Below are 55,618 nucleotides of genomic sequence, written 5' to 3' on the forward strand. Positions count from 1 at the left end.
CGAGACCCGCGACATCGACGACTTCGAGAGCATCACCGGCAAGGGCGTCCGCGCGGACCTCGACGGGACGACCCACTACGCCGGCAAGCCGGGGCTGTTCGAGGAACTCGGCTTCGACCTCTCGCACGTCCACGCGACGACCGACGGCGGCGTCGTCACCCGGACCGCGCGGGCGATGTGCGAGCGCAACGGCTGCCTCGACCTGCTCGAGGAGACGGTCCCGGAACTCCAGTCGCAGGGCAAGACGGTCGTCCTCGTCGGCACCGAGGACGAACTGGAGGGAGTCGTCGCCGTCGCCGACGAGGTCCGGCCCGAGGCCGCCGAAACGGTGCGCCGGCTGAAGGACCTCGGAGTCGAGCGGACGGTGATGCTCACCGGCGACAACGAGCGGACCGCCCGCGCCATCGCCGAGCAGGTCGGCGTCGACGACTTCCGCGCGGAGCTCCTCCCCGACGAGAAGGTCGCCGCGGTCGACGACCTCATTGACGAGCACGACGGCGGCGTGGCGATGGTCGGTGACGGCATCAACGACGCGCCGGCGCTCGCGACCGCCACGGTCGGTGTGGCGATGGGCGCGGCCGGGACCGACACCGCCCTCGAAACGGCGGACGTCGCGCTGATGGGCGACGACCTCTCGAAGCTCCCGTACCTCTACGAACTCGCGGGGGACGCAAACGGCGTGATCCGGCAGAACATCTGGGCGAGCCTCGGCGTGAAGGCCGGACTCGCCATCGCCGTGCCGTTCGGTTACGTCCCCATCTGGCTGGCCGTCCTCGCCGGCGACGCGGGGATGACCGTCGGCGTGACCGCGAACGCGATGCGGCTCTCGCGGGTAGCGCCCGCGGCTCTCGGCTCCGGTTCCGACGCCCCGCCGGCGTCGGAAACAGGGCGCTAATTCCCGCGGTGGAAACGCTTATGCGACGCCCCGCGCAACGTCGCTACGCACACGATGACCGTCCGAGTACTCGATTTCTACGCCGATTGGTGCGGCCCCTGCAAGAAGCAAGATCCGATCTTAGAGGAGCTCGAAGCCGAATACGGCGACGTCGAGTTCGCGAAGATCGACGTCGACGAGGAACAGGACGTCGCGAATCAGTATCAGGTCCGCTCGCTCCCGACGATCGTGATCGAGCGCGACGGCGAGATCGTCGACCGCTTCGTCGGCTTCACCCAGCGCGAAGACATCGAGTCGGCGCTGGAAGGCGCAGCACAGCCGGCGGGCGCGTAATCGGGCCCGGCTTCGGGGACCGCCCGTCCCGCTGTCGGGCCGTCTCGCCCCCGGTGCGTCTCTCTCCGGCGACGGCCTCACCGGGTATCGCTCGTCTCGCAAGCGTTATACTCCCGCGTCCGGAAGCCACCCGTATGGCTAAGAACGAAGCTGCGGTCGACCGGATTCTGGACAAGCAGATCTGTATGCGCTGTAACGCCCGCAACCCGAAGCGCGCCGAGGCCTGCCGCAAGTGCGGCTACAAGAAGCTTCGACCCAAGTCGAAGGAACGACGCGCAGCGTAAGCCGCGAAACGCGCTACTCCTCGGGGTATTTCGGCTCGCGACGCTCGGCCCGTTCGAGCGCCCGCTCGATCACGTCGCGGACCGAATCGTTTCCGCCGTCCGGATCGGCGCGATAGACGTCACCGTGGCCGGCGTACAGCGCTTCTACCGTGTCGGGGAGCCGATCGAGTAGCGTCTCCAGGCTCTCGATGAGTCGCTCGCGGGACTGTCCGGGCAGGTCGGTCCGACCGAAGCTCCCGTCGTCGAACGCGCCGTCGTTGTAGACGACGACGTCGCCGCTGAACACTCGGGTATCGCCGACGAGCGCGACGTGGTCGTCGGCGTGGCCGGGCGTGTACACCACCTCGTAGGACTCGCCGCAGAGGTCGACTACCTGCCCGTCTTCGAGCCCCGCGGTCCGTCGCGGATGATCGCCGTAGGCGTAGAGGTCGGCTTCGAACCGGTCCAAGACGGCGTCGAGTTCGCCGACGTGGTCGCGGTGCTGGTGGGTGAGATAGACCGCCGAGAGGTCGTCGACGTGCTCGCCGATCACGTCCTCGACGCCCGGCATCGTCCCCGCGTCGACGAGGACCGGATCGGGTCCGTCGAGCAGGTACGCGTTGCAGGTGAACTCCGTCGCGTCCTCGGTGACCGTGTGGACTTCCATACCTCGGCGTTCGCCGGCCGGCGACGAAAAAGCCTCGGCCGGGGGCGAGACCCGTACCGCTTTCGATGGGTGCTCTTCCCCGGCCACCGCGAGCGTTTATATACGAGCGAGCGGCCACGCGGCGTATGCGTCGAACCGTACCCCGCGTCGGGTCGCGATAACTCGGCACGTCGACGCGGGAGCGACTGCGACGGCGGAGGCACGGGCGTCGTCGCGAGCGGGTGCCGATTGCTCGCCCTACTCACCGCGTCGATGGAGCGCTGTGCTATAGTCGCGTTTGCACGTCTTCGTTCACTCGATGGCACGACAGCGTGCGATCGGATGAGCACTCTTGCAGACGCTACCGTGCCGGTTTCGGCCACGTGCAGGGTATCCACCCCTGCTGCGTCCGATATACCCGGTGAATCCTGCGTGTGTTTTTTGTCGGTCGATTCCCTATCACACACTGTATGGGATTTGGGAGCTACGACGAGTCCGAACAGGAGAACCAGGACTACGACACCGATCTCGACGACGGCGACGGGGTCGCGACCTCCCAAGCGGAGCACCGCGGCGACGTCGAGTTCGAGATCGGTGCCTCGAACGACGAACTCCTCGATCGGCTCAAAGACATCAAAGACGAGGAGGAGTGACGGCGACCGCCCGGCGCCGTCAGGAGGGGTGACTCGCCGGTGAAACCCGGCACGCGGGCGCTCGGTATCGCGGAATCGACCGACGAGTCGAGCGGTCGCTGCGTTCTCTGCGGAGCTGTCGTCCGTGCGGACCGCGTCGTCGACGGCGTCGCCTTCGCGACGGCCACCGTCGGCGGCCTCGACGCCACGGACGCGGTCCGTCGGCTGTTCCACCGCTTGGACCGCGAGGACGTCCAGTACCTGCTGGTCTCCGGCGTCGCGCCCGCGTGGTTCAACCTCCTCGATCTCGATCGGATCGCCGACGCGACGGAGCGGCCGGTCCTCTCGGTCTCGTTCGAGGAGAGCCCGGGGCTCGGTCCCGCGCTCGCCGAGCACTTCGAGGGCGACGCGCTCGACGCCCGGCTCTCGCTCTACGAGCGACTGCCGCCGCGCCGCCCCCTCCGCGTGAACGATGAGACGGTGTTCGTCAGGAGTGCCAACAGCGGCGACGACGTCGCGAGCGTCGTCCGCGCGTACACGCCCGCCGGCGGCCGTCCGGAACCGATCCGCGTCGCGCGTCTCGCGGCGCGGGCCGCCCGGCAGTGGCGTGCGGAGGGGACGCAGTAGCCACTCCGCCTCGAACGCCTCGGACCGTCACGGGTAAGTCACCGCCGTGCACCCATCCGGTATGACTGACGCGGAGACTGACACGCTCGCCGACGGCGGCACCGACGGGACGATGGAGGGACTCGAAGTCGACGCGTGCGAACGCTGCCCCGAACTCGTCGAGTCGCGCTCGCAGATCGTCAACGGCGTCGGCCCCGGCGAGGCCGACCTCCTCTTCCTCGGGGAAGCGCCCGGGGCGAACGAGGACGAGCAGGGTGAGCCCTTCGTCGGTCGCTCCGGGAGCATCCTCGACGACGCGCTCCGCGACGCCGGACTCGCTCGCGCCGACGTTCGGATCACGAACTGCGTCCGCTGTCGGCCCCCGGACAACCGCGACCCCACGAGCGAGGAGCTCGCGAACTGCAAGGGCTACCTCGAACGCGAACTCGCGCTGGTCGATCCGGAACTCGTCGTGACGCTGGGGAAGGTCCCCTCCGAGCACCTGCTGGAGCGCTCGGTCGCCGTCACGAAGGAAGCCGGCGACGTCGTCGACGTCCGTCTCGGCGAGCGGAGCTACCGCGCGGTCGTCTCCGTGCACCCGGCTGCGACGCTCTACGACGGCAGCCAGCGGGAGACGTTCTTCGAGACCATCGCGCACGCGGTCGACCTCGCGGGCGTGGGCGAGAGCGACGGCGGTCAGGCGAACCTCGGGGACTTCTGAACGCGATTGGCGCGCGGTTGAGCGACGCGGGACCGCTCGACGCCGGGGCGGTTCGCCCGCCGAGAGTGTCGGAAACGATTTCACCCGCCGCCGCGAAGCGGCACGTATGAGCGTTCAGACGCTGGCAGATGTCGTCCTCGTGGATTACGGCCTCGGAAACCTCCGAAGCGCCCAGCGGGGGCTCGAACGCGCCGGCGCGTCGGTCTCGGTGACCGACGATCCGGCCGACTTCGAGGCGGCCGACGGGATCGTCCTCCCGGGCGTGGGCGCGTTCAGCGAGGGAATGGAGAACGCCGGGCCGTTCCGCGAGCCGCTGGCGGCCGCCGCGGAGCGAGGTCAGCCCATCTTCGGCATCTGCCTCGGGATGCAGATGCTGCTGACGACGAGCGAGGAGGCCGACCACGCCGGTCAGGGACAGGTCGAGGGGCTCGATTTCGTCCCCGGAACCAACGTCCGGTTCTCGCAGGGTCAGAAGGTCCCGCACATGGGTTGGAACGAACTGAACGTCGAGCGCGAGCACCCGCTCGTCGACGGGGTCGACGGGGAGTACGCCTACTTCGTCCACTCCTACTACGCCGAACCCGACGACCCCGACGCCGTGGTCGCGACGACCGACTACGGGGTGTCGTTCCCGGCGGTGATCGCCAACGAGGCGGGCAACGTCTTCGGGACCCAGTTCCACCCGGAGAAGTCCGGCGAGACCGGGCTTCGCATCCTGCGGAACTTCGTCGAGTACTGCGCCGAGCAGTGACCTCGCGCTGACCGCCCGGGCTTCCCACAGCGGTTTTTCGCCGACGGCTCCGAGGCGGGCGTCCCCGACGGGCTTTTAGGATCCCGTGGAGTAGACCGGCCTATGCAGGTAGTCACGTTGGGGCCCGAAGGAACGTACTCCCACCGCGCCGCCCGCGCCGTCGACGAGGACGTCGTGTTCCGCGAGTCGGTCTCGGGGATCGTCGAGGCCGTCGACAGCGGCGCCTACGAGCGCGGCGTCGTCCCGATCGAAAACAGCATCGAGGGGAGCGTCACGGAGACGCTCGACGCCATCGCGAACGCCGACATCGCGGTCGTCCAGGAGATCGTCACGCCCATCCGACACGCCCTCCTCGCGCAGTCGGCGAACTTCGACACGGTCGCCTCCCACTCGCAGGCGCTCGCGCAGTGTCGTTCCTACCTCGAACGGGAGTACCCCGACGCCGAGTTGGAACCGGTCACGAGCACCGCCCGCGGCGTCGAGTACGCCCGCGAAGACCCGACGGTCGCCGGTATCGGCCACCCCGACAACGCCGGCGACGACCTGACCGTCATCGCCGAAGACATCCAGGACCGCTCCTCGAACGCGACGCGATTCCTGGTCATCGCGCCCGCCGAAGAGCGCGCCGACGGCGGCGGCAAGTCGACGATCGTCGTCTACCCGAACGCGAACTACCCCGGGCTCCTGCTCGAACTGCTCGAAGCGTTCGCCGAGCGCGACATCAACCTCTCGCGGATCGAGTCGCGACCGAGCGGCAACCGCCTCGGCGACTACCTCTTCCACATCGACTTCGACGCCGGCTTCTACGAGGACCGCGCCCAGGAGGCGCTCGAAGACATCGAGGAGATCGCCGAGAACGGCTGGGTGAAGCGTCTCGGGTCCTACGATAAGCGGCACGTGCTCTACTGACCTCTACGCGCTTGCTAACCCACGTGCCGTCTGAACTGCCGATAGTCCGAATCTGAGCGACGGAACCGTGCGATCTGCAATCACAGCTCCTGTCTGCTTTATTATCTCACAGGGTGTATCTCTACCTCGGTGAAATTCAATGATGAGACGTTCCCCCAGTTTCGACGACTTCGAGTTTGACGACCTCTTCGGCCGGATGTCCCGGCAGTTCGAGGAGATGAGCCGCCAGTTCGACGGCGGCCGAGCGTTCGGCCGCGAGATGGCGATCGACCTCCGCGAGGACGACGACGAGTTCGTCGCGCTCGTCGATCTCCCGGGATTCGAGAAGAGCGACATCGACCTCTCGGTGACCGACGACGTGCTGACGATCGAGGCGTCCCGTTCGGAATCGGCCGAGGAGGAGGACGAACACTACGTCCACCGCGAACGCCGCTCCGACACGATCCGACGCTCGATCCGCCTTCCCGCGGCAGTCCGTCCCGACGACGCGTCGGCGACGTACAACAACGGCGTCCTCTCCGTGACGCTGCCGAAGTTGCACGTCGAGGACGAGGGCTCTCACCACATCGACGTCGAGTGAGAGAGGCCGCTCGTTGTGCCCGCTCTCCGTCTCTCCGCTGATTCTTTTCTGCTCTGCTGATTCCGCTCTGCTGATTCCGCTCCGAAATCAACTCTGTTCGCGAGCGACGTAGAGCGTCTCGCCCTCCGCGAGCGACTCCGTCGAACACGACACCGACGGCGAGTCGTACCCGAGCGTGGTAAACAGGAAATCGGCGTCGACGGCGGTCGCGACGGCCAGCGTCGGGCGGTGGAGTTCCGGCGGGAGGTTCAGTCCGTAGAGCAGATCCGCGCGGTAGTGGTCGCCGGGATCGTCGCGCGCCGCGGCGTCGACGACGTCGTCACGGACGAACGCGACCGAGGGCGGCACGTCGAACTCGGCGACGTCGACGGCGGTGACCGAGAGCCCCCGATCGGCGAGGCCGACCGCCACCTCCGGACGTCGGCCGACGCCGATTTCGACCGCCGAGCCGTACGCCGAAAATCGGGAGACGAGGGCGGTATCACGGGGCGTAACCACGGCGGGGTATTTATTAATCCGCCCCGCTTAAGCCCTTCTATGCTCGTCGACATCGTGCCGATCGGGGACCTCTCCGCGCAAGTAAAGCGCGAGGCGTCGGCCGCGCTGAGAGGGGTCTACGACTGCGAGGTCGCGGTCCAGGAGGAACAGTCGATCCCCGACGGCGCGTTCGACCGCAGCCGGAATCAGTACCGAGCCGAGCAGTTCATCGAACTGGCGAGCCGGGTCGGAAACGGCGAGAAGAACATCGGCATCACCTCTCAGGACCTCTACTACCGGCGGCGAAACTACGTCTTCGGCCTCGCGTATCTGAACGGCAACGGCTCTGTGATCTCGACGCATCGGCTTCAGACCTCCTCCGACGGCGGCATCACCACGAAGCCCCAATCGGAAGTGTTCGCCGACCGCGTCCGCAAGGAGGTCGTCCACGAGATCGGTCACACGCTCGGCCTCGAACACTGCGACAACAGCAAGTGCGTGATGTCTTTCTCCCCGACGGTCCGCGAAGTCGACGTCAAAGAGGAGAACCTCTGCGGGACCTGCAGTCAGTTGTTGTACTGAGTCATCGTCGACCCGTATTCTACGCTGTGCCCGTTGCCGCCAGTTGTGACACCATCTTAATATAATTCACAAAATGACGAAAAAATAAATTCCCATTTAATACGGAAATGTAAAATATCGCGACTTCAGATCCTCATAGCTAGTAATCAGAAGCAAAAAGATAAAAATAGTATTTTTATTTATATTTAGTTCAAAATAATATTTCTGCCTCGAACAGTCGTCTCCCGCGCCGCTCGGTCCGTTCTCGATCCGGCGTGTGGTTCGCGGAGTGTGGCACGTTTATTATCGGACGAGGACAGAGAACCGTATGGAACAAAACGACGTCGTCAGTGCGCTTTCCGTGTCGGAGACAACGATCCTCGAGGCGTGCGGCGACCCGCCGCTGCCGGAGACGGGCGTGATCGAACAGGTCTGGGAGACGGACGCGATTCCCGTAGACGACGTCCGCGACCGCGCGGCCGAGGCCGCCGCGGCGCTCCCGCTCGAGTCGGTCCCGGCGGGCGGGGAGGTCGCCCTCGGCGTCGGCAGTCGGGGCATCGCGAACCTGCCGGCGATCGTCGCCGGCGTCGTCGACGCAGTCGTCGAGGCGGGCTACGAGCCGTTCGTCTTCCCGGCGATGGGGAGCCACGGCGGCGCGACCGGCGAGGGTCAGCGCGAGATGCTCAACGAACTCGGCGTCACCGAGGAGGCGATCGGCTGCGAGATCCGCTCCAGTATGGACGTCGTCGAGGTCGGTCGCACGCCCGACCGCGACGTCCCAGTCGTCGCCGACGCCAACGCGGCCGCCGCCGACGGCATCATTCCGATCAACCGCGTCAAGCCCCACACCGACTTCGACGGCGTCGTCGAGAGCGGCCTCTCGAAGATGCTCGTCATCGGGATGGGAAAGCAGCGCGGCGCGAAGATCGCCCACGACTGGGCCGTCGACTGGTCGCTGCGGGAGATGATCCCCGAGATCACCGAGCGGCTGCTGGCGGAGCTCCCGGTCGTCGGCGGCGTCGCGATCGTCGAGGACCAACACGACGACACGGCGATCCTCGAGGGCGTCCCGCCGGGCGGCTTCCTCGATCGGGAGACCGAACTGCTCGAGACGGCCTACGAGATTATGCCGAAGATCCCCTTCGAGGCGGTCGACGTCGTCGTCTTCGACCGGCAGGGCAAGGACGTCAGCGGGCAGGGGATGGACACGAACGTGATCGGACGGCGGCCGTTCGCGATCAACGAGCCCGAGCCAGAGAGCCCCCGGATCAAGCGGATCTACGTGCGCGGGCTCACGGAGACGACCCACGGCAACGCGATGGGCGTCGGCTCCGCGGACGTGATCCACGAGGACATCGTCGCAGAACTCGACGCGCCGACGACGCTGATCAACGCGCTCACCGCGAGCACCATCCGCGGCGTCCGCCTCCCGCCGGTCGTCGAGACCGACCGGGCGGGGCTGGTCGCCGCGCTCTCGACGATCGGGGTCGTCGATCCCGAGACGGTCCGCGTCCTCCGCGCGCCGGACACGATGCGGCTCCACCGGCTCGTCGCGTCGAAGGCGCTCGTCGAGGAGGCCCGCACCCGGGACGACCTCCGCGTGGTCGAAGAGCCAGCGCCGATCGAGTTCGACGACGGCGCGTTCGTCGATCCGCCCGGGTACGCGGGCGCGTCGGAGTGACTCGCTTCCGAGACGCCGATCACTCCGGGATCACGCCCGGAGACGCCGATCACTCTCGGGACGCCTGTTCGACGACGGAGTTCCGCAGGGTGCCGACGCCCTCGTAGGTGATCTCGATCTCGTCGCCGGGGTCGACCGTCCCGGGGTTCGCGGGGCTGCCGAAGGCGATCACGTCGCCCGGGCGGAACGTGAACCGCCGCGAGAGGTAGGAGACGACCTCGTAGGGATCGAACAGCATCAGTTCGGTGTTGGCGTCTTGGCGCACCTCGCCGTTGATCTCGGTTCGGATGTCGAGGTCGTACGGCGTGACGTCGGTCTCGATCCACGGGCCGAGCGGACCGGAGGTGTCGAACGCCTTCCGCGCGGTTCGGCCCTGCTGATCGAGGGCGTCGACGTCGTTGAGAACCGTGTACCCGCGAATCACGTCCGGGACGTCCTCGGGAGCGACGTCGTGACAGCGCTCGTCGACGACCGCCGCGAGCTCTCCGGCGTACGTCAGTTCCTCGGTCCACGCCGGGTAGCGAATCGGTTGCTCCGGTCCGACGAGCGACGTCGGCGGCTTGATGAAGAAGTCCGGCTCCTCCGGCCGGTCGTAGTCCATCTGATCGAGCGTCTCCGCGTAGTTCCGACCGACGCAGTACAGCGCCGACGGTGTGCAGGGGTACGTGAGCGCACCGTCGCGCCCGACGGTGTACCGCCCGTCGTCGGCGACGACGACGCCGTTCTCGTAGCGGCCGGTGACGGGGCCGTCCGGGGTCTGGATCCGTGCGAGTCGCATACGCCGAGTGCGCGACCCGGTCGTAAAACGACAGCGAAACCGCGTTCGAGCGAGTTCGACGGCTGGTCACGACGAGTGGCCCCGTATCCGTCCTCGTCGGGCCGCTCTTTATATTTCAGATCTTACTATTCGTACTCTACTGTAATTTATTTTATATTCGTGAACGATACGAGATTTAATGCAGTCTGTGTCTCGTTTTGTTACTTTCAGTAATATGTAATTTACCAGTCTCAGAGTAACATCTACGAGAACTATCAGAAGCTCTGACGCCGTGGACTCGCCTCAGAGGTCGACGTAGTTTCTGAACATCCGGTCGTCCTCGACGTCGATGTCGAACAGCCGCACGGCGTTGCCGCCGAGAATCAGGTTCAGTTCCTCCTGGGGGAGGTCCTGCTCCATCGCGTACTTCCGGAGTTGCCGCAGCCCGGCCCCCCAGTAATCGGGCTGGTGGGCGGGCAGCCCGCGGTTCTCGATCTGCTCCCAGAACGTCGGCGGATCCTCGTTCGGCTGGCTGTGCTGCACCATCGAGGCCCCCCAGTCGTTGCCCCAGAGGATCTGATCGATCGCGATGTTGGGATCGTTCAACGGCTTCTTCATCAGGTCCGCCCAGTAGAGACCGATCTCGAGGTAGACGTCGTCGAAGGAGGCGGCCACCTGACAGCACTTCTCGACGTAGTCCTCGCGCCACCCCGCCTGCATCCCGCCGTGATCGAAGATGATCGGCACGTCGGGGTACTCGGCTTTCAGTTGGCTCGCCAGCGTCGGATCGCTCCAGTCGGGGTAGAGGTTGAACAGGTGGTTCCCGCCGTAGCCCGAGGCGTAGCCGGTGTGCCAGCGGACGGGGACGCCGTGGTCGGCGGCGACGTCGAAGACGTGTCGCATGTCCTTCTTGCGCTGCTTCCACTCGATCGGCTCCGTTCGGGTCGGGTCGCCGCGGATCCCTTCGCCGGTCATCCGGAAGCCGTCTTGGGAGAGCCAGTAATCCAATTCCTCGGCGGCCGCCTCCCAGGACCACTCCTCCTCGCCGCGCAGCGCCTTCTTTTTCGTCTGTGCGGGGGCGGCGGCGGCGATGAACTTCTCGGGGTTCGCGTCGATGATCTGCTTGTTGATCTCGTTCGTCATCCCGAACCCCGAGAGCAGAACGCACATATCGACGCCGTAGGTGTCCATATCCCGCAGGACCCGATCGGAGTTGTCGTAGATGACGACGTCCTCGTCGCCGTCGGCCTCCTCCGCCGGCGTCGCGAGCTTCATCGCCTTCGCCAGGTTCCCGTAACTCGAGTCACCCTGCGCTTCGACGTTCACCGCGTGCCGCTGTGCGTGACAGTGCGTCTCGACGATAAATCGACCTAACTTCATCGTCTCACACTGCGCAGCCACCCTATTTAATAATTTAATTAACTTCTGTGATGTTTGGAGCGAACCCGCCGCCTCGATCCGAAAACGAAACGCGGCGCGTCCGCGAGGAACGCGTCAGTTACCGCCGTCGGCCGCGGGGGACGGCTTCGTGAGGTACTGCGCGTACATCCGCGAGACGCCGGGGACCTGCACGACGGACGTGGCGAGGACGAGCACGACGATCGCGACGCCGATCGCCACCTGCGTGGTGAGACCGAAGAGCCCCAGGTAGGTCCCGAAGAACCCCAGCACGGCCAGCACCGCGTAGATCGACCGGCCGACGAGCGAGAGACGGCTGCTGCCGTCGTACGCGAAGATGGTCATCGAGAGCGCGACGATACCCGCCAGCACGCTGAACGTCACGAGGGGCGTCGAGGGGAGCTCCCAGTAGATCAGCACGTCGTTGGCGACGAAGATGAACGGGATGACGAACCCCGAGAGCGCGAGCTTCGACGACTTGATCGCCGTGTCGATGTACTCCGCGTCCGCGATCTTCGCGGCGACGATCGTCGACGGGCCGACCGGCGGCGTGAGCGAGGAGTACATCGCGAAGTAGAAGACGAACATGTGCGCGACCAGTTCCTGCACGCCGAACCGGACCATCGCCGCGCCCGCCAGCGACGCCACGAGGACGTACGCGGCCGGTGCCGGCATCCCGAGCCCGAAGATGAGGCTGACGCCCATCGCCAGGAGCAGCAGGAGCAGGACGCTCCCGCCGGCGAGGCTTATCATCAACGTGTTCAGCCGCTGGGCGAACCCGGTCTGGGTGAACACCGCGATGATGATCCCGATCGCACCGAGGATCACCAGCAGCGGCGCCATCTCCTCGGAACCGACTTTCAGCCCTTTGGCGGTGTCTCTGACGGCGTTTGTGACCCCGGCGGCGCGCTGTTCGACCAGGTACTTCACCGCGACGATGCCGATCAGCGTCAGCGTCGCGTAGTACCCCGACGTCAGCGGCGTGTACTGCAGGATCGCCAGGAAGTAGATGAGCACGGCGAACGGAGCGACGTACCAGAGTATCTCCAAGAAGACGCCGTACTCGACGTCGTCGACGTCCCGGGTGGTCTGCCAGCCGAACTTGTAAATCAGGAGTTGAACCGAGACGACGATGCTGAAGTAGAACAGCACCGCGGGAATGAGCCCAGCTTGGATGATTCTGACGTATGGAAGGCCCAGGAGGTCGGCCATGATGAACGCCGCGATGCCCATGATCGGCGGCACGAGTTGCCCGCCGATTGAGGCGACCGTTTCGATCCCGCCCGCGTATCCCTTGTCGACGCCCTGATTCTTCATCAGCGGGATGGTGAAGCTCCCCGTCGTCGCCGTGTTCGCCGCCGACGCGCCGGTGATCGACCCGAACGCCAGACTGGCCAACACCGCCGCGTGGACGATGCCGGACTTGAACAGTTTGCTCACCTCCTTGCTCACGTCCATCAGGTAATCGAGGATGCCGTAGGCCTTGGTCAGGCCGGCGAGCAGCAGGAATATCGCGACCCACGTCGCACCGACCTGGAGGATGAAGCCGTAGACGCCCTGCATCCCGAGGACCGTCAGTCGGAGCAACTGCTCGGTGCCCATTCCGCTGTGATAGAGCGCTCCGGGCAGATACGGCCCGAGGTACCCGTACAGGAACCCGAGCGGAACGATCGACGCCATGAGCTTCCCGAAGGAGCGGACCGTGACGTCGGTACAGAGATACACGATGATCGCCCCGATCACGTAGTCGGCCGTCCGGTACCCGACGATCGGCCCCTCCTCCATCAGGCGCACGTGGTGAACGTCGATGTAGACCATCACGACCATCGAGACGGCCGCCAGCGCGACGAACAACACCGGTCTGACGAACCGGACGTACGACCGGTCGAGTCGGTCGGACAGGTGAGTCAGGTAGGTCCCCGACAGCTCCTCGACCGGATCGAGCGCGTCCCGGACGAGACCCAGATAGAAGATTGTCAGGCACAGGCCGAGGACCAGGTTGGTGTGACGCACTCGCGCGCCGTAGAACGACTCGGCGTAGTACAGTAACAGCAGGCCCAGGGCGAGCCCGAAGAGAAAGACGCCGCGGTCGCTGAACCGGCGGAGCTGCCCCCTACGTAAATATGAGCTCATTGTTTCGTTCAAAGAACAGATGCGAGTCTAGTTAAGACCGTACTCTTCGAGGAAGTCCTCGGTGCCCTGGTGGAGCGAGAAGCCCGGGTGCGGCTCTCGCGTCCAGTGCTCGTCGTTCGTGTAGAACGAGAGGAGCTCGTGGTACTCGCCCATCGAATCTCGGTTCTCGTACATCGTCTCCAGCGTCGTGTAGACCGCGTCCGCCGACGTCTCCGCGGTCCCGTAGAGCCACGTCACCTGCGACATCGACCGGGGCGTGTCGGGGACGTACGCCCACCCCTCGGGGTCGACCTCGAACTCGAAGGAGTTGCCCCAGCCCTCGTCGTTTATCTCGCTCTGGAGCTCCGCGGGGAGTCCGAGCAGTCGGGCGTCGACCGTACCCTTGATCTCCTGCACCCAGCCGGGGGTGACCGTTCCGACCTGTACGTTCGTGAACGCACCGAGAGCGACATCGACGCGGCCTTCGGCGACTGCGGCACCCATATCACCGTAGCCCACGTTCCGCTCTTGGTACTCGATGCCTCCGAGTTCGAGGACGCGCCGGACCATGTCCGTCACGCGCGATCCGGACGGACCCGGTGCGACGTAGTGGTCCGACGTGATATCGTCGATCGTCGAGAGCGACTCGTCCTCCGTGAAGAGGAACCAGTCGGAGGTGGAGCCGTGAACGATCTGTCGGAGGTCGACGGCGACGTCGCCGAAGGGCTCGTTCCCCTCGTTGACGTCGTGTGCCGTCGTGCTCTCGATGAGTCCGATGTCGATCTCGTCTCGGCCCATCCGGCCGATGTTCGCGGCCATCGAGGCGCTCGGGCGGACGTCGAGGAACACGTCGTCGGTGTTCTCGTTCACGACGCCGCCGAGGCCGGACATCATCGCGAAGTTCGCGCTCACTTCGGAGGCCGTCCCCATGACGAGCGTCTCCTCGGACCCGCCGCCGTTCTCCGAGCCGGAATCGGTCGATTCGCCGCCGCTGTCGCCGCTTCCCTCGCTGTCGCCACCGTCGCTGCCGCCGTCTCCCGAACTCCCGTCTCCGGAGCCGCCGTTGCCCATACAGCCCGCGAGGCCGACGGCCCCGAGCAGGCCGGCGGATTTCAGAAATCGACGTCGACGAGTAGTGCTGGAGCTACGGTCTCCACTGGTACCATTTACCATACTCCCACAGATACGATTATTATAATATAAATCTATTGTCGACGGCTTGATCGATACCCAGCCGGGACGCCGATCGGCGTCCCCGATCCGACGGAGGCGCTGCTGTGGCGGCTCTTCGGACTACGTGTCTTCGACGGCGCGCGCTTTGATCGCCGCGCGATCCAGTTTGTCGCTGGCGGTTCGGGGGAGGGTGTCCCGATAGAAGTGATACGCCCGCGGCCGCTCGTATCGAGAGAGGCTCTCGCTCTGTAAGCACCACTCGTCGAGGTCCTCCTCGGTGAGGTCGGCGTCGGCCGTGTGTACGGCCGCCGTCACCCGCTCTCCGTACTCATCGTCTTCGACGCCGAAGACCGCCGACTCGACGACGTCGGGGTGGGCGTTGAGGCGCTCTTCGACGGGCGTCGGGAAGACTTTGATCCCCTTCGAGAGGATCATGTTGTCGTCCCGGCCCTCGATGAACAGGTAGCCGTCCGCGTCCTGGTAGCCGAGGTCGCCGGAGTACCACCAGCCGTCCTCGAAGGACTCCCGGGTCTTCTCGGAGTCCTCCCAGACCCAAACGGCGGCGTCGCTGGACTTCACGATGATCTCGCCGACCTCGCCGGGTTCGAGGACGTCTTCGGGCGATCCGCCGCGTTCGACGACGCGCACCTGGACGCCGAGGAGCGGCTTGCCGACGCTGTCGATGCGGTCGCCCTCCATCTCCTCGGCGTCGATGTAGGTCCCGCAGATCTCGGTCGCGGCGTACGACTGCGAGACCGACGGGGAGATGTGCTCTTGGAGCTGCTCCAGCGTGGTCGTCGTGAGCGTCTCCCCGCCGGATTCGACCGTCACGAGGCTGCTCAGGTCGTACTCGTCGAGGTCCGGCAACCGCAGCACCTCCCGCCACATCGTCGGCACGAGATTCGAGCTGGTGATCGAGCGCTCCTCGACGAGTTCGACGTACGCCTCGGGGCTCCACTGCTTCACGTAGTACGAGGAGCCGTTCGCGAGCATCGTCGGCAGCGTCGTCGAGTACCACGCCGCGAACGACGGCGTGAAGAAGTTCGACACCCGCGTCAGTCTGGTCGTTCCCTTCTTGTGCGCGAGCTTCATCGCGCGGTGGACGAGGCTGCGGTTGGTGTGACACCAGCCCTTCGGCTTCCCGGTCGTCCCGGAGGTCCACATCACGACGGCGACGTCGTCGGGGGCGCTGGTGACGTCCGGCTCGTCGGCGGGCTGTCCGTCCGTGAGCGACGACAGCGACCGCTCGTACTCGGTCTGGGGCTCGCCCGTCGTGACGACCGCGGCGAGGTCGGTATCGACCGCGCCGCGGACGTGCTCCTCGACGAACGCCGAGCGTTCCTCGTCGACGACGAGCACGCGCGGCCGGAGGGACTCGATGCACGACCGGACCGATTCGGGCGACCCGCGAACGTGGAGATTCGAGACGATACACCCCGCTTTCAGGCCCGCGTTCCAGAGTGTCGTCTGTTCGACGCTCGCCTCGGTGAGATAGGCGATCCGATCGCCCTGCTTGACGTGGGCTCGGAGCCCGTTGGCCGCGCGGTTGCTCTCGGCGTCGAACTCCGACCACGTGACCTCGCGGCCGGCGCTCCCGTTCCCGAACGCGACCCGGTTCGGGTTGGTCTCGGCGGCGTTGCTCGACAGTTCCCGAACCGCGGGCAGCGTCACTCTGGATGGTACCTGCATAGCGGCGGCTTAGATGTACTCCGGGAAGAGCCGCTTGTGCGGCGGTTCGATGTCGAGCAGGCGGCAGATGTTCCCGCCCATGATGAGGTTGAGGTCGTCCGCGGGGAGGTCGACCTCGCGGGCGTACTTGTCGATCTGCCGCATCGAGGTGCCCCACGCGTCCGCCTGGTGCGCCTGCAGGCCGCGGCTCTTGATCTGGGTCCACCGCTGCGGCGGGTAGTCGTACTCGCCGGTCGAGCGGTTCGCCGGGTTGTTCGTCGCGATCCACGACGCCCCCCAGTCGGTGCCCCAGATCAACTGGTCGGCCCCGATGTTCGGGTCGTTCATCGGCCGCTTGATGAGGTCCGACCAGTAGTTGCCGATCTCGATGTAGACGTTGTCGTACGTCGCAGCGACGTTGCAGGACTCCTCGACGTTCTTCCGCCAGTTGCCCTGGACGCCGCCGTGGTCGATGATGATCGGCACCTCGGGGTACTCGAGGTGCAGGTCGATCGCGTACTTGATGCTGCGTCGGTCGGGCAGCAGCGTGCTCGGGTCGCGCTCGTAGCCGCCGTTGACGGAGCCGGGGTGCCAGCGCACGGGCACGTCGTGCTTCGCGGCGACGTCGTAGATCTTCCGCAGCTGGTCGTGGCGCTCCTCCCACGGGACGCGCTCTGCGCGGTCAGTGATCGTCGGGTCGAACGGGAGCATCTCGCCGATGCCGACGAAACCGTCCTGGCTCAGCCGTTCGTCCATCTCCTCGCAGGCGCGGTCGATGTCCCACTCCTCCTCGCCGGCGACCGCCTTCCGGTTCGTCTCGTAGGGGTGTGCGAAGGCGACGAACTTGTCGGGGTGCTCTTCGATCATCTTCCCGTGGAGGCGGTCGCTGAACCCGAACCCGGGCTGGAGACAGACCATATCGACGCCGTACAGGTCCATGTCGTACAGGAGCCGGTCCGTGTTTCGGTAGGTGACGATCTCCGCGTCGTCGTCGGCCCGGTCGGCGTCCTGTGCGTTCCACATCAGGCGGCTGAGCGTGGCGTAGTCCGGTCGTTCTTCCCTGTCCTGGAAGTTCACGGCGACGCGCTGGCCGTGAACGTGTGTATCGATAACGAATCTTCCCATTCGCATAGCAACTGATCCGTTGAGTACATTCGTATATTACCTTGTCGGTAGGTGACGTGAGACAGACAAACGTCACTGCGGTAGACCCCCTCTCGAAAGCCACGGTAGCCGATCGCTTCGACCAAAGCTACGGAAGCCGACCGCCCCGCTCGAAACGACGCTCGACGCCCGATCAACATATAACGGGTTGCGCCGACACTCGTGGTATGCACGTGGGCATCATCGGCGGTGCGAGCACGATCGGGTCGACGCTCGCGTACGGCCTCGTCTGCGACGATCCGCGCAACTCGGTCACGCTCTTCGAGGCGGACTTAGACGCCGCGTGGGGGCACGCCACCGACCTGCGACACGCGAACTACCACTTCTCGGGGGCTCCGCTCACCGGACAGGACCCACGAAACCGACCCGGCACGGTCGCGCACGCACCGACCGACGCGATCGGCGAACACGACCTCGACGCCGTGGTCATCACCGCCCGCGTCGCACCGAGCGCGGACGACGAAGCGCGCAGCGCGGAGGGAGCGCGTTCGAGAGAGCTCGACGCCAACGTCCCGCTGATCGACGCCATCGCCCGCGATCTCCGGTCGATCGAGCCGGTGCCGACGGTCGTCGTCACCAACCCCGTCGACCGGATCGTCTACCGGCTCCGGTCGCGGCTCGACTGGCCGCGCTCGACGGTCCTCGGGTTCTCGCTGGCGGAGACCGCCCGGGTCGCCGACGCGATCGCGCGGCGGCACGACGTCCACCCGACCGCCGTGTCCTGTCCCACGATGGGCGAACACGGCGAGCACGTCGTTCCGATCTTCTCGCGGACCACCGTCGAGGGCGAGTCGGTCTCCTTCGCGCGGGACGAGCGGGAGGCGATCGTCGACGAGATCCGAGCGGTTCCGTTCGAGATCGCCGGAAAGCGGGGATTGGAGGACTCCTCGCGCTGGGTGAGCGGCGCGGGGCTACTCCGGGTGCTCCGAACTATCGCCTCGCCGGAGCGGACCGGTCCGCTCTGTCTGTCGACCGTCCTCGACGGCGAGTACGGCTTCGACGACGGCTGTCTGAGCGTCCCGGTGGCGCTGACCGCCGACGGCGTCGACGAGATCGTCGAGTGGGATCTCGCCGACGCGGAACTCGAGCGGCTCCAGGCGGCGCACGACGTCGTCTGGCGGGACATACAGGGGTTCGAGTAGCTTCCGCCGCTACAGCGGGAGTCCCGCTGTCACAGAGCGAACTCCTATATACGATTGTGTGGAACACTTCGACGATATGGGCGAGGCCGCAGCGGACGGGACGGACGATAGTGAACTGACTGCCGCAGAGGTGATCCTCCGATCCCTCCGCGCGTACGACGTCGAGTACGTGTTCGGCAACTTCGGCACCGACCACCCGCCGCTCCTCGAAGCGGCGGCGCGACTCCGCGAGGAGGAGCCCGACGCGATCCCCGAGTTCGTGCTCTGCCCCCACGAGTCCGGCGCGCTGAGCGCGGCGGCCGGCTACGCGGCGGTGACCGGTAGACCCCAAGCGGTGTTCGTTCACGTCGACGTCGGGACGCAGAACCTCGGCGCGATGGTCCACAACGTCCACCGCGGCGACGTCCCCGTCTTCATCTTCGCGGGGCTCGCGCCGATCACCCACGGCGACGAACCCGGGGCGCGTTCGAGCGGCATCCAGTACATCCAGGACGTCTACGATCAAGAGGCGATCCTCGAACAGTACTGTCGGTGGACCGGCGAGTACCGCCCGCCCGCCGATCCCGACGAGTTCGTCGCCCGCGCGCTGACGCTCGCGTCGACCCCGCGGCAGGGACCGAGCTATCTGACGGCCACGCGCGAGGCCCTCGAAACGACCGTCGACGCCACGCCGGGGTCGCACTCCGTCGCCAGCGCCCGCCCCTCCGCCGCGGACGAGGCGACGGTCGATCGGCTCGCGTCGATGGTGCGGGAGGCCGACGCCCCGCTCGTCGTCACGAGCAAGCTCGGAGCCAACCGCCCCGCCGAATCGGTCGATCGGCTCGTCCGCTTCGCGGAGGCCGCGGGCGCAGGCGTCGTCGAACAGCGCCCGACGGCGCTGAACTTCCCCCGGACGCACGATCTCCACGTCGGCTTCGCGCCGCGCGAGGCGATGGACGCGGCGGACCTCGTCGTGATCGCCGACGCCGACGTCCCGTGGGAACCGGGCTCGGAGCCGCCGGTCGGTTCCGACGTCACCGTCGTCCACGTCGACGTCGACCCCGAAAAGCGGCACTACCCGCTGTGGGACTTCGAGATCGACCTCCCGATCCGCGCCGACCCTGCCGCGACGCTCGCCGCGGTCGCGGAGCGACTCGATGCGGAGACAGGTAGAGGCGGGGCGGACGGGGCCGCCGACACCGGTGCCCGCGCGACGCCGTGGCGTCGACGACACGACGAGCGCCTGAGCGAGCGCGCGGACTCGCTGGCGGACGCCCGCGAGGCCGGAGCGCTCACCCCCGCCGCGTTGACCGCGGCGATCGACGAGGTCCTCGACGACTCGGCGATCGTGCTGAACGAGACGACGACGAACAAGCGCACGGTCCTGGAACACCTCGACCTCGACCGCCCGGGGAGCTACCGCTCGCCGTACGGCTCGGGGCTGGGCTGGGCCCCCGGCGCGGCGACGGGGGTCAAACTGGCCGCGCCGGACCACACGGTGGTCACGCTCGTCGGCGACGGCTCCTACGTCTTCGCGAACCCGACCGCCTCGGCGTGGATGGCCGCCGCCCACGACGCGCCGTCGCTGACGGTCGTGTACAACAACTCCCGGTGGAACGCCGTCCGGACGTCGACGCTCGATCAGCACCCGGAGGGCAGCGCCGCGGCCGCGGACGTCCCCGAGAGCAAGTTCGAGCCGACTATGGACCTCTCGCACGCCGCCCGCGTCGTCGACGCGCACACCGCCGTCGTCGACTCCCTCGCGTCGCTCGAAACCGACTTGCGAAACGCGCTCGACGCCGTCGAACGCGGGACGCCGGCCGTGTTGGACGTCCGCGTCGAGCAGTAATATAAAGACGAATCCGTGCGGTCGCAGTCGGGCCCGACCTACGCCTCGTAGCCCTGGTTCGCCAGCGCCTCTTCGAGCGCCGAGAGGACGAACTCGACGTTCTTGCGCTGGGCGGAGTACCCCATACAGCCGATCCGGAGGATCTCGCCCTCCAGATCGCCGAGCCCGCTGGCGATTTCGAGGTCGTGCTTCTCCTGCAGTTCCGCGAGCAACTCTCCGTCGTCGACGCTGTCGGGGATTCGAACCGCGTTCAGCGACGGCAGCCAGAACTCGTCGTCGGAGTTCATCTCCAGTCCCAGTTCCTCCAGTCCCGCCTTCAGCTCGCCGGCGACCTCGCGGTGCCGCTCCCAACGGTTTTCGAGGCCCTCCTCGGCCACTAGCTGGAGCGCCTCGCGCAGCGCGTAGACGTTCGTGATCGGCGCGGTGTGGTGATACGACCGGTCGTCGCCCCAGTAGCCCTCGAGCAGCGAGAGGTCGAGGTACCACGAGCGGACCTCGGTGTCGCGGTCGAGCACCTTCTCCATCGCCCGGTCGTTGAGCGTCAGCGGACTCGCGCCCGGCGGACAGGAGAGGCACTTCTGGCCGCCCGAGTAGGCGACGTCGATGTCCCACTCGTCGACGCGGAGTTCGACGCCGCCCAGCGACGTCACGCAGTCGGCGATGACGTAGGCGTCGTGCTCGTGGGCGATGCTCGTCAGCTCCGAGACGTTCGGTTGGAGCACGCCCGTGCTCGTCTCGGCGTGGACGAACCCGAACACGTCGGGGTCGTGGACCTCGAACGCCGCGGCGACGTCGTCGGGGTCGAGGGGTTCGCCCCACGGCGCGTCGACGTGGACGACCTCGCCGCCCGCGCGCCGGGCCATCGACTCCATCCGGCCGCCGAAGTAGCCGTTCGTCGGCACGAGCACGGTGTCGCCCGGTTCGACGAGGTTCCCGAACGCGGTCTCCATCGACGCCGACCCGGTTCCGCTCACCGGGATCGTCCAGCGGTTCTCCGTCTGGAACGTGTAGCGCAGGAGGTCTTGGACCTCGTTCATAATCTCGATGAACGCCGGATCGAGGTGACCGATGAGCGGCGCGCTCATGATCCGGAGCACTCGCGGGTGGACCTCACTCGGTCCCGGCCCCATCAGCGTTCGTTCCGGCGGGTTAAGCGGGTCGGTGTCTGGTGCGTCCAGCATACGATGCCCTACGTAACACCGCGTCAATAAAACTATCTGCATCCGACCGCCCGCTACACCCCTCGCGCCGACGTTGCGAAAGAGTATTACTGGACGGTGGCGACGCTCACACAGATGGCCGAGATCTCACACCTGCTGGCGATCGGGCTGGCGGTCGGCGCGGCGGTCTCCTCGGCCACGTCGAACCTGAGCGTGCGCAAGGGGACCGACGACGGCCGGACCGAAGACGCGATTCTCGTGGTCGCGCTGGTCAACGTCGCCGTCCTGCTCCCAGTGGTGGCGGTGCGCTATTACCCCGACTACGGGCTGACGTGGCTCTCGCTCGGATCGTTCGCGGTCGCCGGCGTCCTCGGCACCCTGATCGGCCGCGCGCTGAACTTCGTCAGCATCGACAAGATCGGTGCGAGTCGGACCGCGCCGATCATCGCCTCGTGGGCGCTCATCTCGACGGTCCTCGGCGTCATCTTCCTCGGCGAGACGTTTTCGGCCGTTCACGGCGTCGGTATCCTCCTCGTCGTCGGCGGCGTCGCCGTCATCGCGTGGATGACGAGCAACGACAACCCCGAGGACCTCCCCCGGCGCGAACTCCTCCTCGGCATTCTGATCCCGTTCGGGGCCGCGGTCGCCGTCGGCTGGGAGCCGATCTTCGCGAACGTCGGCTTCGACGAGGGGACCCCGCCGATGGTCGGCCTCGCGGTGAAGTCAGTCGCCGCCACGCTCGGCTTCGCGCTGTACCTCTGGTGGGACGACGCGCTCCCCGACCGGTCGGTCTTCCGCGGGACCAGCGCCCGCTGGTTCGTGTTCGCCGGCCTCACGAACACGCTCTTCCTGCTCGGGTACTACGTGGCGCTCTCGATCGCCCCGGTGAACATCGTGAGCCCGATCGTCGTGACGAACACGCTGTTCGTCGTCGTGCTCGCGGCGCTGTTCATGCCCGACCGCCTCGAACGCGTCTCCTGGCGACTGATCGCGGCCGCCGGTGTCGTCGTGACCGGGGTCGTACTGATAACCACGTCCGGGTAGCCCCCCGGGCGGTCCCGTGACGCGCCGCCCGCACGCCGGTCGCCTCATCCCTCATCTTTACGTCGTCGCATCGCAACCGCTGACGTATGTCACAAAAGACCATCGACGGATCCGATGGGCTCGGCTCTCTCCCGTCCCCTCGGGAAGAAGCGCCCGAGTACCGGGCGCTGGCCGCGGCCCTCCGCGAGGCGGTCGACGGGTCGGTGCGCTTCGACGAGTACGCGCAGATCCTCTACGCCACGGACGGGAGCATCTATCAGGCCCGCCCCGCGGGCGTCGTGGAACCGAAAGACGTCGACGACGTGCGCGCCGCCGTCTCCATCGCGGCCGACCACGACGTCCCGGTCATCGCCCGGGGGACCGGCTCCTCGCTCGGCGGGCAGGCCGTCGGTCCCGGCTGTCTCGTCGTCGACGTCTCGACGCATCTGGACGAGATCCTCGAAGTCGACCCCGACGAGCAGCGCGCCGTCGTCCAGCCCGGGGTCGTACAGGACCACCTCGACGAGCGGTTGGCCAGAGACGGATTGAAGTTCGCGCCCGACCCGGCCTCCTCGAACCGCGCGACGATCGGCGGCGGCATCGGGAACAACTCCACGGGCGCACACTCCGTCAGGTACGGCATCACCGACGCCTACACCGAGCGGCTGACGGTCGTCCTCGCCGACGGCAGCCTCGTCGAGACGGGAGAGATCGTACTCGACGGCCCCGAGTGGGAGGAACTCGTCGCCGCCGAGACGCGGGAGGCCGAACTGCACCGGACCGTCCGCCGCCTGGTCGAGGAGAACGCCGACGAGATCGACGCGCGGTACCCCGATCTGAAGCGCAACGTCTCGGGCTACAACCTCGACAAGGTGATCTACGAGAACGACGACGGCGAGGAGGTCATCAACCTCTCGAAGCTGTTCGTCGGCGCGGAGTCGACGCTCGGCGTCGTCGTCGAGGCGGAGGTCTCGCTCGTCACGAAGCCCGAGGAGACCGCGCTGGCGCTGTACTGCTTCGACGACCTGATCGACGCGCTCGAAGCGGTCCCCCGCGCGCTCGAACACGACGTGAGCGCGGTGGAACTGATGGACGAGGAGGTGTTCCGTCTGGCCCGGGAGTCCGAGCAGTACGCCCGCTACGAGGAGCCGATCCCGGAGGGCACGGCCGCGGCGCTGATGGTCGAGTTCGACTCCGAACTCGTCGGGGACTTCGAGTCGGCGATCGCGGAGGTGACCGAGCGGTTCGTCGACGACGGCGACGCCTTCGACGTCATCGAGGCGTACAGCGACGAGGCGCAGGCGGACCTCTGGAAGCTCCGGAAGGCGGCGATTCCGCTGTTGATGAGCCTCGAAGGCGACCCCAAGCCGTACCCGTTCATCGAGGACGCCACGGTGCCGCCCGAGGAACTGGCCGAGTACACGCAGAAGTTCATGGACATCCTCGAGGACCACGGGACGTCGGCGGCCTACTTCGCGCACGCGGGCAGCGGCACGCTCCACATCCGGCCGATCCTCTCGCTGAAGGAGGACCAGGGGATCCAGACGATGCGGTCGATCACCGACGAGGTCACCGACATCGTCGTCGAACACCACGGGGCGTTCTCCGGGGAGCACGGCGACGGGCTCGCGCGGACCGAGTTCAACCCGAAGATGTACGGCGACCGCCTCTGGACGGCGTTTCAGGATCTCAAAACCGCGTTCGACCCCGACTGGCGGATGAACCCGGGGAAGGTCGTCTACCGCGAGGACGATCCGACGGACATGCGCGAGCACCTCCGCTACGGCGCAGCGTACTCCTCGATCGAACCGCAGACGAAACTCGATTTCTCCGCGGAGGGCGGGTTCTCCCACCTCGTGGAACTGTGTAACGGCTGCGGGACGTGCCGCCAGCAGGACGCCGACGTGATGTGTCCGACCTACCGCGCGACCGACGACGAACTCGCGGCGACGCGGGGGCGTGCCAATATGCTCCGCGCGGCGATCAGCGGGGAGATCCCCGAGGAACGGCTGACCGACCCCGACTTCCAGGAGGACGTCTTGGACCTCTGCGTCGGCTGTAAGGGCTGCAAGTCGGACTGTCCGACCGGAGTCGATATGGCGAAGCTCAAGACGGAGCTCAAACACCGGTACCACGAGGAGGAGGGCGCGAGCCTGCGCTCGAAGCTGTTCGGCAACATCGACACCGCCTCGAAGTGGGGCTCTCGGCTGGCACCGCTGTCGAACTGGGCCGCGTCGCTTCCCGGCTCGGAGGTGGTGATGGAGCGTGTATTCGGGATCGCGCCCGAGCGCTCGCTGCCGCCGTTCGCCGACGAGTCGCTCGTCGAGTGGTTCCGGCGTCGCGGACCGACCATTTCGGAAGTAGAAGCCGACCGAAAGGTCGTGCTGTTCCCGGACACGTACACGAACTACAGCTACCCCGAGCCCGGGAAGGCGGCGGTTCGCGTCCTCGAAGCCGCCGGCGTTCACGTCCGGATACCGTCGGACCTCGCGCCCAGCGGGCGGGCGGCCTACTCCCTCGGACTGTTGGACCGGGCGGCCGATCGGGCACAGCGCAACGTCGACGCGTTCTCGACGTACCTCGACGGTGGCTGGGAGATCGTCGCGGTCGAACCGAGCGACGCCGTGGTCTTCCAAGACGAGTACACGGACCTTCTGAGCACGGACGCGGCCGAGCGCGTCTCCCGGCACGCCTACGGCGTCTGCGAGTACCTCGACGTCCACCGACTCGTCGAGGACCTGCCGGTGCGGACGGACCGAATCGGCGAGTCGCTGGCGTATCACGGTCACTGCCACCAGCACGCGGCCGGAAAGGACCACCACGCGGTCGGCGTGCTTCGCCGGGCGGGCTACGAGGTCGACCCGCTCGACTCGGGCTGTTGCGGGATGGCCGGGAGCTTCGGCTACGAGGCCGAACACTACGAGGTGTCCCAGTCGATCGCCGAACTGCTGTTCGAGAAGATCCGCGCGAGCGAGGCGACTCAGGTGGTCGCCCCAGGCGGTTCCTGCCGCAGTCAGATCGGCGACAGCACGATCGTCGACGAACACCCGCCGCACCCGATCGAACTACTCGACCGAGCGATCGACCGGTAACTGGCGGTTCCCCGACGCCCATTTCACATCGTAAAATACGGCCGAACCGCTTTTATTCACTGCGAGCCTCCGGTGTGGGATCACTGCAAAAATGACAAACGTACATATGTTATTCTACGGAACGTCACTGAGTGTGCGGGCGCTCCGAATTATCGACGGCGGATCCGCTCAGGAGTACGTGATCCGTAGTTCGATGAGATTCGCGGTGTTTTTGATATCGTCGACGTACGTCCGGCGCTCCGCGTCGCTCGCGAGTTGGCTCTTCGGGACGGAGAGGCTGATCGCGCCCTTCACGACGCCGTCGTCGGTGAGTATCGGCGCGGCGACGCAGCGCAGCCCGCGCCAGTTCTCTTCGTCGTCGAAGGCGTAGCCCTGTTCGGCGATTCTGTCCAGTTCCGCGTACAGTTCGTCCTCGTCGGTGATCGAGTTCTCGGTCGTCGCGGGGAGGCCCCGATCGGCGACGATCTCCTCGACGCGCTCCCGCGGGAGGTGCGCGAGGATCGCCTTCCCGAGCCCCGAGTTGTGGAGGGTGAGCTGACTGCCGACGTGCGTGTCGATCTCGACGGCGTCCTCGCCCTTCGCCCGGTAGAGAACGACGCCCAGTCCCCGCTCGTGCGTCGCGAGCGTGACCAACGCGCCGGTCTCTTCGGCGAGTTGGTCGAGTTTCGCCTTCGCCGCGTCGTACAGGTCGACCTCGTTTCTGAGCACGCCGCCGATGTGGAGGAACTGGAGGCTCAACCGGTACTCGTCGCCGGACTTGACCACGTACTCGTGCTCGCGGAGCGTCGCCAGGTGATTGTGGACCGTGCTCTTGTTCAAATCCAGTTCGTCGGCTATCTCCCGCAACTGCGCGGATCGTCGACGCTTGAGCACGTCGATGATCCGAGCCGTCTTTTCGAGGGATTTGATCGGGTGGTTCGCAGGCGCGGCCATACCTCTCGTCTCGTCCGGAACCCCATCAATGTTTACTATTGGATAATGCGCCAGTCGGAGAGCGTCCGAAGCCTCTCGCAGGCGCACTACACCCGGCAGTGTGCAGAAAGTTCGTCTTCGATGGCGCTCTCGATGATCGAACGTGGAAATTTCGATCGCTACGCTCGCCCCCGATCGGTCGATTGTAACCCCATCGCAGGCAACCTACCTAACGGGGGCTCGGAGGCTGTACGTTTCGCATTGGATAACGGCACGACTGGGGACGATCTCCGACAGTATCGACCGAACACGAAGCCGCAAAACCGACGGGTGATGAGCCGAAATCGGGTCAACGCGGACGTTACGGCCTCGAACTATGGTCCGGTCATTTCGGTTAGTTACTGGCGCCTATCGGACCGGCAGTCGGTGTCGCTCCGGGCCGAGTAGCGTCGATGTCGACCGTCGACGTCCGTCCTAACGGAAAGATTATTACCGTTCGAGCGAACCGCTGAGCCAGAATGAAACTCGGACGATTCGTCGTGGACACCCACGTCCACGGCCAGCGACACGCGGTCAGATTCAACCAGAGCGACGAGGACGCGGAGTACTCCCGACTCGGCGAGTTGATGCACACGGCGACCCCGGCCGACGAGGCCGACGAGGACGACGCGGTCATCGTCTACGACAACTCCGATCGGCTCGTCTACGACATGGACTCCTACGGCGTCGATATGTCGCTTCTACTCCCTGCGTTCGGGATGAACAACGAGATCAACAAGCAGATCATCGACAAGCACCCCGACAAGTTCGTCGCCTGCGCGTACCCCGTCCAGACGAAGAAAGCCGCGATGCGGGGCGAGGAGGAGTGGACGACCGAGCGCGCCGTCGAGGAACTCGACGAGGTCCTCTCGTGGGACGGGATGGTCGGCATCGGCGAGTTCATGCCCTCGGACCCGCTGGTCGAAGAGCGGATGACGTGGCGCGAACGCAAACAGGAGATCCGTCAGTACTTCGACCTCGCCGCGAAGCACGACGTGCCGATCCGCTGGCATCCCGGCGCGGCCTCCGGGTACCAGGCGGGCGGCCTCCGCGAGCAGGACAAACTGCCGGACTGGCGCGACCCGCTCAACGCCACCGACATCATCCACGAGTACCCCGACGTCGACCTCGTGTTCGAGCACGGCGGCATTCAGGGCCACTGGCGGTACAACGTCGAGCGCGCCTGTATGGTCGCGGCCCAGCACGACAACGTCTACCTCGAAGTGGGGCTGTGGTGGGACGACATCCTCAACCGGCCGATGAACGACCCGGACATCGGACCCGACCAGCTGCTGTGGGGCACCGACTGGGGCGCGTCGATGGTCGCGAAGTCGAACAACTCCGAGAGCCCGATGGACTTCCCCTCGATGCGCTGGGAGCAGTTCAGCGCCGACGGCGTCCCCGCCCACCAGCCGGACTACTGGGGGACGTCGCTGCGGATGCTGAACAAGTACGCGATGGACCACAACGTCCCGCAGGACGAACTCAACAAGATCCTCGGCGGGAACTTCTGTGACATCTACGACATCGAGCCGCCGCACAGTCGCCTCTTCCCCGAGTTCATCGACAAGTAGCGCAGTATGGAACGCATTCACAACCAGCTTCCGGCGCTGAAGGACCTCTCGGCGCACAACGCGGTCAAGAGCCCCGATTCGATCGCCTTCGAGGACGCCACCGAATCGGTCACGTGGGCGGAGTTCGAAGAGCGCAGCCGCAAGGCGGCGAACGTATTCGGCGAGTACGTCGGCAAGGGCGACCGGATCGCGCTGTTCTCGAAGCCGTCGGTCGAGCACGCGATCCTATTTAACGGGGCGCTCAAGGCGGGGGCGATCACGACGAACTTGCACAAGCGCATCGCGCCGGGCTCGTTCCGCTCCTGTCTCGACCGGACGAAGCCGACGCTCGCGATCGTCGACTCGGACCGCTCCGACGCCTTCGCCGAGATGGTCGGAGAGCCGCAGTTAGACCGACTCACGGCCGTGTTCAGCACCGGCGAGCCCCAACGGGAGTACGAGACGGGGCTCTCCGAGCGGCTCGCTGCAGCCGACCCCGACGAACCCGACATCCTCGTCGAGGAGGACGACACCGTGACCATCGCGTGGACCTCCGGCAGCACTGGCCATCCAAAGGGCTGGTGCCACACGAACCGGACGATGTTCCTCAAGGGAATGGAACTCGGCACCCGTTCGGGGTTCACCCGCTCTGACAAGCAGTTGGTCGTCAACCAACCGTCGTTCCTGATCTGGACGAGTTTCCTCACTCGCTCGCTGCTCGGCTGTGAGAGCACCTACTACATGCCCGAGTGGGACCCCCAGCGTTGGCTGGAGGTCGTCGACGAGCGCGACATCACCCGAGCGGTGCTCGTTCCGACGATGTGGAAGGAGATCCTCGAAGCCGGTCCCGAGGACTACGATCTCGACTCGCTGCGGTCGATCAACTCCACCGGGGAGAAACTGAACCCGGAAACGCTGACTCGACTCCGCGACCGGATCTGCGAGAACATCAACCAGTCTTACGGATCGACGGAGATCCACTCGACGGTCCTCTACAACAACGAGTTGACCGAGGAGCGCATCGAGAGCGTCGGGAAGCCCCAGTCGGGGACGCAGGTTCGAATCGTCGATCCCGACGGCACGGTCGAGGACACGCTGCCGCCGAACGAGAGCGGTGAGATCGCCGTCAAGAGCTATCAGGCTCCCGCGTGGATGTGGGAGGACGAGCGCGGCGAGGCCGCCTTCGAGGACGGCTGGTGGCGCTCGGGCGACAAGGGATATCTCGACGAGGAGGGCTTCCTCTACATCGAGGGCCGCATCGACTTCCAGATCAAATCGAAGGGCGTGAAGATCACGCCGGAGCCGATCGAGGAGGGGCTCGAACGGCATCCCGACGTGACGAACGCCGCGGTCGTCGGCGTCGACGACCCGGAGTACGGGCAGAAAGTGACAGCGATCGTCGAAGGGAGCGCGGACCTGACCGAGGACGACCTCGAAGCGTGGATGCTCGACAGCGAGGCGGTCGCCAGCCACGAGCGCCCGCGCGAGTACCACTTCGTGACCGCGATCGACCGCACACCGAGCGGGAAACTCGATCGGCAGGGCACGAAGTCGCGGCTCGGTCTCGACTGAGCTACGCGCTTTCTAAACACTCCGGCATCTATTCATAATTATATCGTTAAAAAGAGTGATCTAAAATAAATTTATGATAATGAATTCGGGTCGATATCTTTCATATAGCTATTTTATACGCGTATACAATATAAATAACAGACAACAAACTATAAATGAATACTTACTAATCTGTCCCTAAATTGGCCTGCAAAACCAAATAACACTGAAGCGAGAGACTGAACCGAGTCAAGTCGCTATCTCTCAGACTCTCAAAATTGTAACGAGTGTACAGATGTTATTTTGATGTGCTTTTGTCGGATTGCCTGTCCCTCCTCGCCGAACCGGTTGTGGATCACTACCAAATCACACATCCGAACGAGTCGTTTGGAGTCGCCGAAGCGAGGCCCCGGTGTATGTGACTAACGTCCGTGAGTCACCAGATCAAGTCGTTATTCGACGGTGGGACCCGAGATCGTTTCGCTCTCCCATACAGGTCGTTCATCTCTACCAGTTTCGTCTGGAAAATCGACTGCAGAGTGCTACGAGTACTCTGTCCTGATGTGTATGACGTCGGCGCTCTGCATCACGAGTTCTGGCAGTTCCTCGCGGAATCGATCGCCCCGGAGGTGGGTCGTCGGACCGGATAGACTGATCGCTCCGAGGACAGTGTCGTCTTCGTCGAGGATGGGGGCTCCAACAGCCCTCAGCCCTCTGAGCCGCTCTTCGTCGTTGACGGAGAAACCTCGCTCTCTGATTTGATCGAGCGTATCGATGAACGCTTCTCGATCGGTAATCGTTCGATCGGTTCGTTCGGGAAGCCCGTGTTCGTCGAGTATCTCTCTCACTCTGTCGCGGTCGGTAAACGCGAGTATCGCTTTCCCGGCCGAGGTGCAGTGGAGTTCGGCTTGGCGTCCGGCGCGTGTGCTGACGCCTTGGCGACCCTTCATCCGATAAATGTAGTACCCGGCCGTGTTCTCCAGCACCATTATCTGCGCCTTCTCGTTCGTCTTCTCGGCGAGTTCGTCGACGATCGGAATCGCCGGTTCGTAGATCGGTATCCTGCTCCGCACTCGCTCACCGGTGTCGAAGAACTCGAGGCTGAGCCGAAAGACCCCGTCGTCGTCCATCACGACGTACTGGTGCTTCCGCAGCGTCTGAAGATGCGTCCGCGCGGTACTCTTCGACACCTCCAGTTCCCGGGAGACGCGGGAGAGAGTCGCCCCACCGAGCGTCTTCAACACACGGATGATTTCGAGAGAGGTCTCCGTTGTCTGGACTGTCGGTATCTCGTCCATACACGCCTTGTGTGCGCCTCTAGTATAAATATGTCCTCTCCCGTAACGTAGAGTCGAACGGTGCGTCTGCCTCGACGGAACGATTGCTGACGGAGCGGTCTCTCTCGGAACGAATGAATTAACACCCGCTGCGTCGTTCGACCAGTCGTGCTAGAACGACGGACCGATGGGAGGGTGCGTACGCTGTACGAGGAGTACGAACCCCTCGTGCTCATTTCGATCCTCTGGTTTCTCGTGCAGTTCCTCCGGTTTGCGTTCCCCCCGCTTTTCGGGACGTTCCAAACGGAGTACGGTGTCTCGAACACCGAGACGGGACTGCTCTTCACGTCGTTGATGATGGCGTACGCGGTTATGCAGTTTCCTGCTGGATTGATCTCCGATCGCATCGGACGGTCTCGAAGTATCGCGCTGGGGGCGGTGCTGTTCGGTGGCGTCGGTGTCGCGATTCTACTCGCACAGAGCTTCGTGCTGCTCTTCGGACTCGCGGTTCTGATGGGCGCGACGACCGCCGGCCACAAGACGATCTCGATCAATATGGTCTCGAATCGGTATCCGGACCGGACGGGTTGGTGTCTCGGCATCCTCGACACTGTCGGGCAGTTCGGCGGCGTCGTCGCCCCACTCGCCGCGGTCGCGTTTCTGTCGTCGATCGGATGGCAGTGGACGTTCGCGGTCGGAGGATTGCTCTGCCTGCTCTTGGCGGCGATTAGCGAAACGCGAATCCGGACGGTCTCCGTTTCGTCCCGAACGCGTGAAGACGAAAGCGAGGAGGAGGCTGGAACCGTCCGTCGGCGCTATCTAACGCTCCTCTCGGACTGGCGACTCCTCGTGTTCGTCGTCGTGACGATGGCGTTCACGTTCGCTTGGAACGGCGTTTCGGCGTTCTTGCCGCTGTATCTCACCGAACAGAAGGGGATTTCGACACAGCTGTCGAGCGTGCTCTACAGCGCGTTCTTCGTGGTCAGTCTGAGCCAGTTGGTCACGGGGAAAGTCAGCGATTCGATCGGACAGCTGTGGGTCGGATTTGGGACCTTCGCCGGGATGGTCGCCACCGTCGCCGGTCTCCTGTTCGCCGAGGGGGTACTCGTCGTCAGCGCGCTCACACTCCTGTTGGGAACGACCTTCCACAGCTTCCGCCCGGTCCGCGATTCGTATCTGATGACGCTGATCCCCAACGACATCGGCGGCGGGAGCCTCGGCATCATCCGAACGGGGATGATCGTCGTCGGAGCCGCTTCACCAGCCGTCGTGGGATTCGTCGCCGACGTCTCCGGTTTCAGCGCCGCGTTCGGGGTGGTGTTCGTCGCCGTGGTACTGGGTGGCCTACTGACTGGGACGCTGGCGGTGCTCGGACAGTAGATCGCGAAAAAACGTGAGGAGGGACGGTTTAGCCGAGGTATCCGGTGAGAACGTCGAGGTCGGTCTCTTCGAGATCGAGGATCGACTCTTCGAGCGCTTCGGCGTCCGACCGACTGAGCCGTGACTCGGCGCACTCGAAGAACTTGCTCCGCAGTCGGTCCTCGCTGACGGGGTTGTTCGGGCTCCCCGGGGCGTACCGTACCTCGTTGTAGTACTCCTCGGAGTCGGTCCGGACGCGGACGATCGCCCCGTATCCGGCGAAGTCGTCGCCGAAGAGGTCCTCCTCGAACGCGCGAGAGACCTTCGAGATGGCGTCGCGCGTCGCCTCCTGGGTCACGTACTCGTCGGTGAACTCGTGGATCCCGGCGTCCCCCTCGCGCAAGATGGCGGCGAGACAGAACTCGATCGAGAACTTCGCTTGCAGGGCGTCGTCCGGTTCGGCGTGAATCAGCATCTCCGAGGCGGCGTCTTCGAGGTGACGACGACTTCCTCGACGTCGTCGGGCGTGAGGTCGTGGTCCTTCACCAACGTCCGCATCGCGTCCATCGCCGCGTGTGTGATGACCCCCGATGGGTACGGCTTGTATCCGATGTCGCGGACGGCCCACTCCTCGCCGAGGCCATCGGTGATCTCTTCGGGATCGTACGCCCCATCGACAGTCATCACCTGGCTGTAGCCGATGTCGCCTTCGAGGATTTCAGTATCCGCGGTGAATCCGTCGCGAGCGAGCAACGCGGACCGAACGCCCATCTGCGCGGCGTGACCGGCGTGCAGCGGTTTCGTCATCGTCCCGAAGTTCTTTTTCAACGAGGAGGACGCGGAGCCGACGATACCCAGCGCGTGGTGGATCTCCGACTGCGGGAGGTCGAACACCGACGCCGCGGCCGCCGTCGCACCGAACGATCCCGCCGTTCCGGTACTGTGCCAGCCGTTCTGGTAGTGTTCGGGATAGGTGCTCTGCCCGACGCGGTACGCCGCTTCGCAGCCGACGACGTAGCCGACGAGGAGGTCCTCGGTCGATCCGTCGACTTCCTCGGTCGCCGCGAGTGATGCGGCGAAGATCGGCGAGGTAGGATGGATGACGATCGATTCGAACGTGTCGTCGTAGTCGATCGCGTGCCCGAACGCGCCGTTGGCCAGCGCAGCGGCAGGTGCCGAACGAGACTCCCGTTGGAAGACCGTTGCCGGTCCGTCGCCGCCGTACGTGGAGGTGTACGCCGAAATTTTGTCCCCGACTTCGTGGTGAGATCCGTACAGTGCCACGCCGACGTAGTCGCGGATCGCTTCCTTCGCGTGGGACACCGCTTCGGATGGAATCTCGTCGTACGTAGTGGATGCTACAAACTCAGCTAGCTCTGCCGTTTCTGGCATAGCCGGTAGTTGCTATCCTCTCATTTATTAGCTTTTCGCACGGCACGGCACAGAGTGGCAAAGAGTTTTATACGACGTTTCCCATCGTCTGCGTGATGGATCTGGAACTGACCGATCGCACCGCGATCGTCGCCGCCTCCAGCAAGGGTATCGGCTACGCCACGGCGGAACGGTTCCTCGAAGAGGGCGCGAACGTCACGATCTGTTCGCGATCGGTCGACAGCGTCGAGGAAGCGGCCGAGAGCCTCCGCGAAACCGTTGGGGTCGACGAAGAACGGGTGTTACCGGCCGTTTGCGACATCACAGACCGAGATCAGATCGAGCGGTTAGTGAACGACACCGTGGACACGTTCGGCGGCGTCGACGTCCACGTGAACAACCACGGCGGGCCGCCGGCGGTGACGTTCGAGGAGGCGACCGAAGAGCAGTGGGACGATAGCTACCGAAGCGTTATCAGTAGCACTCGTTGGCTGACGGAGGCGGTGTTACCCCACCTCGAGGCGAGCGACATCGGGTCCCTGATTACCGTCACCAGTGCGTCGGCCCGCGAACCACCGCGTGGCCACGCCATCTCGAACATGTTCAGACTCGGCCTCTACGGTTTGGCGAAGACCATCTCGCGTGAGTACGCCCCCGACGTCAGATCGAACGCGATCACGCCCCGATTCATCATGACCGACCGGATCGAGTACAAAGTCCAGCGGCGGGCCGAACAGCGAGACCTCTCGCGGGAGGAGGCGCTCCAGTCGCGAGTCGAAGAGGTTTCGATGGATCGGCCCGGCGAGCCGTCAGAGTTCGCCGACGCGGTCGCGTTCCTCGCCTCGCCACGATCGAGTTATATCACGGGCGAGGTACTGAGCGTCGATGGAGGGTGGAGCCGACACGTGCTGTGACAGCACCAGTCGCGACCCACCCGCATATTTTTATAACATAAACTGTACTACCGAACTGCAATGGAAGTCATCGATATCGAAACTGCAGTTCTAGGCAGCGCCGTCGACGCCGCCTCTCTCCCGGCACAGGTCGGCGCGCGGGAACTGGACATCAGTTCGGTCGTCGTGAAAGTTCACACGGACGACGGGATCACCGGGCTCGGCGAATCGTTCTACCGGTCCGAAGAGAACAACCGGTTCCTGGCGCAGTCCATCGAGGCGATGGGTCGCCACGTCGTCGGCAAAGACCCGCGGAACGTCAAAGACATCTGGCACGAACTGTACCTCCACGTGAAGCGTGCGGGAGCGTACGGCGCACTCAGTGCGATCGACGAGGCCCTCTGGGACATCGTCGGAAAGAAGGCCGGACTCCCGGTCTACGAACTGCTCGGCGGACAGACCGGGACGGTCAACGCGTACGCGACCTTCCCCGTCGACAAGGAGGCCGACGAACTGGTCGACTACGCGCACTGGCTCAACGACAAGGGCTTCGAGGCGATGAAGATCGGCGCGGGCTTCGGCGTCGAGGAGGACCGACACCGGATCCGAACGATCACCGAGGGAAGTCCGGACGGATTCGGACTCGCGATCGACGCGAACACCTCCTACAACTACACGGACGCTCGTGCGGTCGCCGAAACTGCGGGCGAACACGAGGTAGAGTGGTTCGAGGAGCCGATCGCCCACACCGACATCCAAGGACAGGCCCAGCTCAACGAGGCGGTCGACGTCCCGATCTCGGGCTACCAGACGCACACGCCGCACTACCCGGCGCTGGATCACCTCCAGGCGAACGCGCTCGACATCTACCAGCCGTCGGTCGACTACGTGGGCGGTATCACCGGGGCGATGCGCGTCGCGAGCCTCGTCGAAGCGTTCAACAAGGAGATGGTCCCCCACGCTCTCGGACCGGCGATCAATTACGCCGCCAGTCTCCACGTCGCCGCGGCCAGCCGTCAGTGCTCGCTCATCGAATTCGCCGTCCTGGACGACGACATCGACGATCCCGGTACCTACATCGCCGGGCAGTACGTCGAGAACCAAGAGGCGATCTACGTCCAAGACGGCGGTCGGATCGACCCGCCGTCCGAGCCGGGTCTCGGCGTCACGATCGACGAGACCGTCTTCGAGGAGTACCGCGTCGATTAATTTCGCGACCGCTGGACACCTTCGGGCCAATCTTTTTTCGCGGCGGCGTCCCGATGCATTAGCGTTCACGTCGTCGCGGTACTGTGCTTACTGCCAATTAACACGAAAGATTTATGTGGTATGTGCAAACATTGTCTATCAGCCCCAAAGGAGAATGCGTACCGTACTCACACGTAGCGCTCCTGGGGAGAAAGTCAACCTATGACCAACGACAGATTACCAACTCGACGCGACTACCTGAAGTGGACGTCTGCTGCAGGGCTTGCGGGACTCGCAGGCTGTTCCTCGGGTGGCGATGGGAGCGGTGATGGTGACAGTTCCGGTGATAGCTCCGGAGACAGTTCGAGCGACGGTTCCGGTGACAGTTCGGGTGACGGCTCGGGAAGCGGTAGCGACTACCCGTCCCAGCGGATGACGATCGTCGCGTGGGCCAGCCGAGGCGGCGGCAGCGACACGATCGTTCGACAGGGGTACGTGCGGTCGATCCGCGAGAACGACCTCCTCCCGGTGGACGTCCGAGCTATCAACCAGACCGGTGGCGGTGGCGAAGCGGGGATGCGCTACACCCTCGATCAGGATCCCAACGGATACACGATACTCAACGTGACGACGAACCTCGTCGTGACGCCGCTTTCCCGTGACATCGGAATCTCGTACGAAGACTTCACGCCGATCGCGCGGATGGGTGTCGAACCGATCCTCCTCGTGACCCGTGGCGACGACGACCGCTTCAACAACATTCAGGAGTTCCGCGATTACGCGGCCGAAAACCGCGTCTCGATCGCGTCCTTCGACGTCGGAACGCAGGACCACACGGCCGCGTTCCTCCTGAGTCAGCGGACGGATATGAACGCGGAGATCGTTCCGTTCTCCGGCGGAGGCGAGCAGGTCTCCGCACTCCTCGCTGGCGACGTCGACGCCGCGGTGACCGCACCGAGCGAAGTCAGCGATATGCGCGAATCCGGCGAGGTGCAGTATATGTTGCACTTCTCGGGTCAGGAACTCGAACTCTACCCGGACGTCCCGTACGTCAGTCAGGCGTTCGACACCGAGATCGTCGTCGAGCAGTTCCGCGGAACCGTCGTGCACGGGGACACTCCCGACGAACAGGTCGAATATCTCCGAGACCTCTACGAGGAGATCTACAACAGCACCGAGTTCGAGGAGTACGCCGACAACAACAACGTCAACCCCGCGTTCCTCCGCGGCGAGGAATTCTACGACTACGTCGAGGGAGTCAACCAACGGTTCACCGAGGTGTTCCAAGAGAACAACCTCGGCGTCTACTCGGATAGCTGATGGAGCTAGACGCGAACACGGTCCGGGATCGGCTCGACAGGACACTCCGCCTGCGCAAGAGCACAGGCGAGATCGCGATAGTGATACTGCTCGGCGTCCTCGGCTTGTTCGCTGCCATCTACAGTCAACTGAACCTCCCGCTGGAGAACCCGTTCGGTGCCGGGGTCGGTCCCCGTCTCTTTCCGCAGGTGGCCGGTATCACGATGGTAGCGATGAGTGTCTACTTACTCGTACTCAGGCTCTGGAGACGGAGAAAGGGAACGATAGACGACGAAGTCGTGGAGATGAACGTGCGGGACGGACTGCGCGTCTTCGTGTTTATCGTGCTGTGCGCCGGATACATGTGGGTATTCGAGGCCATCGGATTCGGCGTTTCGACCGTCGCGCTCCTGTTCTTGCTGTTCGTCACGAACGGGTTCCGACGCTACATCCTCGCTGCAGTCCTCGCTATCGCGTTCACCTTCGGGATCTACCTCGTCTTCACTACGGCGTTAGGATTGCCGCTTCCGTCGCCGATCCTCCGTGACGTAACCACTGGGATCTTGTGAGTACCTATGATTAGCCAAACCACATTACAAGTCGGAGCGATGTTCGAGATCTTCACCGATCCCTATCTGATCGGGATCACCATCGCGTCGGTGATCATCGGCGTCTCCGCCGGGATGATTCCCGGACTCAACGCCTCGGTCACGGTCGCGATCTTGCTGCCGGTCGCCTTCGGGATGGACCCGATCCCGGCGATGATCTTCTTCTTCGGCATCTACGCCGGAGCGCAGTACGGGGGATCTGTCGCCGCAATTCTGATCAACACTCCCGGGACGACGGCCGCGGCCGCGACGACGTTCGACGGCTACCCGATGTCGAAAAACGGGGAATCCGGTCGCGCGTTGGGAATCGCTGCACTCGCGTCCGGCGTCGGCGGGCTGTTCAGTGTCATCGTGCTCATCACGATCGGGCCGCCATTCGCCGAGTTCGCGCTCAACTTCGGTCCCGCAGAGATCGCAGCGATCTCGATATTCGGACTGAGCCTCGTCTCGGCAGTCTCCGGCGATAGCCTCGCGAAGGGGCTCGTCGGGACTGCTCTGGGGATCTTCATCGCGACGATCGGTCGCGATCCGGTCTCCGGGTACAGTCGGTTCACGCTCGATACGCTCCTGCTGACAGACGGGATCGACTTCATCGCCGCACTCATCGGCCTCTTCGCGGTCTCGGAGGTGCTTCTCAACGTGGAGACGATCCACGAGTCCGTCAAGGGATTCGGCCAGCGCGTCGACTCGACGTTCCCGTCGCTGTCGGACATCCGCGAGTCCGCCCGCGTCATCGTGAGCGGGATGTTCGTGGGATCCTTCATCGGGACGCTCCCCGGTTCGGGGTCGACGCTCGGTTCGTTCATCCACTACGGGATCGCACAGCGTATCGCACACCGTGGCAAGGAGTTCGGATCGGGCGTCATCGAAGGCGTCGCGGCCTCCGAATCTGCGAACAACGCCGCGACCGGCGGCGCGATGATCCCGCTTCTGACGCTGGGCATTCCCGGGAGCGGGACCACTGCGGTGATGCTGGGCGCGCTCAACATCCTGAACATCAGTCCGGGTCCAGAGCTGTTCACGCAGCAGTCTGACCTTCTCTGGATGTGGTTCGGCGGCTTCATCCTCGCGAACATCTTCTTCGTCGTGGTCGCGTTCCTCCTTCTCCCGGTGTTCGTCCGGGTTCTGGAGACGCCGCGCGCGATCCTGTTCTCGGTGATCGCCGTCTTGACGATCGTCGGGACGTTCGCGCTCGAGAACACGCTCCGGCAGGCGTGGTTGATGTTCTCGATGGGGGTTCTCGGGTACGTCCTGAAGAAGTTCGACTTCCCCGTCGGGCCGATCGTGCTCGCGATCGTCCTCGCTCCCATCATCGAACTGGGGATCCGACGCGCGCTGTCAATCAGCGGTGGTGCGGTCGGTCCGGTCGTCACGAAGCCGATCGTGGCGATCCTACTGGTCCTGTCGGTGATCACGTTCTTCTCGCCGTACTTCAGGGAGATCGCGGGCGGCCTCTCCCGGATTGGCGGGAGTCGGTCGTAGCTCTCAGTCTTCTTTGCGGTATTTCTCTCTCGATCGACCGAAGAGCGGCCACGCTACTCGTCGGTGACGATCGTGACCGGGCCGTCGAAGTCGAGAACGAGTTTCTGCGCGTCGTCGCCGAAGAGCATCTTCCCCGCCGGGGACCGCTTCTTCCCGCCGACGAACACGTGCGTGCTGTTCATCTCTGTGGCGATGTCGAGAACGTCTTCGGGGATAGTTCCGACGCGTCCGACAGCCGTGTGAGCGACGCCCTCGAAAGACGCGGACGCGACGGCCTCCGCCTCCGCTGTCGCCTCCGCCTCGACCGCCTCGATGCTGTCGAAGCGCTCTTTCGACTCCGCCTTTCGGCGGACTTCTGACTGGTACTCGTCACGGTCGACGATCCGACAGACGACCACCTCGAGATCGGTTCCCGCGATGTGGCGTTTCGCCGCGTCGAGAAGCTGTTCACTGGGGCTATCGCTATCTACTACGACCGCTATTGATTCCATACACTCCGATACGCCGTCCCCTAATATATAAATTGTAGCCTGTAGCGCTGTTCGGACCGGGCCCCCCCACGGCGGACCCATCGAATCCGTGACTCCCGTCGCCTCGCGGCTGCGAGTTGTGAACGGCTCGATCCTGCCTCCCAAAGTATATAAAAAACTCAACTACAAGTATCTGACATAGTATGGGAAATTTGATTAATATATAAAATAGAGTAGAAAATGATTTGAAGCGCTAAAAACGCAAGTTGAATATATAAGTAAACATACTTAATCTCATAAATACCAATATTCTGACTAACTAACTCGCAGCACCCGCGTTAAAGCTAAACGGCGGGAAATCCTGTTATTCGTATATGAAGTTTCTCGTCGCCGTCGACGGATCAGAATCGAGTACCGAGGCGCTCGAACACGCGATCGACCTCGCGTCGCGCGTCGACGGGTCGCTCGTGGTCGCGTACGCCGTCGAGCCGCGAGTCCTCGTCGAAGGGGGCGAGGAAGCGCCGACGAACGCCGAGGTCGGCCAGCGGATCTACACCGAGGACATCGAAGTCGCCGAGGAGCGGGGCGAGGAGGTACTCGAGGACGCCCGTTCCCGGGCCGAATCCGCGGGCGTCGCAGTCGAGACGACGCTGCTCTACGGTGATCCCGTCGACAGCATCGTCGAGTACGCCGACGGCGCCGTCGACGGAATCGTCGTCGGCCACCGCGGGCTCTCCGGGCGCGTCGAGGGGATGGTCGGGAGCGTCGCTAAGGGGCTCGTCGGTCACGCGAGCGTGCCGGTGACCGTGGTGAAGTGAGTCGCGGGCCCAAGTGACCCGCGAGATGCTCGAACTGGACGGCACCGACGGCGGCGGACAGCTGATCCGAACGGCGCTGACACTGTCGGTCCTCGACGGCCGTCCGTTTCGGATGGAGAACGTCCGCGGGAACCGGTCGAACCCGGGACTCAAACGCCAGCACCTCGCCTGCGTCGACCTGCTGGCGGACCTCGCCGACGCCGACGTTTCCGGTGCGGACGTCGGCTCGGAGACGCTTACCTTCGATCCGGGTGGTTCCGATGGCGTGCTCGGGATCCGGGCGAATAGCGATACCGACGGTTCTGAACCCGTCGAAGTCGCGGTCGACGTCGGTACCGCCGGGAGCGTCACGCTCGTCGCGGACGCGCTACTGCCGCTCGCGGGCCGGCTCTCGACGCCGGTCCGCGCGACGCTCGGCGGCGGGACCGACGTGAAGTGGTCCCCGCCGACGGACTACCTCCGCCACGTCAAACTCCCGCTCCTCCGCGCCGGTGGCCTCGACGCCGACGTCGAGGTGCATCGACGGGGGTTCTATCCCGCTGGCGGCGGGGAACTCGTCGTCGACGTCCGGCGGTCCGCGCTCGCGCCGATCGATCTCGACGTCCGTCGCGGTGAATCAATGGAGTGGTCGATCTACGCGGTCTCCGCCGAGGCGCTCGAAGACGCCTCGGTCGCCGACCGACTCGCGGAGACCGCAGCGGCGTCGCTCGTCGACCAGGAGATGGCGGTCGATCCCGCCGTACACGTGGGGTACGTCGAATCTCGATCGCCCGGCGCGGTCGTCACGCTCGTCGCCGAGAGCGGTTCGTCGTCAGCCAGCAGTCAGCAGTTCCGAGCGGGGTTCGCCGCGTACGGCGAACGAGGCGTCCTCTCCGAGGACGTCGCCGCCGAGGCGGTGGACGCGGCGGTTCAGTGGGCCGAGACGGACGCCTCCATCGACGCCCACCTCGGAGACCAACTCGTGGTCTGGCTCGCGCTGGCGGGCGGTCGGGTGCGGATCCCGCGCGTCACCGACCACGTCAGAACGAACGTCGCGGTCGTCCGCGCCTTCGGGTACGACGTGTCGATCGAGGAGAGTTTCAGTGGGCCGGCGGCGACGCTGTCGGCGTCGCCGTCGGAGTAACGATCGTCTTCGGCTATCGGGGCGCAGTCCGGCAGTTTCGGAGCGCGATCAGAGAGCGCTCAGGGCGCGTAGTAGTACTCGCCCTGCTTCTTCTGCTTGCGGTCGAGTTGGGACCCCGGCTTGTTGATCCGCGGGCGCTGGGTCCGCTCGTCGCGGCGGAACGTGATGTCGAGGTCCGCGAGGAAGTCGTTCATCCCCTCGCGCATCTCCTGCGGCGTCGAGGCGTGCCCGTACTCGGAGGGCTCGCCGTCGAACACCATCAGCCGGTCGGCGAGCAGATCGATCATGTAGATGTCGTGGTCGATCACGAGCACCGTTTCGTCGTGGTTCTCCGCGTAGCGGCGGATCGCCGTCGTCGCTTGCACGCGCTGCTCGACGTCGAGGTGCGCGGAGGGCTCGTCCATCACGTAGAGGTCGGCGTCCTCGGAGAGACACGCCGCGATGGCGACGCGCTGGCGCTCCCCGCCCGAGAGGTCGTCGAGGTTACGCTCCATAATTCGGTTCAGCTGGAGCGGGTTCGCGATCTCGGTGTTCCAGTAGGAGGTGCCGAACTCGTCGGTGATCGACGAGAGGAACGCGTCGACGCGCATCGGCTGGTCGATCTCGATGTACTGCGGCTTGTACGCGATGTCGAGCCGGAAGTCGAGTTCGCCCGCGTCAGGTTCGAGCGCGCCCGTGAACAGCTTCGCCAGCGTCGACTTCCCGATCCCGTTGGGACCGACGACGCCCAGCACTTCCGATTCGTAGATCGTCCCCGAGTCGACTTCGAGGGAGAACTCCCCCTCGCCGTAGGACTTCGAGAGCTCGGGGTACTCGACGAGCGGCGTCGACTTCGACGTCTCCCGCGGCGCGTGCTCGTGGAACTCGATCTCGTCCGGGCGGATCCGCATGTTCTCGTTGGAGAGATAGCCCGTGAGGTACTCGTTGATTCCGTTGCGGACCGACTTCGGATCGGTGATGACACCGAACGCCCCGGGCTCACCGTAGGCGACGTGCAGCGAGTCCGCGAGCAGATCGAGGATCGCGAGGTCGTGCTCGACGACGAGCACCGCGCGGTCCTCGTCCTCGGCGAGTTCGCGGATGAGTCGGGCGGCGGTGACGCGCTGGCCGATGTCCAGATACGGCGAGATCTCGTCGAGGAAGTAGAAGTCGCGGTCGCGAGCGAGCGTGGCCGCGAGCGCGACGCGCTGGAGCTCTCCGCCGGAGAGCGTGTCGAGCGGCTGGTCGACGACCGGGCGGATTCCCAGTCGGTCGATGTAGTCGTCGAGCGCGCCGCGCTCGTCGGTCGACTCCAGCAGTTCGATCGTCGTCCCGTCGAACTGCTTGGGGATCTGGTCGACGTACTGCGGCTTGCGGGCGATGGAGACGTCGCCGCCCTGCACGCGCTCGATGTACGTCTGTAACTCGGTCCCCCGGAAGCGGTCGAGGACGGTCTCCCACGACGGCTCGTCGCCGTACTCGCCGAGGTTCGGGATCATCTCGCCGGCGAGCGCGCGGACGGCGGTCGTCTTCCCGATCCCGTTCGGGCCGAGAATCCCGGTCACGGTGCCCGATTCGGGGACGGGGAGCCCGTAGAGCGCGAAGGCGTTCTCGCCGTAGCGGTGGACGGGGTCGTCTTCGAGTTCGGTGGGGAGGTTGATGATCTCGATGGCGTCGAAGGGGCACTTCTCGACGCAGATGCCGCAGGTCTCACCGAGGCAGACCTCCTCGGAGATCCGGACCTGATCGGGGCCGCCGTCGTACGGTTCGTCCTCCTCGTAGTACTCCCCGCGGGTGACGATGCACTCCTTGCCCGTCCGGTTCGGCGGGCAGTAGTTCGCGCACTCGTAACTGCAGCGGTCGGGCTGACACCGATCGAGGTCGACGACCGCGATGCTGTCGTCCGCCATCGCTTACAGCGTGACTCCTTCGGTCAGTATGACGCCGAACGTGATGAACCACAGCGTGAACGTCATGAACGCCACGTAGAGGTAGTCCTTCGCGCCGAACTCCGAGATGTCGATGCCGACGGCGCGCAGGATCGGGAACTGCGCGAGGACGAGCGCCGCGACGTAGAGCAGCGACTGCTGGCCCCCCGCGGCAGCGACGCTGGTCCCGACGAACCTGGCGGTGGCCAGCGCGGCGGCGACGCCGGCGAGACAGGCGATCGTGGTGACCGTGACTCCCCGCATGTGATCGGAAAGCCCGCTCTGCGTTTCCGTAGCCATACGTACGGTTCCGATACCCGGCATCAAAAGCCGTTCGTTCCCGCGCCGACAGCGAGCGCAGGGATTCGAAGTCGTTAAGAACGCCACGAGGGAAGTGGAGACAACTCGCTGGTCGAACGGGACGCCAGTGGGCACCCGAGGAATCGGGACGAAATGTGGGTCGGCGTCGAACGCCGCCCGAATCGAAAGCGCCCGTGGTGAAACCAATGGCACGAAGCTTCTACTCTCACATCAAGGAAGCGTGGAAACAGCCCGGCGACGGCAAGCTCGCCGAGCTGCAGTGGCAGCGAAAACAGGAGTGGCGCGACCAGGGCGCCATCGTCCGCGTCGACCGACCGACGCGCCTCGACAAGGCCCGCGAACTCGGCTACAAGGCCAAGCAGGGCATCGTCGTGGTGCGCGTGGCGGTCCGCAAGGGCGGCGCTCGCAAGCAGCGACACAAGGCCGGTCGACGCTCGAAACGGCAGGGCGTCAACCGCATCGGCCGCCGCAAGAGCATCCAGCGCATCGCCGAGGAGCGCGCTTCGCGGAAGCACCCGAACCTCCGCGCGCTCGCCTCCTACTGGGTCGGCGAAGACGGCTCTCAGAAGTGGCACGAAGTGATCCTCGTCGATCCCGAGCACGGCGCGATCCAGAGCGACGACGACCTCAACTGGATCTGCAGCGACGATCAGAAGGGCCGCGCCTTCCGCGGGCTGACGAACGCCGGCCGCTCGAACCGCGGCCTCCAGAACCGCGGCAAGGGCGCAGAGCACACCCGCCCGAGCCTCGGCTCGGACCGCCGACGCGGTAACTGACGCCGCTCTCGACCCGACGATTCTTTCGCGACTATCCCTCAGTCAGCGACGGCGCTCACGAACGAGTTCCGAGCCGTTTTCACACCGTGAGAACGACACGCACGCTTTTTACACCCCGATCGCGGACCGTGACGTATGGACGAAGAAGCCTGTCCCAAGTGTCGATCCACGGAGTACGAGGTCGAAGACGGCGGTCTGTACGTCTGCGACAACTGCGGACTCCGCTGGCAAGGCTGACCCGACTCAAAAGGGCGCGTCGTGGCCGCTGCGGTGTGCTGAGCCTGCGGACGGCCCTTCGTCGGCCGCCGCCGACGACTCCGGTCGGCCGCTCGCGACCGGCCCGTCCCACGCCTCGAAGCCGCCGCGCAGACTCGAGATCTCCGCGTCGAGATGCTCGCCGAGGACCATCGCGACGCGCTTCGAGCTCTCGCCGACGTAGCAGGAGACGACGATCTCGTCGGCCTGCGCCCACGGGGCGTCGAGCGCCTCGGGACTGAGTCGGTTCGGCGGGACGTTCACCGCGCCGTCGATGTGGCCGTCGGCGTACGACGACGGATCGCGGATGTCGACGACCGCGACGTCGTCCTCCTCGAGGCGCGTCTGCAACTCCGCGGGCGTCGTTTCCGGTATCATAGCTCTCCCTTCGCCCGCACGCTGAAACGGGCTTCGATTGTATTCCACTATGGCCACACGTTTGCACTACCGGCTCGGGAGCCACGTATGCGCGAACTGCGGCATACACGCCTCACTCTCGCGGGTCGCGATCCGGCCCGGGATAGTCGCCGTCTTCGACTTCCCGGTACAGGCTCTCGGCGTCGAAGAGCGCCGCGAACGCGTCGGGGCGGCGGGCGCTCACCGACAATCGGCTGCCCAGTTCGGCCCCGGCCCGGGCAGATAGGAGTCGCTCGTCTCCGGTGAGAATGTGCATCGCGCCGCCGCGGTAGGCGGTCGCGAGCGCCGGGTGGTCGCCCGGTGGGTGAGAGACGGTCGCACACCACGCCGAGACGCGCTCGCGCCACGCCGACGCGAGGTCGGGATCGGCTAAGTCGGCGATCACGTGCTCTGCCTCCGAGAGCAGCGCGTCGCTCGCGAGCAGCGTCGTCCACGAGTGCTTCCGGAGGTGATCCAGCGCGCGTCTGGCGTCGCCGTCGACGAGGAGGTCCGCCGCGAGCACGTCGGCGTCGGCGACGACCCGCGCGGGGCTCGACTCCGCTGGCGGGGCTGATCTCTCGGTTCGCGCGCCGGACTCGTCGGACTCGTCGGACTCGGCCGCTCGATCCGTGGTCCGCGAATCCGATTCGGCGCGCACGTCGGCGAGCGTCTCGCGGACTGCGGCCTCGTCGACGTCGTACGCTGCCGCCCGTTCGAAGAGCGCGCTCCAAGCGTCCATACTCGCGTCTCCCGCCGGACGGACAAGAAATCAGTCGGTCTCCCGTCGTCGCAAACGAGTCGGCGTCGAATCGGTCGCCGTTCAGACGAGCAGTTGGATGTCGGCGTCGGCCATGTCCTGGATGGCCGTCGCCGCGCCGACGCCCGTCCGAACGCCGTCGTAGAAGTCGTCCTCGTCGTAGCCCATCAGTTCGATCGTCATCTGACACGCCTGGAACTCGACGCCCATGTCGAGGGAGGTCTCGATGAGCTCCTCGATCGTGGCGGTGTCGTTGTCGTCGATCTTCTTCTCCATCATCGAGGTCGTCACGCGGTCCATCCCGGGGAGCGCGCCGACCACGTTCGGAACCGGCATGTTGGGGTTGCCGACGGAGCTGAGCTTGAGGTTCTTCGAGCGTTCCTCGTGGAGGATGTCCAGCCCCCAGAAGGTGTGGAACACCGTGACGTCGTAACCGAAGGCGGCCGCCGTGCTGGCGAGGATGAGCGGCGGGTACGCCATATCGAGGGTGCCTTTCGTCGCGATGATGGACATCTTCTTCCCGCTGTCGGCCGCCGTGGCCTCCGCGAGCGACTCTTCGAGTTCCTCGATGCGCGCGGCGAGTTCGGCGCGGGAGGGTGCCTCCTCCGCGACGCCGTCGTCGGTCGCCGTGTCGGATGTGTCCGCGCTCATATTAGAAGCTGAACACCTGATCGGCGTCTTCGACTGCCTCGAGGAACGTCGCCGCGCCCGCGAACTTGGTGGTGACCGAGTCGTCGATGGCGTCCTGATCCCACGCGAGCATGTCGAGCGTGGTCGTACACGCCACCGTCGTCACCATCTCGCCGCCGTCGGCGACGAACGCGTCGAGCAGGTCGTAGGGGTTCGGCATCCCCTCGTCGAGGAGCGGCTGGATCTCCGAGACGTCCTTCTCGCCCTCGAGGAGGTGGGTGAGTCCGTCGAAGGTGAAGTACACGAGCACCTCGGTGTCGGAGGCGAGCGCGGTGTGTCCGAGGTTCATCGCCATCGCGAGGCTCTTCGGACTGTCGCTGTCGACGATGATTCCGATCTTGTCCATCATCTCACTCCGTCTTGCGGACGTAGTGCTTGTACACGTCGTCGCCTTCGACCTGTTCGACCATCTCGACGCCGTCGGTGCCGGCCGCCCAGCCGTCGAGGTCGCTCATACTGCCCGGGTCGGTCGCGAGTACTTCGAGGACTTCGCCCTCCGAGAGCTCGTCGATGGCTCCCTTCGTCTTGACAACCGGCATTGGGCACGATGCACCTTTCACGTCGAGCGTCTCCGCGATATCGAATTCTACACTCATGGGTTATCTGCTCCGTGCTTCGTATTGGAGCTAATGCACAATATTGGGTCGGTGATTAAAAGAATGTCGATTCTTGTGCATACTACAAACTACTGTTCGGTGTCTGGTGCGGGAAGAGCCAAACCTGACTCGCGCACACCGGCCCCATACACGCGCTAAAACAAACATAGCTGGTGGGATCTCTCCGAATACGCCGTTCGAACTGCCGCCAACTATATTGTGCACTTGCTGAACTACTATGCAAACATTTTTGTGCGACCACCCAGTACGAAGGGGTGTACAACATGAATCCCGAAGACTTCCCGACGCCCGATGCGGACGTCGAGACTGTCACCCCTGAAGCGCTCAAGGAACGCATCGACGCCGGCGAGGACGTCACACTCCTCGACGCGCGGATGCAATCGGATTACGACGAGTGGCGCATCGACGGCGAGAACGTCACCTCGATCAACGTCCCCTACTTCGAGTTCCTCGACGAGGAGATCGACGAGGACGTCCTCGATCAGATCCCCGAGGACCGCAACGTCACCGTCCTGTGTGCGAAGGGCGGCGCGAGCGAGTTCGTCGCCGGGACGCTCGCCGACCGCGGCTACGAGGTGAACCACCTCGAAGACGGGATGAACGGCTGGGCGAGCATCTACGAGCGCGTCGAGGTCTCGAACTACGACGGGGCCGGCACGCTCTATCAGTACCAGCGCCCCTCCTCGGGCTGTCTCGGCTACCTCCTCGTCGACGGCGACGAGGCCGCGATCGTCGACCCGCTGCGCGCGTTCACCGACCGCTACCTCGACGACGTCGAGGAACTGGGCGCGGAACTCGCGTACGCGCTCGACACGCACATCCACGCCGACCACATCTCGGGGGTCCGCGACCTCGACGAGGAAGGCGTCGAGGGCGTCATCCCGGCCGCGGCGGTCGACCGCGGAGTCACCTACGCCGACGACCTGACCACCGCCGAGGACGGCGACACCTTCGCCGTCGGCGACGCGACGGTCGAAGCCGTCTACACGCCCGGTCACACGACGGGGATGACCTCCTACCTCCTCGACGACAGCCTGCTGGCGACCGGCGACGGCCTGTTCATCGAGAGCGTCGCGCGCCCGGACCTCGAAGAGGGTGACGACGGCGCCCCCGATGCCGCGCGGATGCTCTACGACTCGCTGCAGACGCGCGTCCTGACGCTTCCGGACGACACGCTCGTCGGCGGTGCCCACTTCAGCGACGCGGCGGAACCGGCCGATGACGGAACCTATACGGCCACCATCGGCGAACTGGAGGCACAGATGGACGCACTCACGATGGACGAAGACGACTTCGTCGACCTGATCCTCTCGGACATGCCGCCGCGGCCGGCCAACTACGAGGACATCATCGCGACGAACCTCGGACAGAACGTCGTCGACGACGACGAGGCCTTCACCCTCGAACTGGGCCCGAACAACTGCGCTGCGAGCCAAGAGTCGCTCGCGGGTGACTAACGAGACCGATGGTGACTGATCCAGTAGCGCTTCAGTTGGCCGCCGACCTGTTCCCCAACGGGATCAGTCGCTACGCCGTCGGCGGGCTCTTCGTCGGTCTCGGCGTGACCGTGATCTACCTCGGGACGGGCATCAGCGCCGGCGCGAGCACGTTCCTCGAATCGACGCTGTCGTACGTCTCCGAGAAGTCCCGCTTCCAGCAGTACGTCTCCTCGCGGGATTGGCGGCTCGTGTTCACCGCCGGCATCATCCTCGGCGCGGCCGCGTTCGCCGCGACGTTCCAGTCCGGCCTCGTCACGAGTTCGCTCTACCAACCGGGGACGACCGGACAGCTCTACGAGGTGGGCGGCGTGACGCTCTGGACGACCGACGTCCAGCCGTGGCGGCTGCTCGTCGGCGGCATCTTCGTCGGCGTCGGCACCCGGATCGGCAAGGGCTGTACGTCCGGCCACGGTGTCTGTGGCGTCGGCTCCGCGTCGAAGACGTCGATCGTCGGCGTCCTCACGTTCCTCGCGGTCGCCATCGTCACCGCACAGATCGTCGCGGCACTGGGGGTGAGCCCGTAGATGGCCGACCGTCACCCCCTCTTCATGCCGCTGATCCTCGTCGGCGGCCTGATCTTCGGCTTCGGCCTCGGATTCAGCCACATGGCCCGCCCGGAGGTCGTGCTGAACTTCCTCCTGTTCGAGGACTTCGGGCTGATCTTCGTGATGTTCGGCGGGGCGATCGTCACCGGACTGACGTTCTTCCTCGCCCCGCGACTGTTCGGGCGCGCCCCGCTCACGGGCGACGCGTTCGAGCGCCGTCTGAAGTCGTTCGACCGCAACGTCCTGATCGGCGGCGCGATCTTCGGCGTCGGCTGGGGGCTTTCGGGCATCTGTCCCGGTGCCGCCTACGCCAGCCTCGGCGTCGGAAACGTCACCATCCTCTGGGCGCTCGCCGGGATGTTCATCGGCGCGTACGCCCAGGGATACTGGCGAAGCTGACGCCGGCGACCGACGCTGCCGTCGCGACCGACGCTCGTTTTCACGATTCGGACGCACCCCCGGCCGAGTCAGCCTCCCGTCTGACACGGTTTTAAGTACGGTAGCGAAGAGCACACTACCGGGCGCGCACTGATACCGTAGCGTTGCACACGCTACGACAGGACGGTTGCTCCGTCCCCGACGGCCATCAGTTCCCATCCTCCCACCGCGCGCCCCACACGCGGACGCTGCACCCCGGTACCGACGTCGCCGTTCCCGCGGCGACGTGTCCGACGGCGCGTCGACGCGCCGTCCGATTCCGCCGAGTCGGCTTACTCCGTCGATATCCCTGCGCTCGATGCCTCGCCGATGAGCACCTCTCTCGCCCGTTCGAGCCCGTCGCCTTCGACGACGAGCGCGAGCTGATCGCCCGGTTCGATCACCGTCCCCGGGAGCGGGATCGTCATCGCCTCGCGCCGCCGACCGTGCGCGTAGATCCGGCCGAAGTCCCCGAGGTCGACGTCGTTCACCTTCTGGCCGATCACCGGCGCACCCTCGGGGATCGTCACGGTGGTGAGCCGGAGTTGCTCGGTCAGTTCGCCGAGCGCGTTGAACGTGCCGCCGAGCAGCGCCGTCTTCGCGCCCGCCGCGCCGAGGCGCTCGGGGTAGATCACCTCGTCGACGTCCGATTCGTACTGCTCGTAGATCTCCTCGGTGAAGTCCTCGCTGATCCGCATCGCCACGCGACAGCCGTGCCGTTTGCCGATCTTACACGCGGCGAAGTTGATGTTCGGATCGCCGGTGAGTCCGCCGACGGCGACCGCGTCTTCGACGCCGGCGCGCTTCAGTACCGACTCGTTGCTGCCGTCTCCCTCGACGACCTCGAACCCCGCGGTTCGCGCTCGCTCGGCCTTGTCCGGGTCGTTGTCGACCACGACGACCGGATAGCCCTCCTCGTGGAGAATCCGTGCCGTCCGCGCACCGACCCGGCCGTACCCGACGATGATGAACGTCATGTGTCAACACAACACGCTCGGAGTACAAAAGCGTAGACCCGCATCCGAGTGGGCGACGGCCCCGGACGTCACCTCTCCCTCACTCGGTATCGGCCGAGCCGTCGTCGAGCCGCCGCTGCCACTCCTGGACTCTCGCCATCACGTCGATCGGGGACGTCCCGTTCAGATCCAACTCGCTCAACTCCGCCGCGATCGATTCGAATTCCGGCGCGGGGGCGGCGTCGCTCGCCTCGGTGTCGGCCGCCGCACCGTTCGTGATCCCCTGCGACGACGCGTCCCCCGACGCTCCGTCGCTGGCGAACTGCCCGGCCGAGAGGTCGAAGACCGCCTGCACCGGCTCGTCGCGCTCGTCGCGCCCACTGCCCCGAGCCTCGATCGCCTCCTCCGCTCGGAGCCGCGCGAGCACGTCGTCGGCGCGGGAGACGACCGGGTCGGGGACGCCCGCGAGTTCCGCGACGTGGACTCCGTAGGACCGGTCGGTCGGTCCCTCCTCGATCGTCCGCAGGAACGTCACGCCGTCGCCCGACTCCCGCCCGCCGTCGACCGCCACGTGGACGTTCGCGACGCGGTCGAGGTGCTCCGCCAGCGACGTGAGTTCGTGGTAGTGCGTCGCGAAGAGCGTCTTCGCGCGCACCTCGTTGTGGAGGTACTCCGTCGCGGCCCACGCGATCGAGATGCCGTCGTAGGTGGCGGTTCCGCGCCCCACTTCGTCGAGGACGACCAGCGAGTCCTCAGAGGCGGAGTGGAGGATGTTCGAGAGCTCCTGCATCTCGACCATGAACGTCGACCGGCCCTGCGCGAGTTCGTCGAGCGCGCCGACGCGGGTGTAGATGCCGTCGACGACGCCGACGGTCGCCGAGCGCGCCGGGACGAAACTGCCGATCTGCGCGAGCAGCGCGATGAGCGCGACCTGTCGCATGTACGTCGACTTGCCGCTCATGTTCGGCCCGGTGACGAGCAGGAACTCGCGGTCTTCTCCCATCCGGAGGTCGTTCGGGACGAAGTCGGTCGTCTGCTCGACGACGGGGTGTCGCCCGGCGTCGATGTCGAGCGGCCCGGACGCGGTCAGCTCAGGCCGCGTCCAGTCGTTGCCGGCCGCGTGCGTCGCCAGCGACGCCAACGCGTCGATCTCGGCGAGCGCGCGCCCGACGTCCTGCAGGAGCGCCGCGCGGTCGGCGACGCGCTCGCGGAGCTCGCAGAACAGTTCGTACTCGAGATCGCCGCGGGCCTCCTCCAGCCTGAGGACGTCGCGCTCGCGCTCCTCCAGTTCGTCGGTGACGAACCGCTTCGAGTTCTTCAGCGTCTTGATCTCCCGGTAGTGCTCGGGCACGTCGTCGGCGACGGACTTGCCAACCTGGATGTAGTAGCCGTCGGTCTTGTTGCGGTCGACGGTGACGTGGCTCAGGCCGTGCTGGCGCTTCTCGCGCTCGGCGAGGGTGTCGATCCACTCTCGGGCCTCGTCGTGGCGCTCCAGCAACTCGTCCAGTTCGTCGTCGTGGCCCCGGCGGAACAGCCCGCCCTGTCGCAGGGTCTTCGGTGGGTCCTCGGCCAGCGCCGACTCCAGTTCCTCGCGCAGGCGGCCAGCGGCCTCCCTGTCCGGCCGCTCGACGACGTCGGCGAGCGGCGAGTCGGCCAGCGGCGATCCCGCGATGGCGTCGGCGACGTCCGGGAGGATCGCGAGCGTGTCGCGGGCGGCCAGCAGGTCCCGCGCGTCGGCGCTGCCGGAGGTCGCCCGCGCGGCCAGCCGTTCGAGGTCGTAGCCGCCGTCGAGCGTCTCCCGCACGCGTTCGCGAGCCAGCGCCGCCGAGGCCAACGCGTCGACGCAGTCGAGCCGTCGGTTCAACTCCCCGCGGTCCCGCCGCGGCCGCGTCACCCACTCGCGGAGGAGCCGCCCGCCGGGGCTCGTGACGGTGTGGTCGATCGTGTCGACGAGCGTGCCGTCCCGATCGCCCTGCATCGTCTCGGTGAGTTCGAGGTTCCGCTGGGTGGTCGCGTCGAGTTCGAGGTGCTCGCTCGTCTCGAAGGTCCGGAGGCGCGTCATCGACGGAAGCACGCCCGCGCCGGTGTCCTCCACGTAGCGGAGCGCCGCGCCCGCGGCCCGGACCGCCGGGTCGGCTTCGATCCCGACGCTCGAAAGCGTCTCGCGACCGAACTGCTCCCGGAGCGCGTGCTTCGCTCGCCCGGGTGCGAACGCGTCGGTCTCGAACAGCGCGACCGACGCGTCCGTCTCCTCGCGGAGCCGCCGGACGAACGCGTCGTCGTCGCGGGCGTCCGGCCCCGGGAGGACCTCGACCGGACCGAAGCGGTACAGCTCCGAGAGCGCGTCGTCGACATCGGCGGCGACGGTCACGAGGAACTGCCCCGTCGTCGCGTCGACGAACGCGAGGCCGACGCCGTCGGCGTTCGACTGCGTCGCCGACTCCGACCCGCTCCCACCGTCGACGACGGCGGCGATGTATCGCGCGTCGGCGTCGTCGGTCTCCAGCAGCGTTCCGGGCGTCACGACGCGCGTCACCTCGCGGTAGTGGTCGCCCGCGTCGTCCTCGAACTGGTCGGCGACCGCGACCCGGTAGCCGCGCTCGACAAGCGCCTTCAGGTACGGCGTGAGGTCGTCGACGGGGACGCCGGCCATCGGGTAGGACGACCCGTGCGAGGACTTCTGTGAGACCTTCAGATCCAACTCCTCGGCGACCAACTCGGCGTCGTCGGCGAAGAACTCGTAGAAGTCGCCGCACTGCATCGTCAGGATGTCGGCGTCGGTGTCGGACTTCAGAGAGAGAAACTGCTCGACGATTCCCTGCGAGGCCATACGCGCACCAGGGCAGCGGGCGGATAAAACGCTGCGGTCTGTCGGCTTCCCGGTCCTCCGAGCGACGATTTATATACGAGAACGCGGCCAGCGCCCTCGTGAGCTAGAAACAGCCCCGCGCCGGGCCGCGGTTGTCTGGCACGTCGGCGCGGGCAATCGGCGGCGCTCGGGGGCGCGTCGTCGATGCGGGTGCCAGCTGTTCGCCACGTCGAGCCGAGGAGCGACTGCCCCGTCAGTCCACGCCGACCGTATACGTCGCCGGGACCTCAGTCCGCGCCGATCGTGCACGCTTCGGTGTACTCCACGTCGTCGATGGAGTCGATCGGGTCGTCGCCGCAGACGGGACAGTCGGGGTTCCGCTGGTAGGGGACCGTCTCGAAACTCATCTCCATCGCGTCGTAGAAGAGCAGCCGACCGCGGAGCGTCTCGCCGGCACCGAGCAGCAGCTTCACCGCCTCGGTCGCTTGGACGCAGCCCACGGTCCCGGGGAGGACGCCGAGGACGCCCGTGGTCGCGCAGTCGGGGACCGTCCCGGGCTCGGGCGCTTCCGGGAACAGACAGCGGTAGCAGGGGCCGTCCGGCTCCAGCGTCGTGAGCTGTCCCTCGAACTTGTAGATCGCGCCGTGAGCGATGGGTATCTCCCGCAGCCGACAGAAGTCGTTGAGCAGGTAGCGCGTGGGGAAGTTGTCGGAGGCGTCGACGACGACGTCGTGGCCGGGGACGACGTCGGCGACGTTCTCCTTTCCCAGCCTCGTCTCGTACGTGTCGACGTCGACGTCCGGGTTGAGGTTCGCGACGAAGTCCGCGGCGCTGTCGACCTTCGGCCGCCCGACGTCGTCGTCGCCGTGGATCACCTGCCGCTGGAGGTTGCTCCGCTCGACGACGTCGTCGTCGATGATGCCGAGCGTGCCGACCCCCGCGGCGGCGAGGTACTGGATCACCGGCGCGCCGAGTCCGCCCGCGCCGACGACGAGCACGCGCGAGTCGAGGAGCTTCGCCTGGCCCTCGGGGCCGACCTCGTCCATAATGATGTGTCTGGAGTACCGATCCAGTTGCGTCGAATCGAGTGAGAGTGACATACGCGTAGTCGGTGCTCTATCGGGATAACTTCTCGTGGAACTCGACGCGCCGTCTCGCGCGGTCGCTGGTGGTCCTTATTCGGCGCAGCAGGCTTCCGCCTCGTCGGTGTCGCCCTCGGCCGGCGGGACCTCCGGCGCGTCGTCGGTGAGCTGATAGAGGTTCTGCCGCGCGTCGGCGAAGTAGACGTCCTCGTCGACGACGTCGATCCCTTCGAGCCGTTCGAGCGCGTACCGGACCGTCCGCGCCGACAGCATCGACTCCTGGACGATCCCCTTCTGGGTCAGCGGCCCGTTGTATTCGAGTACCTTGAAAACCAGCTTCGCGCTCGGCGGGAGGTCGTCGAGACTCTCCTGTTCTGCCTCTGCCATCAGTACGAATCAGCGGTCGAACGGGCATAAACCTTCGCGAGTTATGACGGTAACGCGCCCAAATAGCGGAGTGACAGCGGGTTACGGCGACGTAACCACGCTGTCTTTCAGGCGGGAGCGAAACCGATCGGTGATGACAACCGACGCGAAAGTCGCGGACGTCGACGACGTCCCGGAGTCGACGTCGCACCGCTCCTTTCGCGCTACTCCGCTTCGAGTTCGATCGCCGGGCGGAACGGCACGGCCTGCTTGCGGGCCTCGACGTCCTCGCCCTCGCGCTGGACGACGATCTCGGCGTCGAACTCCGTCGCGAGGAAGTCCGCGGCCCGCTCGTAGGCGTCGGCCTCGTCGACCGCCGAGAGCGTCGCGAGCGTCTCCTCGTCGCGTCCGCGTGCGAACTCGACGAGTTCGCCCACGAGGTCGTTGACCGCGTTCCCGCGCTCGCGGAGGTCGGGGTCCTGCATCACTTCGCCCATCACCGCGCCCTGATCCGCGCCGACGTCGGCGACCGTCGCGAACACCTCGCGCTTCCAGTCGGCGGCGACGGTGATCCGGATGCGGTCGGGTTCGGCCTCGGGGACGTCCTCGTCGGCGTTCTGCAGCGACTGCTGGATCCCCTGAATGTCGTCGACGAGCCGTTCGATCTGGGTCTCGGCGGCTTCGATCTCGGGATCGAGTAGGTCCTCGTC

The 55,618-nt window shown here is 65.6% G+C and carries 55 protein-coding genes and 1 pseudogene (1 of these 56 cut by a window edge); 30 read left to right on the top strand and 26 right to left on the bottom strand.

The features are described from left to right. The 3 genes and pseudogenes from ACP99_RS09180 to ACP99_RS19160 form a co-directional block, all read left to right on the top strand. A partial coding sequence (locus ACP99_RS09180; protein ID WP_156105639.1) for a heavy metal translocating P-type ATPase occupies positions 1-895 on the top strand: 895 nt, incomplete at its 5' end. A gap of 48 nt (positions 896-943) precedes the next feature. Next, a pseudogene (gene trxA, locus ACP99_RS09185) lies at positions 944-1,228 on the top strand (thioredoxin); the annotation flags it as partial. A gap of 134 nt (positions 1,229-1,362) precedes the next feature. After that, positions 1,363-1,512, top strand: a complete 150-nt coding sequence (locus ACP99_RS19160; protein ID WP_081927351.1) for a 50S ribosomal protein L40e — start codon at positions 1,363-1,365, stop codon at positions 1,510-1,512. A gap of 13 nt (positions 1,513-1,525) precedes the next feature. Here ACP99_RS19160 and ACP99_RS09190 read toward each other — a convergent pair whose 3' ends face one another. Then, positions 1,526-2,158, bottom strand: coding sequence for an MBL fold metallo-hydrolase (locus tag ACP99_RS09190; RefSeq protein ID WP_049986320.1), 633 nt, complete (start codon positions 2,156-2,158; stop codon positions 1,526-1,528). Positions 2,159-2,607: 449 nt separating this feature from the next. On the opposite strand from ACP99_RS09190, the gene ACP99_RS09195 reads away from it, so the two are divergent. The 6 genes from ACP99_RS09195 (at position 2,608) to hsp14 (ending at position 6,336) form a co-directional block, all read left to right on the top strand. After that, positions 2,608-2,790: a DUF5786 family protein gene (locus ACP99_RS09195; protein ID WP_049986321.1), complete on the top strand. Its 183-nt coding sequence runs from the start codon at positions 2,608-2,610 to the stop codon at positions 2,788-2,790. Between the two features lie 39 nt (positions 2,791-2,829). Then, positions 2,830-3,396, top strand: a complete 567-nt coding sequence (locus ACP99_RS09200; protein WP_049986322.1) for an endonuclease dU — start codon at positions 2,830-2,832, stop codon at positions 3,394-3,396. 61 nt (positions 3,397-3,457) lie between these two features. After that, positions 3,458-4,096: a uracil-DNA glycosylase gene (locus ACP99_RS09205; protein WP_049986323.1), complete on the top strand. Its 639-nt coding sequence runs from the start codon at positions 3,458-3,460 to the stop codon at positions 4,094-4,096. Between the two features lie 106 nt (positions 4,097-4,202). After that, positions 4,203-4,847 (top strand): imidazole glycerol phosphate synthase subunit HisH, encoded by a 645-nt coding sequence (hisH, locus tag ACP99_RS09210; protein WP_049986324.1) that lies wholly within the window; start codon positions 4,203-4,205, stop codon positions 4,845-4,847. Between the two features lie 102 nt (positions 4,848-4,949). Further along, positions 4,950-5,756, top strand: a complete 807-nt coding sequence (gene pheA / locus ACP99_RS09215) for a prephenate dehydratase (RefSeq protein WP_049986325.1) — start codon at positions 4,950-4,952, stop codon at positions 5,754-5,756. A 139-nt stretch (positions 5,757-5,895) separates the two neighbouring features. After that, positions 5,896-6,336: an archaeal heat shock protein Hsp14 gene (hsp14, locus tag ACP99_RS09220; protein ID WP_049986326.1), complete on the top strand. Its 441-nt coding sequence runs from the start codon at positions 5,896-5,898 to the stop codon at positions 6,334-6,336. Positions 6,337-6,423: 87 nt separating this feature from the next. On the opposite strand, the gene ACP99_RS09225 is transcribed toward hsp14, so the two are convergent. Beyond that, positions 6,424-6,834, bottom strand: a complete 411-nt coding sequence (locus ACP99_RS09225; RefSeq protein WP_049986327.1) for a UPF0146 family protein — start codon at positions 6,832-6,834, stop codon at positions 6,424-6,426. A gap of 39 nt (positions 6,835-6,873) precedes the next feature. Between ACP99_RS09225 and ACP99_RS09230 the strand changes: the two genes are divergently transcribed. Both ACP99_RS09230 and ACP99_RS09235 read left to right on the top strand, forming a co-directional pair. Beyond that, positions 6,874-7,395, top strand: a complete 522-nt coding sequence (locus ACP99_RS09230) for an archaemetzincin family Zn-dependent metalloprotease (protein ID WP_049986328.1) — start codon at positions 6,874-6,876, stop codon at positions 7,393-7,395. Positions 7,396-7,702: 307 nt separating this feature from the next. Continuing rightward, a complete protein-coding gene (locus tag ACP99_RS09235) occupies positions 7,703-9,055 on the top strand; it encodes a hypothetical protein (protein ID WP_049986329.1) in 1,353 nt (450 codons plus the stop codon). Positions 9,056-9,104: 49 nt separating this feature from the next. On the opposite strand, the gene ACP99_RS09240 is transcribed toward ACP99_RS09235, so the two are convergent. The 6 genes from ACP99_RS09240 to ACP99_RS09265 form a co-directional block, all read right to left on the bottom strand. Beyond that, the gene (locus ACP99_RS09240) at positions 9,105-9,833 is read right to left on the bottom strand and encodes a fumarylacetoacetate hydrolase family protein (protein WP_049986330.1); all 729 of its coding nucleotides are present in this window, start codon (positions 9,831-9,833) and stop codon (positions 9,105-9,107) included. 282 nt (positions 9,834-10,115) lie between these two features. After that, positions 10,116-11,192, bottom strand: a complete 1,077-nt coding sequence (locus ACP99_RS09245; RefSeq protein ID WP_081927353.1) for an amidohydrolase family protein — start codon at positions 11,190-11,192, stop codon at positions 10,116-10,118. 114 nt (positions 11,193-11,306) lie between these two features. Beyond that, positions 11,307-13,343, bottom strand: coding sequence for a TRAP transporter permease (locus ACP99_RS09250; protein WP_049986332.1), 2,037 nt, complete (start codon positions 13,341-13,343; stop codon positions 11,307-11,309). Positions 13,344-13,370: 27 nt separating this feature from the next. Then, complete coding sequence (locus tag ACP99_RS09255; protein ID WP_081927355.1) at positions 13,371-14,495, bottom strand: TAXI family TRAP transporter solute-binding subunit; 1,125 nt, start codon at positions 14,493-14,495, stop codon at positions 13,371-13,373. Between the two features lie 120 nt (positions 14,496-14,615). Then, entirely contained in the window at positions 14,616-16,184 is a 1,569-nt protein-coding gene (locus ACP99_RS09260) for a class I adenylate-forming enzyme family protein (protein ID WP_049986334.1), read from the bottom strand. Positions 16,185-16,193: 9 nt separating this feature from the next. Further along, entirely contained in the window at positions 16,194-17,288 is a 1,095-nt protein-coding gene (locus tag ACP99_RS09265) for an amidohydrolase family protein (protein ID WP_049986335.1), read from the bottom strand. A gap of 206 nt (positions 17,289-17,494) precedes the next feature. Between ACP99_RS09265 and ACP99_RS09270 the strand changes: the two genes are divergently transcribed. Next, positions 17,495-18,469, top strand: a complete 975-nt coding sequence (locus tag ACP99_RS09270) for a lactate/malate family dehydrogenase (protein WP_049986336.1) — start codon at positions 17,495-17,497, stop codon at positions 18,467-18,469. A gap of 58 nt (positions 18,470-18,527) precedes the next feature. After that, on the top strand, positions 18,528-20,297 hold the full coding sequence (locus tag ACP99_RS09275; protein WP_197052414.1) for a thiamine pyrophosphate-requiring protein: 1,770 nt from the start codon (positions 18,528-18,530) through the stop codon (positions 20,295-20,297). Positions 20,298-20,335: 38 nt separating this feature from the next. On the opposite strand, the gene ACP99_RS09280 is transcribed toward ACP99_RS09275, so the two are convergent. Beyond that, positions 20,336-21,478 (bottom strand): pyridoxal-phosphate-dependent aminotransferase family protein, encoded by a 1,143-nt coding sequence (locus ACP99_RS09280; RefSeq protein ID WP_049986337.1) that lies wholly within the window; start codon positions 21,476-21,478, stop codon positions 20,336-20,338. A 114-nt stretch (positions 21,479-21,592) separates the two neighbouring features. Here ACP99_RS09280 and ACP99_RS09285 point away from each other — a divergent pair, with 114 nt between their 5' ends. Both ACP99_RS09285 and ACP99_RS09290 read left to right on the top strand, forming a co-directional pair. Continuing rightward, positions 21,593-22,501 carry a DMT family transporter gene (locus ACP99_RS09285; protein WP_049986338.1) on the top strand — a complete coding sequence of 303 codons (909 nt, stop codon included), beginning with the start codon at positions 21,593-21,595 and terminating at the stop codon, positions 22,499-22,501. Positions 22,502-22,587: 86 nt separating this feature from the next. Beyond that, positions 22,588-25,572 (top strand): FAD-binding and (Fe-S)-binding domain-containing protein, encoded by a 2,985-nt coding sequence (locus ACP99_RS09290; protein ID WP_081927359.1) that lies wholly within the window; start codon positions 22,588-22,590, stop codon positions 25,570-25,572. A 168-nt stretch (positions 25,573-25,740) separates the two neighbouring features. Here ACP99_RS09290 and ACP99_RS09295 read toward each other — a convergent pair whose 3' ends face one another. Beyond that, a complete protein-coding gene (locus tag ACP99_RS09295; RefSeq protein WP_049986339.1) occupies positions 25,741-26,505 on the bottom strand; it encodes an IclR family transcriptional regulator in 765 nt (254 codons plus the stop codon). Between the two features lie 497 nt (positions 26,506-27,002). Between ACP99_RS09295 and ACP99_RS09300 the strand changes: the two genes are divergently transcribed. Both ACP99_RS09300 and ACP99_RS09305 read left to right on the top strand, forming a co-directional pair. Beyond that, positions 27,003-28,097, top strand: a complete 1,095-nt coding sequence (locus tag ACP99_RS09300; protein ID WP_049986340.1) for an amidohydrolase family protein — start codon at positions 27,003-27,005, stop codon at positions 28,095-28,097. Between the two features lie 6 nt (positions 28,098-28,103). Beyond that, complete coding sequence (locus ACP99_RS09305; RefSeq protein ID WP_049986341.1) at positions 28,104-29,648, top strand: class I adenylate-forming enzyme family protein; 1,545 nt, start codon at positions 28,104-28,106, stop codon at positions 29,646-29,648. 521 nt (positions 29,649-30,169) lie between these two features. Here the strand turns inward: ACP99_RS09305 and ACP99_RS09310 are convergent. Beyond that, complete coding sequence (locus ACP99_RS09310) at positions 30,170-30,925, bottom strand: IclR family transcriptional regulator (protein WP_049986342.1); 756 nt, start codon at positions 30,923-30,925, stop codon at positions 30,170-30,172. Positions 30,926-31,099: 174 nt separating this feature from the next. Between ACP99_RS09310 and ACP99_RS09315 the strand changes: the two genes are divergently transcribed. Continuing rightward, complete coding sequence (locus ACP99_RS09315; protein WP_049986343.1) at positions 31,100-32,284, top strand: MFS transporter; 1,185 nt, start codon at positions 31,100-31,102, stop codon at positions 32,282-32,284. Positions 32,285-32,312: 28 nt separating this feature from the next. Here ACP99_RS09315 and ACP99_RS09320 read toward each other — a convergent pair whose 3' ends face one another. Further along, the gene (locus ACP99_RS09320; protein WP_049986344.1) at positions 32,313-32,738 is read right to left on the bottom strand and encodes an MmgE/PrpD family protein; all 426 of its coding nucleotides are present in this window, start codon (positions 32,736-32,738) and stop codon (positions 32,313-32,315) included. Beyond that, positions 32,732-33,655, bottom strand: coding sequence for an MmgE/PrpD family protein (locus ACP99_RS09325; protein ID WP_081927363.1), 924 nt, complete (start codon positions 33,653-33,655; stop codon positions 32,732-32,734). Before ACP99_RS09325 ends, ACP99_RS09320 begins: the two co-directional genes overlap by 7 nt. A gap of 95 nt (positions 33,656-33,750) precedes the next feature. Here ACP99_RS09325 and ACP99_RS09330 point away from each other — a divergent pair, with 95 nt between their 5' ends. The 5 genes from ACP99_RS09330 to ACP99_RS09350 all read left to right on the top strand — a co-directional run bounded on the left by ACP99_RS09330 (position 33,751) and on the right by ACP99_RS09350 (position 39,104). Then, a complete protein-coding gene (locus ACP99_RS09330) occupies positions 33,751-34,548 on the top strand; it encodes an SDR family oxidoreductase (protein ID WP_049986346.1) in 798 nt (265 codons plus the stop codon). Between the two features lie 60 nt (positions 34,549-34,608). After that, the gene (locus ACP99_RS09335) at positions 34,609-35,736 is read left to right on the top strand and encodes a mandelate racemase/muconate lactonizing enzyme family protein (protein ID WP_081927365.1); all 1,128 of its coding nucleotides are present in this window, start codon (positions 34,609-34,611) and stop codon (positions 35,734-35,736) included. Between the two features lie 201 nt (positions 35,737-35,937). Then, entirely contained in the window at positions 35,938-37,035 is a 1,098-nt protein-coding gene (locus tag ACP99_RS09340) for a tripartite tricarboxylate transporter substrate binding protein (protein WP_081927367.1), read from the top strand. Continuing rightward, positions 37,035-37,583: a tripartite tricarboxylate transporter TctB family protein gene (locus tag ACP99_RS09345; protein WP_049986348.1), complete on the top strand. Its 549-nt coding sequence runs from the start codon at positions 37,035-37,037 to the stop codon at positions 37,581-37,583. The genes ACP99_RS09340 and ACP99_RS09345 overlap by 1 nt, the downstream gene beginning before the upstream one ends. Before the next feature lie 39 nt (positions 37,584-37,622). Then, positions 37,623-39,104: a tripartite tricarboxylate transporter permease gene (locus tag ACP99_RS09350; RefSeq protein WP_049986349.1), complete on the top strand. Its 1,482-nt coding sequence runs from the start codon at positions 37,623-37,625 to the stop codon at positions 39,102-39,104. A 53-nt stretch (positions 39,105-39,157) separates the two neighbouring features. Here the strand turns inward: ACP99_RS09350 and ACP99_RS09355 are convergent, their stop codons facing one another. Further along, positions 39,158-39,595: a universal stress protein gene (locus ACP99_RS09355; protein WP_049986350.1), complete on the bottom strand. Its 438-nt coding sequence runs from the start codon at positions 39,593-39,595 to the stop codon at positions 39,158-39,160. A 353-nt stretch (positions 39,596-39,948) separates the two neighbouring features. Between ACP99_RS09355 and ACP99_RS09360 the strand changes: the two genes are divergently transcribed. Both ACP99_RS09360 and rtcA read left to right on the top strand, forming a co-directional pair. After that, positions 39,949-40,392, top strand: a complete 444-nt coding sequence (locus ACP99_RS09360; RefSeq protein ID WP_049986351.1) for a universal stress protein — start codon at positions 39,949-39,951, stop codon at positions 40,390-40,392. Between the two features lie 25 nt (positions 40,393-40,417). After that, a complete protein-coding gene (gene rtcA / locus ACP99_RS09365) occupies positions 40,418-41,515 on the top strand; it encodes an RNA 3'-terminal phosphate cyclase (RefSeq protein WP_049986352.1) in 1,098 nt (365 codons plus the stop codon). 59 nt (positions 41,516-41,574) lie between these two features. Here rtcA and ACP99_RS09370 read toward each other — a convergent pair whose 3' ends face one another. After that, positions 41,575-43,404 carry a ribosome biogenesis/translation initiation ATPase RLI gene (locus ACP99_RS09370; protein WP_049986353.1) on the bottom strand — a complete coding sequence of 610 codons (1,830 nt, stop codon included), beginning with the start codon at positions 43,402-43,404 and terminating at the stop codon, positions 41,575-41,577. Between the two features lie 3 nt (positions 43,405-43,407). After that, positions 43,408-43,722, bottom strand: coding sequence for an EMC6-like membrane protein (locus tag ACP99_RS09375; protein WP_049986354.1), 315 nt, complete (start codon positions 43,720-43,722; stop codon positions 43,408-43,410). Positions 43,723-43,928: 206 nt separating this feature from the next. Between ACP99_RS09375 and ACP99_RS09380 the strand changes: the two genes are divergently transcribed. Both ACP99_RS09380 and ACP99_RS19165 read left to right on the top strand, forming a co-directional pair. After that, positions 43,929-44,519: a 50S ribosomal protein L15e gene (locus ACP99_RS09380; protein WP_049986355.1), complete on the top strand. Its 591-nt coding sequence runs from the start codon at positions 43,929-43,931 to the stop codon at positions 44,517-44,519. A 135-nt stretch (positions 44,520-44,654) separates the two neighbouring features. After that, positions 44,655-44,756, top strand: coding sequence for a TFIIB-type zinc finger domain-containing protein (locus ACP99_RS19165; RefSeq protein ID WP_081927371.1), 102 nt, complete (start codon positions 44,655-44,657; stop codon positions 44,754-44,756). 6 nt (positions 44,757-44,762) lie between these two features. Here ACP99_RS19165 and ACP99_RS09385 read toward each other — a convergent pair whose 3' ends face one another. The 5 genes from ACP99_RS09385 to ACP99_RS09405 all read right to left on the bottom strand — a co-directional run bounded on the left by ACP99_RS09385 (position 44,763) and on the right by ACP99_RS09405 (position 47,213). Next, on the bottom strand, positions 44,763-45,152 hold the full coding sequence (locus ACP99_RS09385) for a rhodanese-like domain-containing protein (protein WP_049986356.1): 390 nt from the start codon (positions 45,150-45,152) through the stop codon (positions 44,763-44,765). Between the two features lie 112 nt (positions 45,153-45,264). Further along, a complete protein-coding gene (locus ACP99_RS09390; protein WP_231554261.1) occupies positions 45,265-45,909 on the bottom strand; it encodes a DUF7384 family protein in 645 nt (214 codons plus the stop codon). An 81-nt stretch (positions 45,910-45,990) separates the two neighbouring features. Continuing rightward, positions 45,991-46,578, bottom strand: coding sequence for a DsrE/DsrF/DrsH-like family protein (locus ACP99_RS09395; protein ID WP_049986357.1), 588 nt, complete (start codon positions 46,576-46,578; stop codon positions 45,991-45,993). Position 46,579: 1 nt separating this feature from the next. Next, entirely contained in the window at positions 46,580-46,963 is a 384-nt protein-coding gene (locus ACP99_RS09400) for a DsrE family protein (RefSeq protein WP_049986400.1), read from the bottom strand. A gap of 4 nt (positions 46,964-46,967) precedes the next feature. After that, complete coding sequence (locus ACP99_RS09405) at positions 46,968-47,213, bottom strand: sulfurtransferase TusA family protein (protein WP_049986358.1); 246 nt, start codon at positions 47,211-47,213, stop codon at positions 46,968-46,970. Between the two features lie 284 nt (positions 47,214-47,497). On the opposite strand from ACP99_RS09405, the gene ACP99_RS09410 reads away from it, so the two are divergent. From ACP99_RS09410 to ACP99_RS09420, 3 genes are read left to right on the top strand one after another with little or no spacing between them, the layout of a single operon-like run. Next, positions 47,498-48,691 (top strand): MBL fold metallo-hydrolase, encoded by a 1,194-nt coding sequence (locus tag ACP99_RS09410; protein WP_049986401.1) that lies wholly within the window; start codon positions 47,498-47,500, stop codon positions 48,689-48,691. 8 nt (positions 48,692-48,699) lie between these two features. Next, positions 48,700-49,257 carry a YeeE/YedE family protein gene (locus ACP99_RS09415; protein WP_049986359.1) on the top strand — a complete coding sequence of 186 codons (558 nt, stop codon included), beginning with the start codon at positions 48,700-48,702 and terminating at the stop codon, positions 49,255-49,257. Then, a complete protein-coding gene (locus ACP99_RS09420) occupies positions 49,258-49,677 on the top strand; it encodes a YeeE/YedE family protein (protein ID WP_049986360.1) in 420 nt (139 codons plus the stop codon). A gap of 311 nt (positions 49,678-49,988) precedes the next feature. Here the strand turns inward: ACP99_RS09420 and ACP99_RS09425 are convergent, their stop codons facing one another. The 5 genes from ACP99_RS09425 to leuS all read right to left on the bottom strand — a co-directional run. Beyond that, complete coding sequence (locus ACP99_RS09425; protein ID WP_049986361.1) at positions 49,989-50,672, bottom strand: potassium channel family protein; 684 nt, start codon at positions 50,670-50,672, stop codon at positions 49,989-49,991. Positions 50,673-50,751: 79 nt separating this feature from the next. Next, complete coding sequence (mutS, locus tag ACP99_RS09430) at positions 50,752-53,481, bottom strand: DNA mismatch repair protein MutS (RefSeq protein WP_049986362.1); 2,730 nt, start codon at positions 53,479-53,481, stop codon at positions 50,752-50,754. 266 nt (positions 53,482-53,747) lie between these two features. Then, positions 53,748-54,560 carry an SAMP-activating enzyme E1 gene (ubaA, locus tag ACP99_RS09435; RefSeq protein WP_049986363.1) on the bottom strand — a complete coding sequence of 271 codons (813 nt, stop codon included), beginning with the start codon at positions 54,558-54,560 and terminating at the stop codon, positions 53,748-53,750. 75 nt (positions 54,561-54,635) lie between these two features. After that, positions 54,636-54,929 (bottom strand): MarR family transcriptional regulator, encoded by a 294-nt coding sequence (locus ACP99_RS09440; RefSeq protein WP_049986364.1) that lies wholly within the window; start codon positions 54,927-54,929, stop codon positions 54,636-54,638. Positions 54,930-55,132: 203 nt separating this feature from the next. Then, a protein-coding gene (gene leuS, locus ACP99_RS09445) for a leucine--tRNA ligase (protein ID WP_049986365.1) crosses the window boundary here: on the bottom strand, positions 55,133-55,618 show its final stretch. It continues 2,412 nt past the right edge of the window; only the last 486 of its 2,898 coding nucleotides appear in the window; the start codon falls outside the window, past its right edge — the gene reads right to left on this strand; it ends in the stop codon at positions 55,133-55,135.

The organism is Halobellus rufus (assembly GCF_000739575.1).
Lineage (GTDB): Archaea > Halobacteriota > Halobacteria > Halobacteriales > Haloferacaceae > Haloquadratum > Haloquadratum rufum.

Excerpts from the sequence above, each read along its gene's own strand:
- ACP99_RS09425 (WP_049986361.1), bottom strand. The coding sequence starts at position 50,672 with ATGACGTTCATCATCGTCGGGTACGGCCGGGTCGGTGCGCGGACGGCA.
- ACP99_RS09345 (WP_049986348.1), top strand. The coding sequence starts at position 37,035 with ATGGAGCTAGACGCGAACACGGTCCGGGATCGGCTCGACAGGACACTC.
- ACP99_RS09320 (WP_049986344.1), bottom strand. The coding sequence starts at position 32,738 with ATGCTGATTCACGCCGAACCGGACGACGCCCTGCAAGCGAAGTTCTCG.
- ACP99_RS09305 (WP_049986341.1), top strand. The coding sequence starts at position 28,104 with ATGGAACGCATTCACAACCAGCTTCCGGCGCTGAAGGACCTCTCGGCG.
- ACP99_RS09265 (WP_049986335.1), bottom strand. The coding sequence starts at position 17,288 with ATGGGAAGATTCGTTATCGATACACACGTTCACGGCCAGCGCGTCGCC.
- ACP99_RS09240 (WP_049986330.1), bottom strand. The coding sequence starts at position 9,833 with ATGCGACTCGCACGGATCCAGACCCCGGACGGCCCCGTCACCGGCCGC.
- ACP99_RS09390 (WP_231554261.1), bottom strand. The coding sequence starts at position 45,909 with ATGGACGCTTGGAGCGCGCTCTTCGAACGGGCGGCAGCGTACGACGTC.
- ACP99_RS09360 (WP_049986351.1), top strand. The coding sequence starts at position 39,949 with ATGAAGTTTCTCGTCGCCGTCGACGGATCAGAATCGAGTACCGAGGCG.
- hisH (WP_049986324.1), top strand. The coding sequence starts at position 4,203 with ATGAGCGTTCAGACGCTGGCAGATGTCGTCCTCGTGGATTACGGCCTC.
- ACP99_RS09310 (WP_049986342.1), bottom strand. The coding sequence starts at position 30,925 with ATGGACGAGATACCGACAGTCCAGACAACGGAGACCTCTCTCGAAATC.
- pheA (WP_049986325.1), top strand. The coding sequence starts at position 4,950 with ATGCAGGTAGTCACGTTGGGGCCCGAAGGAACGTACTCCCACCGCGCC.
- ACP99_RS09300 (WP_049986340.1), top strand. The coding sequence starts at position 27,003 with ATGAAACTCGGACGATTCGTCGTGGACACCCACGTCCACGGCCAGCGA.
- ACP99_RS09255 (WP_081927355.1), bottom strand. The coding sequence starts at position 14,495 with ATGGTAAATGGTACCAGTGGAGACCGTAGCTCCAGCACTACTCGTCGA.
- ACP99_RS19160 (WP_081927351.1), top strand. The coding sequence starts at position 1,363 with ATGGCTAAGAACGAAGCTGCGGTCGACCGGATTCTGGACAAGCAGATC.
- ACP99_RS09280 (WP_049986337.1), bottom strand. The coding sequence starts at position 21,478 with ATGCTGGACGCACCAGACACCGACCCGCTTAACCCGCCGGAACGAACG.
- ACP99_RS09420 (WP_049986360.1), top strand. The coding sequence starts at position 49,258 with ATGGCCGACCGTCACCCCCTCTTCATGCCGCTGATCCTCGTCGGCGGC.
- ACP99_RS09260 (WP_049986334.1), bottom strand. The coding sequence starts at position 16,184 with ATGCAGGTACCATCCAGAGTGACGCTGCCCGCGGTTCGGGAACTGTCG.
- ACP99_RS09290 (WP_081927359.1), top strand. The coding sequence starts at position 22,588 with ATGTCACAAAAGACCATCGACGGATCCGATGGGCTCGGCTCTCTCCCG.
- ACP99_RS09410 (WP_049986401.1), top strand. The coding sequence starts at position 47,498 with ATGAATCCCGAAGACTTCCCGACGCCCGATGCGGACGTCGAGACTGTC.
- ACP99_RS09295 (WP_049986339.1), bottom strand. The coding sequence starts at position 26,505 with ATGGCCGCGCCTGCGAACCACCCGATCAAATCCCTCGAAAAGACGGCT.
- ACP99_RS09375 (WP_049986354.1), bottom strand. The coding sequence starts at position 43,722 with ATGGCTACGGAAACGCAGAGCGGGCTTTCCGATCACATGCGGGGAGTC.
- ACP99_RS09205 (WP_049986323.1), top strand. The coding sequence starts at position 3,458 with ATGACTGACGCGGAGACTGACACGCTCGCCGACGGCGGCACCGACGGG.
- ACP99_RS09245 (WP_081927353.1), bottom strand. The coding sequence starts at position 11,192 with ATGAAGTTAGGTCGATTTATCGTCGAGACGCACTGTCACGCACAGCGG.
- ACP99_RS09325 (WP_081927363.1), bottom strand. The coding sequence starts at position 33,655 with ATGCCAGAAACGGCAGAGCTAGCTGAGTTTGTAGCATCCACTACGTAC.
- ubaA (WP_049986363.1), bottom strand. The coding sequence starts at position 54,560 with ATGTCACTCTCACTCGATTCGACGCAACTGGATCGGTACTCCAGACAC.
- ACP99_RS09330 (WP_049986346.1), top strand. The coding sequence starts at position 33,751 with ATGGATCTGGAACTGACCGATCGCACCGCGATCGTCGCCGCCTCCAGC.
- ACP99_RS09415 (WP_049986359.1), top strand. The coding sequence starts at position 48,700 with ATGGTGACTGATCCAGTAGCGCTTCAGTTGGCCGCCGACCTGTTCCCC.
- ACP99_RS09340 (WP_081927367.1), top strand. The coding sequence starts at position 35,938 with ATGACCAACGACAGATTACCAACTCGACGCGACTACCTGAAGTGGACG.
- ACP99_RS09395 (WP_049986357.1), bottom strand. The coding sequence starts at position 46,578 with ATGAGCGCGGACACATCCGACACGGCGACCGACGACGGCGTCGCGGAG.
- ACP99_RS09350 (WP_049986349.1), top strand. The coding sequence starts at position 37,623 with ATGTTCGAGATCTTCACCGATCCCTATCTGATCGGGATCACCATCGCG.
- ACP99_RS09285 (WP_049986338.1), top strand. The coding sequence starts at position 21,593 with ATGGCCGAGATCTCACACCTGCTGGCGATCGGGCTGGCGGTCGGCGCG.
- ACP99_RS09380 (WP_049986355.1), top strand. The coding sequence starts at position 43,929 with ATGGCACGAAGCTTCTACTCTCACATCAAGGAAGCGTGGAAACAGCCC.
- ACP99_RS09250 (WP_049986332.1), bottom strand. The coding sequence starts at position 13,343 with ATGAGCTCATATTTACGTAGGGGGCAGCTCCGCCGGTTCAGCGACCGC.
- ACP99_RS09335 (WP_081927365.1), top strand. The coding sequence starts at position 34,609 with ATGGAAGTCATCGATATCGAAACTGCAGTTCTAGGCAGCGCCGTCGAC.
- ACP99_RS19165 (WP_081927371.1), top strand. The coding sequence starts at position 44,655 with ATGGACGAAGAAGCCTGTCCCAAGTGTCGATCCACGGAGTACGAGGTC.
- ACP99_RS09270 (WP_049986336.1), top strand. The coding sequence starts at position 17,495 with ATGCACGTGGGCATCATCGGCGGTGCGAGCACGATCGGGTCGACGCTC.
- ACP99_RS09235 (WP_049986329.1), top strand. The coding sequence starts at position 7,703 with ATGGAACAAAACGACGTCGTCAGTGCGCTTTCCGTGTCGGAGACAACG.
- ACP99_RS09230 (WP_049986328.1), top strand. The coding sequence starts at position 6,874 with ATGCTCGTCGACATCGTGCCGATCGGGGACCTCTCCGCGCAAGTAAAG.
- mutS (WP_049986362.1), bottom strand. The coding sequence starts at position 53,481 with ATGGCCTCGCAGGGAATCGTCGAGCAGTTTCTCTCTCTGAAGTCCGAC.
- ACP99_RS09190 (WP_049986320.1), bottom strand. The coding sequence starts at position 2,158 with ATGGAAGTCCACACGGTCACCGAGGACGCGACGGAGTTCACCTGCAAC.
- ACP99_RS09440 (WP_049986364.1), bottom strand. The coding sequence starts at position 54,929 with ATGGCAGAGGCAGAACAGGAGAGTCTCGACGACCTCCCGCCGAGCGCG.
- rtcA (WP_049986352.1), top strand. The coding sequence starts at position 40,418 with ATGCTCGAACTGGACGGCACCGACGGCGGCGGACAGCTGATCCGAACG.
- ACP99_RS09385 (WP_049986356.1), bottom strand. The coding sequence starts at position 45,152 with ATGATACCGGAAACGACGCCCGCGGAGTTGCAGACGCGCCTCGAGGAG.
- ACP99_RS09400 (WP_049986400.1), bottom strand. The coding sequence starts at position 46,963 with ATGGACAAGATCGGAATCATCGTCGACAGCGACAGTCCGAAGAGCCTC.
- ACP99_RS09195 (WP_049986321.1), top strand. The coding sequence starts at position 2,608 with ATGGGATTTGGGAGCTACGACGAGTCCGAACAGGAGAACCAGGACTAC.
- ACP99_RS09355 (WP_049986350.1), bottom strand. The coding sequence starts at position 39,595 with ATGGAATCAATAGCGGTCGTAGTAGATAGCGATAGCCCCAGTGAACAG.
- hsp14 (WP_049986326.1), top strand. The coding sequence starts at position 5,896 with ATGATGAGACGTTCCCCCAGTTTCGACGACTTCGAGTTTGACGACCTC.
- ACP99_RS09370 (WP_049986353.1), bottom strand. The coding sequence starts at position 43,404 with ATGGCGGACGACAGCATCGCGGTCGTCGACCTCGATCGGTGTCAGCCC.
- ACP99_RS09405 (WP_049986358.1), bottom strand. The coding sequence starts at position 47,213 with ATGAGTGTAGAATTCGATATCGCGGAGACGCTCGACGTGAAAGGTGCA.